The organism is Vibrio sp. 11-4(1) (assembly GCF_013048625.1).
GTDB classification, from domain to species: domain Bacteria; phylum Pseudomonadota; class Gammaproteobacteria; order Enterobacterales; family Vibrionaceae; genus Vibrio; species Vibrio diabolicus.
Genome location: NZ_VHSY01000018.1, coordinates 1 through 49,442 on the forward strand (window position 1 = coordinate 1; position 49,442 = coordinate 49,442).

Sequence of the window (49,442 nt, forward strand, 5' to 3'; positions counted from 1 at the left end):
CCAGTTTTATAGTTCTCACGGTACTTAACGGTGACACAATACGGACGCGGGGTGGAGCAGCTTGGTAGCTCGTCGGGCTCATAACCCGAAGGTCGTCGGTTCAAATCCGGCCCCCGCAACCAAATTCCATTAATAGCGACTGCTGTTAATATGCGACACTAGCTCAGTTGGTAGAGCGCAACCTTGCCAAGGTTGAGGTCACGAGTTCGAACCTCGTGTGTCGCTCCAATATATAGCCCTCATCGTGCTTAACGGTGACGAAATGCGACACTAGCTCAGTTGGTAGAGCGCAACCTTGCCAAGGTTGAGGTCACGAGTTCGAACCTCGTGTGTCGCTCCAATATATAGCCCTCATCGTGCTTAACGGTGACAAAAGCGACACTAGCTCAGTTGGTAGAGCGCAACCTTGCCAAGGTTGAGGTCACGAGTTCGAACCTCGTGTGTCGCTCCAGTTTCTTTTTTATAAATGAAAGCAAAGCCTTCATCATCAACAAAGATGAAGCACTCGGACGCGGGGTGGAGCAGCTTGGTAGCTCGTCGGGCTCATAACCCGAAGGTCGTCGGTTCAAATCCGGCCCCCGCAACCAAATACAAGACGATAGATTGAATGCTTATTTATTAGCACAATCCTAAGTCGTCGACGGATGCGCCGCTTGATTCAATTCCTGCTTCTCGCAACCAATCACATCGCTCTTTTCATAATGCTGCGAAGCATGAATCCCCAAAAACTAAATTTTATCCGCATCATATGATGTCGGACGATTTCGTTTGTGTTTAAAACACGATATGAATCGGCTGGCGTACAAGCATGATGAGGTTCTGCATGTTTTATCTACTTTAATTAACAGAGTTATCCACATATGTCGTTCTGTGGATAAGTTAGTTGATAAAGTGTTTTTAGCTTGACTTTTTGCGATGGAGAAGAAAGATCTTTTCGCTGAAGGAAAGTCGAAATAATAACGAAATATTGATTAAGTCTTTGTTAAACAAGAGAAAAATAAGTTTTTTGTCGGATCGGATACGTTAAAATACGATCATTAACTGGTATTTTTTTGATCCTAGTCATTTCTCCAAGCTGTGTTTAACTTTTTTCTGCTAGCTTGTTTTTCTTGAATCTCAAATTTTTTTCCACATTACAAAATTGAGAACAAGGTCATGAATTGAACATGTAAAAGTGCTTTCAATCTCTTGCATATAGACTACGCACTATGCGTCTCTTGGTAGCCCCTTCTCGACTATTCTTATTAAGCGCTGCTTTTTCGTCTCTGTAGATGCTTTATTCTCAATGGGGAGTTGATTCAGTTGCTCGGCCAAAGCCCATTTGATGTGTTCATCAAGTAATTTATTTTCACCTTGTCGACTTTCTAACGCATCAATGACTCGTTGACTGTATTCTGCATTACCAAGTGCGACAGCAATATTACGCAGCCACTGTATATGACCAATGCGACGAATAGCGGAGCCTTCCATATTTTTTAGAAAAGTCGCTTCATCCCAGTTAAACATGTCAACGAGATCCGGGTTTTTGAAACTATCGCGACGATGGAAATCACTCTGCTCCGTTATGTCGGCGTAGCGATTCCATGGGCAAACCAATTGGCAGTCATCACAGCCATAAATGCGGTTACCCATTGGCTTGCGAAACTCTTCAGGGATCACGCCATCGAACTCGATGGTGAGGTAAGAGATGCAGCGTCTAGCATCAACAACTTTGTCTTCAACGATGGCTTGTGTTGGGCATGAGGTAATGCATGCTTTGCATTTACCGCACTGATCAACGCTTGGCTCGTCAACGGGAAGTGGCAAGTCGATAAGTAACTCGCCTAAAAAGAACCACGAGCCACAGTCTTGATCTAAAATCAGGGAATGTTTCCCTGTCCAGCCTAAGCCCGCTTTTTGGGCGAGTGGTCGCTCCAATATTGGTGCGGAGTCGACGAAAGGTCGGTAACCATACTGACCAACTTCTTGTTCAATAAGTTTGCCAAGTTTATTCAGTTGTTTTCTGACGAGCTTGTGATAATCACGCCCTAATGCATAGCGACTAATATAGGCATGATTTTTATTCGCTAGGTTCGAAGCGAATTGTGCTTCTGGTGGTAGGTAGTCCATCCGAACGCTGATCACACGAACGGTTCCCGGGAGTAGCTCATTGGGTCTAGCTCGCATCATACCGTGACGAGCCATCCAGTCCATTGAGCCGTGATAGCCTGCATCGAGCCATTTTTGCAGGGCGGCTTCATGCTCACTCAGATCAACGTCGCAGATCCCAACTTTTTGGAAGCCGAGCTCTTTTCCCCAAATTTTGATTTGTTGTGCGAGTTGTTCGTAGTTCATGCTAACCACCGGAATAAAAGGGGGGCGGATCTTAACGGATCTCTGGCTTTGGTGCTACCCAGTTAGGGACGTTTTTGATGCTGTGAATACTGCTTATTGAAGTCATTTGCATATATTCTAAATCTAGGTCGATACTAAGGTGATTAAGATACCGTTCCTTGAATACTTTTTTCGCACATATGACATTTGAAAGCTTGTCTCTCAAAACCAACACGGTTTACTATTCCTGTTCTTTTGATTTTTATATAGTCAACGATCATTAGTTAGAGAAGCATCAATGAGCACGAAACAATTCAATTTAAAAGATGAGCACGAAACGGTTGCACTAGGTACCGCTCTGGCTCACCTTTGTTCGCAACAAACCACAATTTATCTGCATGGTGATTTGGGTGCAGGTAAAACAACCTTTAGTCGTGGTTTTGTCCGTGCTCTTGGCCATCAAGGTAACGTGAAAAGCCCAACTTATACTCTAGTCGAACCGTATCAGTTGGATCAGTGGCAAGTGTACCATTTCGATCTTTATCGTCTTGCGGATCCTGAAGAGCTTGAGTTCATGGGGATTCGAGATTACTTCACAGATGATGCAATTTGCTTGGTTGAATGGCCTGAAAAAGGGCATGGTTTGTTGCCACAACCGGATCTTGATGTGAACATTCGCTACCAAGGTGAGCAGCGTGTAGCCGAACTAACAGCTAATAATGATTATGGTGTGCAGTTACTCAGTCGATTGGAGCTATGTTGAGTTTTTCAAATTTTAGAGTAGTGGCGACGTTTGTCGCCACTTTTCTCCTTCTCATCCCCAATTTAGCATTTGCTAACGTCGTTAAGAGTTTTCGAGTTTGGCCTTCTCCTGATGAAACGCGTGTTGTCATCGATTTAGGCTCGGAAGCTGACTATTCCTATTTCTCTTTATCCGGACCGGATCGTCTTGTCGTGGATTTAAAAAGCACGACCATGCAGGCCAAACTGCCTGTTACTGTTACGGACAGCCCGGTTTTAAAGCTAGTTCGAAAAAGCTCTCCGCCAGAGAAGGGCACCTATCGTTTGGTGTTTGAACTGAAAAAGAGCGTTCAAGCGGAATTGTTTAAATTAAGCCCAACACCTGGCGGGCAATATGGTCACCGTTTGGTGATTGACCTGCCGCACAGTAAGAAAGCATCGACTTCAGCTTCTAAACCGAGCAAGCCAGCGGCGACCAGTAAAGACATGAGTTCAGTACAACGAGCTCAAGAAGTCTTGATCGTTATCGACCCTGGTCACGGTGGTGAAGATCCTGGCTCTATTGGCCCTTCACGCCGTAAGTACGAGAAAGATGCGGTATTGAGTATCTCAAGAAAAATTGCAGCTCAGCTCGATGCTACGCCTGGGATTAAAACGCGTATGACACGTACCGGAGATTACTTTGTGAATCTAAACCGTCGTGTAGCCATTGCCCGTGAAAATGATGCGCACTTACTGATTTCCATTCACGCTGATGCGTTTACCTCACCGAAGCCTCGCGGAGGTTCGGTTTTCGTACTGAATACCCGTCGTGCAAATACTGAAATTGCTCGCTGGGTTGAGAACCATGAGAAACAATCTGAAATATTAGGTGGTTCGGGTAATGCGTTCTTCACTAAGACCAAAGATCGTAACGTGAACCAAACTTTGTTGGACTTGCAGTTTAGTCATTCACAAAAAGAAGGATATAAGCTGGCAACAGAAATCCTTGGTGAGATGGGACGTGTTGCGCACCTGCATAACACCAAACCGATTAATACTAGCCTTGCTGTTTTACGCTCTCCGCAGATTCCGTCTGTACTAGTGGAAACGGGCTTTATTTCTAACCCAACAGAAGAGCGGTTGCTGTTTCAACGAGCGCACCAGGATAAGTTAGCTCAGGCGATCACTAAGGCGGTCGTTAAGTACTTAAAAGATAATCCACCAGAGGGTACGGTATTCTCGCCTTCAGCGAAGCCAATAGTGCATACCGTAAAACGTGGCGAGTCGTTATCGGTGATTGCGAATAAATATGGGCTTAGCTCTAAAGCGCTGATGTCGGCAAACAACTTGAAGTCGACTGGGTTGGCAATTGGTCAGAAGCTCAAAATCCCTTCTGCTGGCACGATTAAAGTGCCAAGTAAACCGATTACTGTTGAGACAGAAACCATTATTCACAAGGTTAAGTCAGGTGAGTTCTTAGGTAAGATCGCGAGTCACTATAAAGTGAAGGTTTCAGATATCCGCCGTGAGAACAACCTGAAGTCAGATACCTTGTGGGTAGGACAAAAGTTGAAGATAACAGTCGCTGTCAAAGATAAGCCGATCCGTAAGCACAAAGTTTCTCGAGGTGAATACCTTGGTAAAATAGCGTCCAAATACGGCGTCAGCGTTTCGAGCATTCGTAAAGCGAACAACTTACGCTCTGATCAGCTGGCGGTTGGGCAAGTTCTTATCATTCCAAACAAGTAGGTGAGCTTTTAACTCATTATGACGATTAAAATTTTGCCAGCTAGACTTGCAAACCAAATCGCAGCAGGGGAAGTGGTCGAAAGACCCGCCTCTGTGATTAAAGAACTGGTTGAAAATAGTCTTGATTCTGGCGCAACTCGAATCGATATCGATATCGAGAAAGGAGGCGCAAAGCTGATTCGTGTTCGTGATAACGGCAAAGGTATCGCGAAAGATGAACTCGGCTTGGCGCTCAGTCGTCATGCTACATCTAAGATACATACCTTGGATGATCTTGAAGCCATCATGAGTCTAGGTTTTCGCGGTGAAGCGTTAGCCAGTATTAGCTCAGTCTCGCGTTTGACGCTCACATCGCGTCCTGCGGCACAAGAAGAAGCCTGGAGTGCCTACTCTGAAGGGCGTGATATGCAGGTGAAGCTTAAGCCAGCAGCGCACCCGATTGGTACGACTGTTGAGGTGTTGGATTTATTTTTTAATACTCCTGCGCGTCGCAAATTTCTTCGTACCGAGAAAACCGAATTTGCTCATATTGATGAGTTATTGAAACGCATTGCGTTAAGTCGCTTTGATGTCACCATCAATGTGCGTCATAACGGCAAGATCATTCGTCAATATCGTGCGGCGAAAAATCAGCTTCAAACCGAAAAACGTATTGCAGCTGTCTGCGGTAACGCGTTTGTTCGACACATGCTCAGAATCGAGCTTGAGCATCAAGGGTTAAAGCTACATGGTTGGATCACCACACCAGAAGGAGCAAGGCAGCAAAGCGATTTACAGTATTGCTATGTGAATGGCCGAATGATGCGTGACAAATTAATCAATCACGCGATTCGTCAAAGCTATGAAATGAGCTTAAAGCCAGATCAGTTCGCTGCCTATGTGCTCTTTATTGAGTTAGACCCGCACCAGGTAGATGTGAATGTCCACCCTGCTAAGCATGAAGTGCGTTTCCACCAAGCTCGCTTAGTGCATGATTTCATCTATCAAGCTTTGGCGGATGCACTTGCACAAAGCGCCGTGATTGATAAACCACAGGTTAATGAATCGGCATTTCATCGTGTGGAACCGAATGAGCCCGAAGAGGTTGAGCATTCGCCTGCGCCTGAAAAAGTACAAGAGCCAGCATCTTCACCAGTACCAGAGCGGGTTTATCAAGCGATAGAGAGTACACCGGCTTATCCTGGACGCAGTGATTATGAAGTGAAGCCTCGTAATAGCGGTCCTAGTGAAACCTCCGTGCGAGAGGCGCGCGTAGTGGAGTCATTCAAACGTAATGATTGGGTGGAATCCAAACCCGCACCAAAGCCGAATCACAGTAAAGAGCGCCACGTAGAGCCAACGCCAACTAAACAAGAAGTGCGCGCTTATCACGAGTTGTTGAAAACGCCAGAGTTTGAGTATCAATCCGTAACGCCGATAGTGCCCCAAAAGGCAACTTCGCATGCATCACTTCCATCGATTAATGCATTAGGCAAAGCGCTAGTGATGGTCGATGAGCAATTTGTTTTGATGAGCAGTGACAGTGGGGCGGCGTTAGTCTCGTTACCTAGAGCGGAATTTTATCGTGTAAAAGGGCAGCTCACTCCAAGCGATGGCGCGCTTAAAGCACAGCCTTTACTCGTTCCTCTATCTATTAAGTTAGAGGCCGAGTTAGTGAAGCTGGCTCAAGATTATCAACAAGATTTGGCGTTACTTGGCATTCAATTGAAAGCGAGAAATGAGCAAGCCTTAATGGTGATGGGCGTTCCCGCGCCGCTACGTCAACAAAACTTACAAAATCTAGTACCAGATCTGTTATCTTACGCGCAATCTTGTGTGAAGGAAGGTATAGCAACGGCTCAGATGCTGTCTGAGTTGATAGATTGGCTCGCATTGCAGGTCACGACAGTGAAGAGTCTCTATACTTTTTCTGAAGCAATTCAAATTATTGCGGAACTTGAACAGCTAAGAGATGGTCAATTGCCATTAGAAGATACAAAATTTGTATCCGCTGTTGATTTCTCTGCCACGATAGCCAAATTAAAACCATGACAGATAAACTACCTTTGGCGCTATTTTTAATGGGGCCAACTGCATCAGGCAAAACTGAGTTGGCGATTCGTCTTCGTCAAAAGTTCCCGGTTGAGATCATCAGTGTTGATTCTGCTTTGATCTATAAAGGGATGAATATCGGTACGGCGAAACCGGATGAAAAAGAGTTAAGTTTAGCGCCTCATCGCTTGATTGATATTTTGGATCCGAGCGAATCTTACTCTGTAGCCGACTTTCGTCGTGATGCATTGAAAGCGATGGATGATATTGTTGCAGAAGGAAAAATTCCACTCTTAGTGGGTGGGACAATGCTGTATTATAAGGCGCTACTTGAAGGTTTATCCCCACTTCCTGCTGCAAATCCTGAAATTCGTCAGCAAATTGAACAAGAAGCATTGACTAAAGGTTGGTCAGTGTTGCACGATGAACTCAAAGAGGTTGATCCTGTGTCAGCAGCGAGAATCCATCCCAATGATCCCCAACGTTTATCTCGGGCATTGGAAGTTTTTCGTATTTCAGGTAAAACTTTGACTGAATTGACTCAAACGAAAGGTGAAAGCCTGCCATACCGAGTCAAGCAATTTGCAATAGCTCCCAAGGATAGGGCAGAACTTCACCGTCGAATTGAACTTCGTTTCGAAAAGATGATGGAAGCGGGCTTTGAAGAAGAAATGAAAGCGCTACATTCGCGAAAAGATCTTCACCCCGATCTTCCTTCCATACGATGCGTCGGTTATCGACAGATGTGGGAGTATTTAGATGGAGAGTGTACACGTGACGAAGCAGTATTTCGTGGCGTATGCGCGACTCGTCAATTGGCCAAGCGTCAAATCACCTGGTTACGCAGCTGGGATGACTTAACTTGGTTGGATAGCGAGAACATTGAACAGGCATTAGAAACGATGTCGGAAGCAATAGCATCTGATTGACATAGCTGTGTATAATGTGATCGTTTTTGCGTGAACGCACTCTCAAAGGATCTGTTGTTGGCGGTTTTTATACTATGCTGCTAATTACTTAGAGTGCATTTTTGATTCGTTTAGCTCAGATGCAAAAGCAGTATCTTTTGCATTGCACCACTAGCTAAATAATTACAACTACAAATTAAATAAGGAAAATAAAATGGCTAAGGGGCAATCTCTACAAGACCCATTTCTAAACGCGCTACGTCGTGAGCGTATCCCGGTATCTATCTACCTTGTGAATGGTATTAAACTACAAGGTCAGATCGAATCGTTCGATCAATTTGTGATCCTGCTGAAGAATACTGTTAACCAAATGGTGTACAAGCACGCGATCTCAACAGTTGTGCCGGCTCGTCCAGTGAGCCATCACAGCGGTGAACGTCCACAAGGTGAGCGTCCACAAGAGAAATCAGAAGATTAATTCTTCATCGAGTATTTTTAAAATAAGGAGTTGATTGCTTGTTTGACCGTTATGAATCCGGTGAGCGAGCCGTACTTGTTCATATCAACTTCACGCAAGAAGGTGAATGGGAAGATCTGGCTGAGTTCGAAATGCTGGTTTCTTCTGCTGGGGTAGAGGCGCTACAAGTGGTAACTGGTAGTCGTCAATCCCCACACCCGAAATACTATGTCGGAGAGGGTAAGGCCCAAGAGATTGCTACTGCGGTACAGTCGACAGGTGCCGAAATTGTGATTTTTAATCACGCCCTCTCTCCTGCCCAAGAACGTAACCTCGAAGCACTGTGCCAATGTCGAGTTCTCGACCGCACTGGTCTTATTCTCGATATCTTTGCTCAACGAGCTCGAACACACGAAGGTAAGCTACAGGTAGAGCTGGCTCAACTTCGTCATATCTCTACTCGTTTGATTCGTGGTTGGACGCACCTTGAAAGGCAGAAAGGGGGTATCGGTTTACGTGGCCCGGGTGAAACCCAGCTGGAAACCGACCGTCGCTTATTGCGTGATAGAATCAAAGCCATCCTGCGACGCTTAGACAAAGTAGCGAAGCAGCGTGAACAAGGGCGCCGCGCCCGAAATCGAGCTGAAATCCCAACGGTTTCACTCGTGGGTTACACCAACGCGGGTAAGTCGACACTCTTCAACCGTATTACAGAAGCTGGCGTGTATGCCGCTGATCAACTATTTGCTACTTTGGACCCGACTTTACGTAAGATAGAGTTAGCAGATGTTGGGCCTGCCATTTTGGCTGACACGGTTGGTTTTATTCGACATTTGCCTCACGACTTGGTTGCGGCCTTCAAGGCAACCTTGCAGGAAACGCAAGAAGCTGACATTTTGTTACATGTTGTTGATGCCAGTGATGAGCGTTTTCGTGAGAATATTCAAGCTGTTCATGAAGTACTAGAAGAGATCGATGCACATGAAGTGCCGACTCTGGTTGTCATGAACAAAATCGACAATCTAGATTCGCAGAAACCACGTATAGAACGAGACGAGGAAGGCGTACCTCGCGCAGTTTGGGTTTCAGCAATGGATGGGTTGGGCATTGATGTCCTGTTTGAGGCACTGACGGAACGTCTGGCGTCACAAATGGTCGAGCATCAGTTGCGAATTCCTCCACAGTATCAAGGACGATTCCGTAGTACCTTCTTCCAAATGAAGTGTATTCAACGTGAGGAATATGACCAGGATGGTAACTTGTTGATCGATATTCGAATGCAGCAAGTAGATTGGTCTAGACTTGAAAAAAGAGAAGGGGCAGTTTTGACTGGCTTTATAGTCACTTAAAGGACTGCTACAGTATAACGTCATATCAAATGATGGAGCTTTCTAATGGCGTGGAATGAGCCTGGAAATAACAACGGCAACAATGGCCGCGATAATGACCCTTGGGGTAATAATAATCGTGGTGGCCAGCGTCCTGGTGGCCGAGATCAAGGTCCGCCAGATTTAGATGAAGTGTTCAATAAACTGAGTCAAAAACTGGGTGGCAAGTTTGGTAAAAAAGGCGGCGGTGGTTCTCCAATCGGCGGCGGTGGTGGTAGTGCAATTGGCTTTGGCGTGATTGCTCTTATTGCTGTTGCAGTTTGGTTCTTCGCTGGTTTTTACACCATCGGTGAAGCAGAGCGTGGTGTTGTGCTGCGTTTAGGTAAATACGATCGTATCGTAGACCCAGGCCTTAACTGGCGCCCTCGTTTTATTGATGAATACGAAGCGGTAAACGTACAAGCGATTCGTTCACTACGTGCATCTGGTCTAATGCTGACTAAAGATGAAAACGTCGTAACAGTCGCGATGGATGTTCAGTACCGAGTGACTGACCCGTACAAATACTTGTACCGTGTAACCAATGCGGACGATAGCTTGCGTCAAGCAACGGATTCTGCACTACGTGCAGTAATTGGTGATTCATTGATGGATAGCATTCTAACCAGTGGTCGTCAGCAAATTCGTCAAACTACGCAAGAAACACTGAACCAAATCATTGATAGCTATGATATGGGTCTGGTACTTGTTGACGTAAACTTCCAGTCTGCGCGTCCACCAGAGCAAGTGAAAGATGCGTTTGACGATGCAATCGCAGCTCGTGAGGATGAAGAGCGTTTCATCCGTGAAGCAGAAGCTTATAAAAACGAGATTCTGCCGAAGGCAACGGGTCGTGCTGAACGTTTGAAGAAAGAAGCACAAGGTTACAATGAGCGTGTAACTAACGAGGCTCTTGGTCAGGTAGCACAGTTCGAAAAACTACTACCAGAATACCAAGCGGCACCAGGTGTAACGCGTGACCGTCTGTACATTGACGCAATGGAAGAAGTGTACTCAAGCACTTCGAAAGTGTTGATTGACTCGGAATCAAGCGGCAATCTTCTGTACCTTCCAATCGATAAGTTGGCGGGCCAAGAAGGTCAGGCAGACACAAAACGTAAATCGAAGTCATCTTCAACCTACGATCAAATTCAACTGGAGTCTGAGCGTACACAAGAAGACACTTCGAACACGCAGTCTCGTTCAACAGGTTCACGTCAAGGGAGATACTAAGAATGCGTAAGTTAATGATCCCTGTATTGGTAATCGCACTGGCATTAATGTTGATGTCTTTGTTTGTGATTCCTGAAGGTGAGCGCGGTATCGTGGTTCGATTTGGTCGTGTTCTTAAAGACAACAACGACATCACTCGAATTTACGAGCCTGGTTTGCATTTCAAGATGCCTCTGTTTGACCGTGTTAAACAACTTGATGCACGTATCCAAACGATGGATGGCCGTGCAGACCGTTTCGTAACGTCTGAGAAAAAAGACGTTATTATTGATACCTACGTGAAGTGGCGTATTGAAGACTTTGGTCGTTACTACCTAGCGACAGGCGGTGGTAATTCGCTAACGGCGGAGGCACTACTTGAGCGTAAAGTAACGGATGTGCTTCGTTCTGAAATCGGTGCTCGTGAAATCAAACAGATTGTATCTGGTCCACGTAACGATGATGTACTACCAGAAGATGCAAGTGCAGATGTTGTCGCAACTGAAGCGGCACGTGAAGCGCTTGAGATTGATGGTGAACGTGACCTAATCATGTCTGAAGTATTGAAAGACACGCGTGAAAGCGCGATGAAAGACTTGGGTGTTCGTGTTGTTGATTTCCGCATGAAGAAAATCAACCTGCCTGATGAAATCAGTGAGTCTATCTACCGTCGTATGCGTGCAGAGCGTGAGTCTGTAGCTCGTAAGCACCGTTCTCAAGGTCGTGAGAAAGCAGAAGTTATTCGTGCTCAAGCTGAGCTAGAAGTGGCAACCATTCTAGCTGAAGCTGATAAGACTGCTCGTGTAACACGAGGTGAAGCGGATGCAGAAGCAGCGAAGATTTATGCTGAAGCATACAACAAAGACCCTGAATTCTTTAGCTTCCTACGTTCGCTACGTGCGTATGAGAAGTCCTTCAGCTCTAAGAGCGATATCCTGGTACTTGATCCGAAGAGTGAGTTCTTCCAATACATGAACCAGTCGAAGGGCGGCATGGAGAAATAATCTCAGCGTCAAATGAAACAAAAGGCTCCTTAGGGAGCCTTTTTTGTATCTGATGCTAAGTGCTAGCTCATCATGATGGCGATTACGGCTCCAGCAACTACTAGGCAGCCACCGATGCGTCGTAGCTGATTGTTGGGCTGTTCACTTAATTGAGCCACCATATTCCGCCAACCGTTTGGAGCAATGAGTGGTCCAATGCCTTCCACGATCAAGACGAGCCCAATCGCCAACCATATGGATTCAGACATACCGCTTTCCAGTCGAATAAAGAAAACTAAATACTATCAGTGATATGCTGATTTCAAAATGAGCAAAGCAGCAAGATGACATTCTGGTAGCAACTCTGTGAACAAAAAATGACTGCAAGAAGCGTGATTCGGTGCTAGAATCCATTTTTAACTAGCAATCAGACTTGGAAAGATGGGAAATAACGTAGTCGTTCTAGGCACCCAATGGGGTGACGAAGGTAAAGGTAAAATCGTAGACCTTTTAACTGAAGATGCAAAATACGTGGTACGCTACCAAGGCGGTCACAACGCAGGTCATACTCTCGTAATTGACGGTGAAAAAACCGTTCTTCACTTAATTCCATCAGGTATCCTTCGCGATAACGTAAAATGTGTTATCGGTAACGGTGTTGTACTATCACCTGAAGCTCTACTTAAAGAAATGAAACCTCTTGAAGAGCGCGGTATTCCAGTACGCGAGCGTCTTTTCATTTCTGAAGCATGTCCGCTAATTCTTCCTTACCACGTTGCAATGGACCAAGCTCGCGAAATCGCTCGCGGTAAAAAAGCTATCGGTACAACAGGTCGTGGTATCGGTCCAGCATACGAAGATAAAGTTGCTCGTCGCGGTCTACGCGTTGGCGACCTATTCGATATGGAATCGTTCGCTGAGAAGCTAAAAGAAGTCATGGAGTTCCATAACTTCCAACTAGTTAACTTCTACAAAGCTGAACCAGTAAGCTACGAAGCTGTGCTTGAAGAAGCAAAAGGCTACGCAGAGCTACTTACTTCAATGGTTATCGACGTAACTGACGAACTAGACGCAGCACGTAAGCGCGGCGATAAGATCATGTTCGAAGGTGCACAAGGTACGCTACTTGATATCGACCACGGTACTTACCCATACGTAACGTCTTCTAACACGACTGCTGGTGGTGTTGCTGCAGGTTCAGGTTTTGGTCCTCGTCACATCGGTTACATCTTGGGTATCGCGAAAGCGTACTGCACTCGCGTTGGTGCTGGTCCATTCCCAACTGAGCTATACGATGGTCTAGATAAGCAAGATCCAATTGGTAAGCACTTAGGTGAAGTTGGCCACGAGTTCGGTGCGACAACTGGTCGTCTACGCCGTACAGGTTGGTTCGATGCTGTTGCAATGCGTCGTGCAATCCAAATCAACTCTGTATCTGGTTTCTGTCTAACTAAATTAGACGTACTAGATGGTCTAGAAGAGCTAAAAATCTGTACTGGTTACAAGATGGAAGATGGCTCTGTGCTAGAAGTTTCTCCGATGGCTGCTGAAGCATTCGAAAAAGCAACGCCAATCTACGAAACAATGCCAGGTTGGTCTGAGAACACATTCGGTGCTAAAGCGCTAGAAGATCTACCACAAGCGGCTCTTAACTACATCAAACGTATTGAAGAGCTAACAGGTGTGCCTGTAGATATCATTTCAACAGGTCCTGACCGTAACGAAACTATCATTAAGGTTCATCCATTCGAAGCTTAATTGATAGTCGTTAAAGATTGCAAAAGCCGACCTTCTGGTCGGCTTTTTTGTATCTGAACAAAAAACGGCAGTGATTCTCATATGGCAAATTTTTGCCGCTGAGTCTAAGTCAGAGGCAAAAATTGTCTAAAGCTTAACTGGCTTTTGCCGATAAGGTTATCAAGCAGAGGAGATCCTTCATCGATCTTTGGTTTCTTAGATACCTTAAAGAGTACGTTTATGAAGTTACGAACAGTGGCTGCTTCACTGTTATTGACCTTGGTAGCTACCACAGCGAAAGCCAATGTTGCTGATGTGGGGGCGCCAGTTCCTATCTACACCGAAGCAGAGCTGATAAAGCTTATTGAGCAAAATAAGCACTTACAACGTGTGCGCGCTGATAACTGCCAGCTGGTGGAGGATATCGTTGCTCGTGCGACTCGAATTAACTTGCCCGCTTATGAATTTCTGTACGGCGACATGTTGGCGTGGGGTGTGTGTGTCGAGCAAGATGTCGAACTGGGCCTTTACTACATCGAAAATGCAGCACATCAGGGATTACCTGCCGCGCTAGAGCAGATTGGCCGATACTATTCGCGTGGCACTTTAGTGCAGCAAGATAAAGAACGAGCAATTCCTTACTTGCGAGAAGCCGCCTCAATGGGAAACCTAAATGCGCGTATTCATTTAGCCGAATTGCTCCTGCGTGATTACGGCAGCCCACTTGATTACGAAGATGCGTATCGTTGGTTATATAACTCTGTCACAGCAGATAAGCGGCAGCATAAGCGTATCACTGTATTGAGAAATGGCCTTGAGCAGCGCATGCCACAAAACGTTATTGCTCGAGCTAAACGGCGAGATACCTTTTGGTAACGTCTTATCAAGGCAAACAACTTCATACAACAAAGCCCACATAATGTGGGCTTTGTTGTTTTCCCGAAGAGTAATCTTGAGCGATTAAACGACTTTGTGTGGACCGAAGCATTCGTAATGGAATTGCTCTTGTGGTACGCCAAGTTCTAATAGTTGTTTCGCTACGTGCTGCATGAACCCGACAGGGCCACAGAAGTACACCTGCACGTTATCTTGCTTTAATGCGGCTTCAATTTCATACAGATTGACAAAACCCGTGAAGTGGAAGTCTTCACCTAGCTTGTCTTCTGCCGTTGGGTGGTTATACCAAACGAGCGCGTTCATGTTTTCTTTCGCCGCGACTAGTTGGTTCACGTGTTGCTTGAAAGCATGCTGTTGACCATTTTCTGTTGCATGAACCCAAGTTACAGGTGCTTGATGTACTGAGAGACTTTCTAGCATGGACAGCGTTGGCGTAAGTCCTACACCTGCAGAAATTAGAACAACGGGTGTTTGTGGTTCGGCATCCATAAAGAAATCACCGGCAGGGGCGGCAAGCTGCACTTTTTCGCCAATGTTCAGGTTATCGTGCAGGAAGTTCGATACTTTTCCGCCTTCTTCACGTTTTACTGAGATACGGTAGGTGTTCTCTTGGACCGCAGAAGATAGGCTATATTGGCGAATTTCTTGGTTTTCTAACTGGTCACTGTTGATATAGATGCCAAGATATTGTCCCGGTTTATACGGTGCCACTTTTTGGCCATCGGTTGGTTTAAACACAAAGCTGCAAATGTGTTCGCTCTCGATTTGTTTATCGACTAATTCAAATTCGCGTAGACCGCGCCAGCCGCCTTCCAAAGCTTCATTTTGTTGGTAAATTTGTTCTTCGCGCTGAATAAATACATTCGCAAGTACGCCGTAAGCCTCAGCCCAAGCATCCAACACTTCTTGACCTGGATTAAATAACTCATCAATCGTCGCAAGTAGATGTTTACCAACGATTTGGTACTGATCTTCTGTGATCAAAAAGCTCGTGTGTTTATGCGCAATTTTTTCTACTGCGCCAAGTAGAGCTGGCAAATTTTCAATATTGGCAGCATAGGCGCAGATGGCGTTGAATAGCGCTTCACGCTGATCGCCGTTACGCTGGTTACTCATATTAAAAATATCTTTCAACTCAGGGTTATGAGTAAACATACGTTCGTAAAAGTGCGCGGTCAGTTTTGGTCCCGTTTCGGCGATAAGTGGTGCGGTCGCTTTGACGATCTCGATGGTTTGATTGCTGAGCATAAGGGCTTCCTACTTTAAGTTGTATTTATAATGCATGTTTAAAGTTGTATCTCAAATGTATCTTTCGATCAAGAAAAGATTTACACTTTTATCGATAGCTCAAGTTTGGCGTTTTAGTGTCACCAGCGAGTTATTGAGTCGCACTTTGGGAGAGAATATGCAGTTAACGAGCTTTACTGATTATGCGTTGAGAACCTTAATTTTCTTGGCTTCGTTGCCGGAAGATGAGTTAACTAATATCACTGAAGTGACGGATTTATTTGGTGTGTCACGTAACCATATGGTCAAAGTTATCAACCGTTTAGGGCAACTAGGTTATGTCCACACCGTGCGTGGAAAAAACGGTGGTATTCGGCTGATGAAATCTGCTTCTGAAATCACAGTAGGTGGTGTGGTGCGAGATTTAGAGCCGTTAGATTTGGTCAATTGCGGCGTAGATTTTTGCCATATTACCCCTGCCTGTCGTCTCAAAGATAAATTGGCAAAAGCAAAAAGTGCCTTTTTGGCGGAGCTGGATGATTGCACGATCGAATCCTTGCTGAGCGACAATTCTGAGTTGTTGATCTTACTGGCTCGTCCTTAACTCATTTGCACGTCTAGAGTCGATCTCGGTCATTCTTTTTTCAAAGCAATTCTGTAGCTTATCGAGAGACTCAGATATACTAGCCATATACCTTCCTTGCTAGATAGGCGTGCCTATGTCAGACAATATTCCAAACGATCCTTTTGCAGATCGTGAATCCAAAAATTACGAAAATCCAATTCCAAGCCGAGAGTTTATCATCGAGTTTCTAGAGCAAGCGGGCGTTCCAATGAATCGCAACGACTTGTTTGAGGCACTAAAGCTTGAGGGCGAAGAGCAATACGAAGGGTTGCGTCGTCGGCTACGTGCGATGGAGCGAGATGGTCAACTGGTGTTTACCCGCCGTCAGTGCTACGCATTGCCTGAAAAACTTGAAATGGTGAAAGGTTACGTGATTGGTCATCGTGATGGCCACGGTTGGGTGCGTCCAGAAGGCAGCGTCGGCAAGGATGATGATATTCTGTTACCGCACCATCAAATGAAGAACATCATCCACGGTGACTTTGTTTTAGTGCAACCTACAGACAACAGCAAGCGCGGTCGTCGTGAAGGGCGCTTGGTTCGAGTGTTAGAGGAGCGTAATGATCAAATCGTCGGTCGTTTCTTCCTCGAATATGGTTATTCCTATGTTGTTCCTGATGACTCGCGTATCAGCCAAGATATTCTGATCCCAAATGAGCACAAAGCGGGTGCACGCATGGGTAACGTGGTCGTGATTGAAATTACTGATCGTGGATCACGCTCACGCGGCATGATGGGTAAAGTGGTTGAAGTCCTTGGTGAAAATATGGCACCAGGTATGGAAACACAAATTGCGATTCGTACACACCAAATCCCTCACGAGTGGCCAGAAGCCGTCGATAAACAAATCGAAAACTTAGGCGAAGAAGTACCAGAAGAAGCCAAAGTTGGTCGTGTGGATCTACGTGAGTTACCACTTGTGACCATTGACGGCGAAGACGCACGAGACTTTGATGATGCCGTTTACTGTGAAAAGAACAAAGAAGGTGGTTGGCGTTTATGGGTAGCGATTGCTGACGTCAGTTACTACGTTCGCCCTGACTCTGCGCTGGATAAAGAAGCCATCAACCGTGGTAACTCGGTGTACTTCCCATCGCAAGTAGTGCCAATGCTACCGGAAGTGCTATCAAATGGTTTGTGTTCACTTAACCCACAAGTTGATCGCTTGTGTATGGTGTGCGAAATGACCATCTCAGAGACGGGTAAACTATCGGGCTACAAGCACTACGAAGCCGTGATGAACTCGCACGCTCGTCTCACATATAGCAAAGTGAGCGCGATTCTAGAAGGGGATGAAGAACTACGTGAGCGCTACCAGCCGCTTGTTTCTCATCTAGAAGAGCTGCACAAGATGTACAAAGTGCTGAAAGATGCACGAGATCAACGCGGTGCAATCGAATTTGAAACCGTTGAAACCAAGTTTATCTTCAATGCGGAACGTAAAATCGAAAGCATTGAGCCAGTGATTCGTAATGACGCGCACAAGATCATCGAAGAATGTATGATTTTAGCCAACATTGCTTCGGCATCGCTGGTAGAAAAAGCGAAAGAGCCTGCGCTCTATCGTATCCACGAATCTCCAGGTGAATTACGCCTGCAAGGTTTCCGTGACTTCTTAAGTGAACTTGGTCTTGAGCTAAAAGGTGGTCTAGAGCCTTCACCAACGGACTATGCTGATCTCGCACGTCAAATCTCTGGGCGTCAAGATCAAGAGTTGATTCAAACCATGCTGCTGCGCTCAATGAAGCAAGCGGTATACAACGCAGATAACGCGGGGCACTTTGGATTGGCACTGAAACGCTATGCGCACTTTACGTCGCCAATTCGTCGTTACCCTGACCTGTTACTTCACCGTGCAATCAAGTATCTGATTGCGAAAGAAGAAGGTCGTAATCAAGATCGCTGGACACCAACGGGTGGCTACCATTACTCATTCGATGATATGGACTTTTACGGTGAACAATGTTCGATGACAGAGCGCCGTGCGGACGATGCCACACGTGATGTTGCGGATTGGCTGAAGTGTGAATATATGCAAGACCACGTCGGTGATGAGCTAGACGGTGTGATTGCTAATGTCACTAGCTTTGGCTTCTTTGTACGTTTAACGGATTTGCACATCGATGGTTTGGTGCATATTTCTACCCTTGCGAACGACTACTATCAATTTGACCCGATTGGTCAACGACTTATTGGTGAAAGTTTCGGTAACATCTATCGCTTAGGTGATGCAGTAAAAGTAAAAGTACTGGCTGTTAACCTCGATGATAAGCAAATTGACTTTGAATTGGTCGAAACAAGTCGTAAGCTACGCGGTGAAGGTAAGACTGCGAAGAAACGCGCAGCGGAAGCAAAACGCAAAGCGAAAGATAAAAAACGCGCTGCGACTCGCTCTTCATCGAAAGAAGGTGGCGCGCCTCGCGCAGTTCCTGCGATAGAGCCAACTAAGCGTCCAGAAGAAACGGGCGCAGTGAGTAAGCGCAATGGCCCAAAACGTGATGACGCCGAAGGCAAAAAGAAGCCTAAAGTGAAAAAAGCACGTAAAAAAAAGCCACACAGTAAGCCGAAGAAAACCAAGCGCACTAAAAAAGAAGCGTAGTAGGCTGAAGCGCCAGCTCAGTTCAAACTCGGCTGGCGCAGGCAATACGACCCGAACAACAGGTTAAACAATGAGTAACGAATTTATCTACGGCATTCACGCAGTGAAAGCGGTATTGGAGCGCGAACCAGAGCGTTTTATCGAGGCATACGTTTTAAAAGGTCGTCAAGATGATCGCCTAATGCCAATCCTAAATGATCTTCAGGTTTGTGGTGTCTCTATTCAACAAATGACGCGTAAAACTCTGGATGATAAAGCGCGTGGTGCAAATCACCAAGGCATCATTGCTCGCGTAAAACCAGCAAAACAGCTGAACGAGAACGACATTGATGACATCTTAGCGCAGCATGAATCACCGCTACTGTTAGTGCTGGATGGTGTGACGGACCCGCACAACCTTGGTGCGTGTTTGCGTAACGCAGACGCAGCAGGCGCTGCGGCGATCATTGTACCGAAAGATCGCTCGGCACCAATGAATGCCACGGTAAGTAAAGTAGCATGTGGCGCTGCAGAGGTTGTGCCTTTGATTCGTGTAACCAACCTTGCACGTACAATGCGTACGCTACAGGAAAAAGGGATTTGGTTTGTGGGTACGGCTGGTGAAGCTACGCACGACATTTATCAAGCTAAGCTTACTGGTCCTCTTGCTATCGTGATGGGTGCTGAAGGTGATGGTATGCGTCGTCTTACTCGCGAAACCTGCGATGATTTAATTAAGATCCCTATGGCGGGCAGTGTATCAAGCTTGAACGTATCAGTGGCTTCTGGTATCTGTTTGTTTGAAGCGGTTCGTCAGCGTTTGGCTGCCCAAAAATAAGGCGAGCACACTAAGCGTCGCTGAGTGTGACACTGAGTGACATCAAGATTAAGCACACAGGATGGGGAACCATCCTGTGTTATTTTAGCTAGGGAATTTATGACCCAACAAGATATTAAATTGATTGCTTTTGATCTGGATGGAACACTGCTTGATAGCGTGCCAGATCTTGCCGTAGCGGCCGATCAAGCAGTTCAGGCGTTAGGCTATCCTTCTGTATCAGAAGAGCAGGTGCGTGATTACGTTGGTAATGGTGCTGATATATTGATTGGACGTGCATTAAGCCAAAGCATGACCATCAGCAGTGATTTGAGTGATGAGCTGCGTGCTAAAGCGCGTGAGCTGTTTGATGAATACTACAAGCAAAGCGGCCATAAGCTAAGTCACCTTTACCCAACAGTAAAAGAGACGCTTGAAGAGCTACACCAAGCTGGTTTTACGATGGCGATTGTGACGAACAAGCCCTCGAAATTCGTACCAGAAATTCTAGAGCAGCATGACATCGCCAAGTACTTCGTAGACGTATTAGGTGGTGACGCGTTTCCAGAGAAAAAACCAAACCCGGTGGCGCTGAACTGGCTAATGGAAAAGCACCAGGTAAAACCAGCAGAGATGCTGATGGTTGGTGATTCGAAAAACGATATCTTGGCGGCGAAAAATGCGGGTTGTGCTTCATTTGGTTTAACTTACGGTTATAACCATGGCGAGCCCATTTCAGCTTCGAACCCTGACGTAGTGGCGAACCGCCTCGCGGAATTACTGGAAGTCGTCGCTGTTTCTGCATAACGGCAACAAAAGATCTTCCAAAATACTTGTTAATGAGTACACTGAGTAAACCGTGCGCTAAAAGCCGCACGGTTTTTCATTTTAATTAGATTAAGAAGTCAAAGGAATCATTCTAATGAGCAAACCCATTGTATTGAGTGGTGTTCAACCGTCAGGTGAACTAAGTATCGGTAACTACTTGGGTGCTCTACGTCAATGGCAGCAGATGCAAGACGATTATGATTGCCAATACTGTGTAGTAGACCTTCATGCGATTACGGTTCGTCAGGATCCTAAAGCACTGCATGAAGCGACATTAGACGCACTGGCAATTTGTCTGGCAGTTGGTGTTGATCCGAAGAAGAGCACGCTATTTGTTCAGTCACACGTACCAGAGCATGCTCAACTTGGTTGGCTTCTTAACTGTTACACGCAAATGGGTGAGCTGAGCCGTATGACTCAGTTTAAAGACAAATCGGCACGTTACGCGAATGACGTAAACGTGGGTCTGTTTGATTACCCTGTGTTGATGGCAGCAGATATTTTGCTTTACGGCGCACACCAAGTACCAGTTGGTAGCGACCAGAAACAGCACCTTGAGTTAGCGCGTGATATCGCAACGCGTTTTAACAACATCTACTCACCAGAGAGTCCGATTTTTACCGTTCCCGAGCCGTACATTCCAACAGTCAATGCACGTGTGATGAGTCTTCAAGACGCGACGAAGAAAATGTCGAAGTCAGATGACAACCGTAAGAACGTGATTACTCTGCTTGAAGAGCCAAAGTCGATTATCAAGAAGATCAACAAGGCGCAAACAGACACCGAAACCCCACCAAGCATTCGCCATGATATCGAGAACAAAGCGGGTATCGCGAACCTAATGGGACTTTACTCTGCGGCGACAGGAATGAGCTTTGAAGATATCGAAGCCAAGTACAAAGGCGTAGAAATGTATGGTCCATTTAAGAAAGATGTTGGCGAGGCGGTTGTAGCAATGCTTGAGCCAATTCAAGCAGAATACCATCGTATTCGCGCTGATCGTGCTTACATGGATGAGGTAATGCAGCAAGGTGCTGAAAAAGCATCGGCTCGCGCCGCTGAAACGCTGAAGAAAGCATACAAAGCGGTAGGCTTTGTCGCTCGCCCATAGTTGCTAAGAATAGATTACAAAAAGCTCCACGTTAGTGGAGCTTTTTTTATGCTTTTTACTGGAATGGCGTGTCTTTCATGCAACGTTCCATATCGTAATATTCAACACGTCCTCGAGCACCTAAAAAGGCGGACTTCACCACCATGCCTCTATCAATGAAGTAACTGAGCTGCACGCATGATATATCGTAGCTAAGTTCTTTAATTCTCGCTGGGATCCAGTAGGTTCCTGGTGTTCTTAGACGCTGGGTAAAAGTAATAACACCCTCGTCACTGACCTCTAACTCTTCAATTCCATCCAGCTCATTTTTGGCTGATTCGATGATGTTTTGATTCGCGGTAGGTTGAAGTGGCTCACTGGCGGTCAACTGACATCCCGTTATCAAGCCAAGTAAGAAGAGAGCTAGCGCACTGCGTTGAATTTTTTTCATTTATCGTTCCTGAGTTTACAGCTAATGAGATCTTAATGTCTCGCGCAGGAGTTATATCTTTTGTGTATGAATTTGGCTAGTGAATAAGGAGAAGTTATTGAGCAAATGATGAAAATTTTGAAGTATGAGGGTCATGCGTAAGAAAAAGCCGAGCGAATAATTGGTGACTTAAGTTTAAACATGGCTATAAAAATGAAAATCACAGCTTTCTAAATTAGTGATTAATTATATTTTCATTTATAACAAAGTGAGCTTGGTTAATAAGCCACTTCACGAGCGATGTATTTTCTACTCCTTAACATGAAGTGAAAAAATAAACTGAGTAATTAATCTAAATTTTGATTTGTTTATCAATAGCGTTCTGTATTTATTACAAAAAATGTTTGAATGGGATGTTCTGGCATATTTTCTTACATTCACATGTGATTCATTTCACGGCTTTAATTGCTCATTCTTATTTATTTCATAAATAAACCTGATAGTAGACGCAAATGGTAGGCTCTGATCAGAGCTAAGTTTGCATTTACATAAATATCAGGTATGACAATGGACACGTTAATCAAACCCTCAATACTCGCACTAACCATCGCCAGTGCACTTAGCGCAAACGCGAACGCAGAGATTATTATTTCCCAGTATGTGGAAGGCGGCGCTTATAATAAAGCGGTCGAGATCGCCAATACAGGTGATACTGCGGTGACACTCACAGGCTATGAATTAGCAAAATCTTCGAATGGTGGCGGCTCGTGGGGCAGCACTCTTGATCTTAGTGACGTAACGTTACAAGCGAAGCAAGTGTATGTGCTTGCTCATGGCGATGCGAGCGAAGCAATAAAGGCGGTTGCGGATTACACTGATAAAAATGTAGCGAACTTTAACGGCGACGATCCGTTGGCACTTCTTAAAGATGGGGAAGTGCACGATATATTAGGTGTGATGGGGGACGTGGATTTCGCTAAAGACACCACGTTAGTTCGTAACAGTGATGCGCTTACACCTTCAACTACCTACCAATCCACTCAGTGGACAGCCTTACCTAAAGATAATATTGATGGTTTAGGAGAATTAAATACAACTGAGCCATCTGCGCCATTTGCTTGTGAAGTAGATGGACAAGAACCAGCCTTTACCACCATCCAAGAGATTCAAGGTGAAGGTGCTTCTTCTCCATTTATTGATGGCTACCCTTACATCACGACCGAAGATCACTTCGTAACTGGTGTGGTCAGTGCTGTAACAACAGGCTTAACTAAAGGCTTCTACCTGCAAGCACTTGAGAATGATGGCAACGACAAGACATCTGAAGGTTTGTTTATTCACACCGATGTTGCCGATACAGAGCTGAAAGCTGGTGATGTTGTTTGTGTGAAAGGGAAAGTACAAGAGTACTACAGCAACACTCAGCTTTCTTCTGATGCAAACAGTTATGTAAAAACAGGCACATCAAACGCCTCTTTGGTTACTCCGTTAACGATTAAGGAAGGGGAAACACTACGTGATGCACTAGAGCGTCATGAAGGTATGCAAGTTGAGCTCAGCTCGGCTAGCGAACTTTTCGTTACTCGTAACTTTTCTTACGATTATGATTCTCGACGCAACAACATGATGTTGTCTCATGAAGCACCGTTGTTTAAGCCGACTCAATTGCATGCAGCAGAGAGTGACGCTGCGGTTGCCCTTGCCAAAGAGAATGCCGCCAACCGTATTTACTTGGAATCGGATAGCAAAGCGCCAAATGGTCAAATCCCATATTTCCCAACGTTTGCACAAGATCTTGACCAAAATGGCTCTTCAGAGCAGCACATTCGCCTAGGCTCTCGTGTCGAAGGCCTGCAAGGTGTTGTGGCTTACAGCTACAACGAGTACCGCCTAATTGCGACCAATGAAGTTGATAGCAGCAACTTTGTCACGTCAGGTGATGACTTTGACGTTGCGCGTAAAGCGGCGCCAGCCATAGCCGATTCTGATTTACGAGTAGCGAGCTTCAACGTTCTTAACTACTTCACTTCAGTTGCTGACAGCGGGCACGACAACCCAACCGGGCAAAATCGTGGCGCGACAAACCTTGATGAGTTCTTGATCCAGCAAGCGAAAATAGTTTCAGCGATGAATAAGATGGACGCGGACATCATTGGCTTGATGGAAGTGGAAAATAACGGCTTTGGTGATGGTAGTGCTATCCAAAACTTGGTTGATGCTTTAAACGCTGAGATTGATGACGTGGAAGATCATTACACGTATGTCGAAATCGAAGAGCAAGACAAATACCAAGAGGAATACTTTGGCAGTGATGCGATCATGGTTGCGATCTTATATCGTGCTAACGCAGTAACACCAAAAGAAGCAGCAAAAGTCATTGTGACGCCAGAGCAACACATTGCAGAGAACACCATTACTCGTAAAGAGGGCACTGAAAGTAACCCTGCATACGACAAATATCAACGCCATAGCTTATTACAGACCTTTACAGTGAAAGAGACTGGCGAAGATCTTTCAGTGGTCGTGAACCACTTTAAATCGAAAGGTTCTGAATGTATTGAAGAGTGGATTGCTGGTGTAGAAGACTCAGAACCCGCGGATCTGCAAGGTAACTGCAACAACTTCCGTGTTTCTGCTGCGAAAGTCGTTGGTGAAGCGCTGAAAGATATTGATGGCGATGTGCTCGTCATGGGCGATTTGAACGCTTACGGCAAAGAAGATCCGTTACTTACCCTCACTGATTACTCACAAGAGAAATACGGCCGTGATATCTACACTGCCGCTTACACAACCATTGGTGGCGGTGAGCTTCAAGTAGAGAAAACCAAGATTGAAAAAGGCTACGGTCTGCACAATTTAAACACCTTGCTGCATGGCGCTGATACGTTCTCGTACACCTATTCAGGTGAGTTGGGGAACTTGGACCATGCATTGGCAAGCAGCGGTTTAGCGCAAAAAGTGGTGGCGATTGAAGATTGGCACATCAACTCTCTAGAAAGTAACTTGTTTGAATACAGCAGCAAATACACGGGTGACATGCCGAAGTACAAAGATGCGTTCTCAGCGTCTGATCATGATCCAGTGATTATTGCTATTGATTTGCCAGATGATGATATCGATTTACCGAAAGCGGGTGAAAACTTAGCTATTGATGTACGTCTACCACCAACTGCGGTTGCGGGCGATATTGTGACAGTGAACTTAACAGCATCCACACAAGCGGCCGCGACAAGCAGTGATGCAAAAGTTTACTCGGCTAGCCAAACCTTGACTCAAACTGACATTGACGCACGCAGTGTGAATATTGAGTTTGAACAAGCGCCAGAACAAGGTAATTACCAGTTAGAAGAGAAAGTGACAGACTCGACAGGCAACGTCGTTAAGTTTAGCTCTGTTCGTGATGTTTCAATGACGCAAGCCGAAACGGGTGCAGAAGGTTCGAAGGATTCAGATGGTGGTTCGTTTGGTTTTGGCGCGCTACTCGCGATGCTTGGACTTGGCTTACTACGTCGCCGCAACTAAGCCTTTGTCTCCTAAAATACAGCTGTAAAGACCAAAGGCCAGCCGATGCTGGCCTTTTTATTGCACAAAGACTTGCCTTTCTAGTTTGGTGTTGCAAAATACCGCCCTTAATTGTCGCAAACCAGACAATCATCTCTTAAGTCTTGCCTAAACGGATTGGAGCAGCTGACACTCTATGTTGTTGATCATCGATAACTACGATTCTTTCACTTACAACCTCTACCAATACTTTTGCGAGCTTGGCGCTAGTGTAAAAGTCGTGCGTAACGATGAAATCGACATTCAAGGGATTGAAGCGTTGAACCCAACTCACTTGGTGATCTCACCTGGACCGTGTACGCCAAACGAGGCAGGTATCTCTCTACAAGCTATAGAATACTTCGCTGGTAAGCTTCCAATATTGGGTGTTTGCCTTGGTCATCAAGCGATAGCGCAAGTGTTTGGTGGGGAAGTCGTGCGCGCCCGACAAGTGATGCATGGGAAAACGTCACCTATTCGTCACAATGGTCGCAGTGTGTTTAAAAACCTGAATAACCCACTCACCGTAACCCGTTATCACTCTCTCGTGGTGAAAAACGGTACGTTACCCGATGTGTTTGAACTGACCGCATGGACTGAGCTGCCGGATGGAAGTATGGACGAAATCATGGGTTACCAACATAAAGCTCTGCCAATTGACGCAGTGCAGTTTCACCCAGAATCGATCAAAACAGAGCAAGGTCACGAGTTGCTCGCGAACTTTTTAGCACGTAAAGCGATCTGATCGCGATCACTTTTCTTAACAAATCATTCATCTTTTTGCCGAGGTGAGTGGATTGCAAAACTATGCGGTTCATTCTGGCCTCTTTGTCTATTCATGTCTTTTTAAACCTTCTATCCCCTGTATTACATAACATTTATAAAAAATCGCTTCTCTATTTTACTTTCTTGATGCATAAATAGTCACAAGCAGTGATTAATGGAAGTTGCTTTCGAGAACGAAAAGAATAAATCACTATTGAAATGGTTAATTAAATGTAAATACAATGCCGCAATAGCTTAAATGCAAAACATTATTTGCTGGCAAAGAGAGCCGGTTAAATTCGCTTATCTGCTACGCATGCGGTATCAAGAAGGAATGTGCAATGACAACGGAAATTAAAGTAGAGCGCGGTTTATTCGATGAGGTAATGGTACCTTGCTATAACCCGATGGAAATGATCCCTGTTAAAGGTGAAGGTTCACGTGTTTGGGATCAGGAAGGTAATGAATATATCGACTTTGCTGGTGGTATTGCAGTGAGCTGTCTTGGCCATTGTCATCCAGTAATGGTAAACGCATTAACAGAGCAAGCTAACAAGCTTTGGCACTTAAGTAACGTGATGACGAACGAACCAGCCCTTCGTCTGGCGAAAAAGCTAACAGAAGTGAGCTTTGCTGAGCGCGTATTCTTTGCTAACTCTGGCGCAGAAGCGAACGAAGCGGCACTTAAGCTGGCACGTCGTTACGCTGCTGACGTACATGGCGCTGAGAAATCAGAAATCATTGCATTCAAACAAGGTTTCCACGGTCGTACGTTCTTCACCGTAACGGTTGGTGGTCAAGCGGCTTACTCTGACGGTTTTGGTCCTAAGCCTGGTGACGTTACTCACTTACCTTACAATGATATCGAAGCACTGCAGGCACACATGTCTGATCGCACATGTGCGGTGATGATGGAGCCACTACAAGGTGAAGGCGGCATCGTGCCACCAACGCCTGAGTTTGCTCAAGCAGTACGTGAGCTGTGTGACAAACACAACGCGCTACTGATCTTCGATGAAGTGCAAACCGGTAATGGTCGTACAGGTAACTTCTACGCTTACCAAGGTTTAGGTATTACACCTGATATTCTAAGCACCGCGAAATCACTCGGTGGCGGCTTCCCAATCGGTGCAATGCTGACTACTGCAAAATTAGCAGAGCACATGAAAGTCGGTACGCACGGTTCAACATACGGCGGTAACCCACTCGCGTGTGCTGTAGCAGAAGCAGTTGTGAACGAAGTTACTAAGCCTGAAGTGTTGGCTGGTGTGCTAGAACGCGAAGCGATGTTCCGCGAAGGTCTAGAGAAGATCAATGCTAAGTACAACATCTTCTCAGAAGTTCGTGGTCAAGGCCTATTGCTTGGCGCTGCACTAAATGAAGAATGGCAAGGCCGCGCACGTGATGTTCTCGTCGCTGCAGGCAAACAAGGTCTCATGGTATTGGTTGCGGGTGCCAATGTCGTACGTTTCACACCATCACTCGTTATTACACAACAAGAAATTGAAGAAGGCTTGGCGAAACTGGATAAAGCGATCGCGACTTTAGTTTAAGCGCGATATCAGTTTCAACGTCAACGCAGACACCCCCGTCAAGGATCTCTGATGGGGGAATTGTTCCTACAATATAGTTAGGATCTTCTTGCATCTGGAGGGAGTATTGATGCTAGTAGTTCGCCCTATCGCGATGTCGGATTATGACGCGCTGCACACTTGTGCGGTGGAGTCTGGTCACGGATTTACATCTCTACCGGTTAACGAAGAACTGTTAACCAATCGAATCAAACACTCAGAGTACAGCTTTGGTAAGCCAGATGTGGCAGAACCAGGTGATGAAGGCTACCTGATGGTCGGCTTTGACTCTGAAACGGGTGAGGTTGCGGGTACCACCGGAATCGAAGCATCTATCGGCTGGGATGTCCCATTTTACTCGTATCACATTAGTAAAGTGGTGCACTCGTCACCAAAGCTTGGCGTCAATAATGTCGTCAAACTGCTTACTTTTGGTAATAACTACACGGGTAACAGCGAAATTTGTACCTTGTTCTTGCGTGAGAAATTCCGCCAAGGTCTGAATGGTCGTCTAATGTCGAAGTGTCGTTTCCTCATGATGGCTGAGCACCCAGAGCGTTTCTCTGAAACGATCTTTGCGGAGATGCGTGGTGTTTCAGACGACGAAGGCAACTCGCCGTTCTGGCAATGGTTACAAGAGCATTTCTTCTCCATCGATTTCACGCTTGCGGATTACCTCACAGGTATCGGCAAGAAAGGCTTTATTGCTGACTTAATGCCGAAGCTGCCTATTTACATCAACCTGTTGAGTCCAGAAGCGCAAGCCGTGATTGGTCAAGTACATGACAATACTCGCCCAGCATTAAAGCTGCTTGAGCGTGAAGGCTTCACTAACCGTGGCTACGTGGATATTTTCGATGCGGGTCCAACCGTTGAATGTGACTTACGCAATATTGAATCGGTACGTCACTCGTTCCGTGCGCAAGTGAAAATTGCACAACATAGCAGTACGCAAGACTTCTTGATGTGCAACTCATCGTTCGAAAACTTCCGCGCAGCAGTCACCAAAGCGGCGTATGACCCTGAAACACAAAGCGTCATGATCGCACCAGACGTTGCGGATGCACTTTTGGTTGAGGAAGGGGATTTTGTTCGCCTTCTTCCGCAGTAACAGACGATAGAATTTAAGGATAGAAACAATGACACATTGGATTGCAGGTGAATGGGTACAAGGTCAGGGTGAAGCATTTACGTCTCTGTCGCCTTACAACCAAGAAGTGATCTGGCAAGGCAACGGTGCAACGGCAGAGCAGGTGAATCAAGCGGTATCTGCAGCGCGTGAAGCGTTTATTGACTGGAAAAAACGCCCATTTGCAGAGCGTGAAGCGATCGTGTTGGCTTTTGCTGAGAAAGTAAAAGAGAACAGCGAGAAAATCGCCGAAGTCATTGCCAAAGAAACTGGTAAGCCAATTTGGGAAACGCGCACTGAAGCAGCGGCAATGGCAGGTAAAATTGCAATCTCTATTCGTGCTTACCATGACCGCACTGGTGAAGCGAGCCGTGAAGCGGCGGGCAACCAAATTGTGTTGCGTCATCGCCCACTGGGCGTGATGGCGGTATTTGGGCCATATAACTTCCCTGGTCACCTACCAAATGGTCACATTGTGCCTGCGTTACTAGCGGGTAACACCGTTGTGTTCAAGCCATCCGAGCAAACGCCTTGGACTGGCGAGCTAGCTATGAAACTTTGGGAAGAAGCAGGTCTGCCGAAAGGCGTGATCAACCTTGTCCAAGGTGCGAAAGAAACCGGTATTGCGCTTGCTGATGCGAAAGGCATTGATGGCGTACTGTTCACGGGCAGCGCGAACACGGGGCATGTATTGCACCGTCAATTTGCGGGTCAACCAGACAAGATGTTAGCACTAGAAATGGGTGGTAATAACCCGATGGTGATCTCTGATAAATACGGTGATTTGGATGCCACGGTGTACACCATCATCCAGTCAGCGTTTATCAGTGCTGGTCAACGTTGTACGTGTGCTCGTCGTTTGTACGTGCCATTGGGTGAGAAAGGTGATGCGCTCATCACGAAACTGGTTGAAGCGACGAAGAATATTCGCGTAGACCAACCATTTGCAGAGCCTGCGCCATTTATGGGGCCGCAAATCTCCGTTGCCGCAGCCAAGTTCATTCTCGATGCACAAGCGAACCTTCAATCACTTGGTGGTGAAAGCTTGATTGAAGCTAAAGCAGGAGAGGCGGCGTTTGTTTCTCCGGGCATTATTGATGTAACGAACATTGCTGACCTGCCAGATGAAGAGTACTTCGGTCCACTTCTGCAAGTGGTGCGTTACGAAGGGCTAGAAAAAGCCGTAGAACTGGCGAACGACACGCGTTTTGGTCTCTCAGCTGGTTTAGTTTCAACTGACGACCAAGAATGGGAATACTTCGTTGACCATATTCGTGCAGGGATCGTGAACCGTAACCGCCAGCTCACAGGTGCAAGTGGTGATGCGCCATTTGGTGGTCCTGGTGCGTCAGGTAACCTACGTCCAAGCGCTTATTACGCAGCAGACTACTGTGCGTACCCGATGGCATCAATGGAAGGTCAAGAGACTATCTTGCCTGCAACATTAAGCCCAGGTGTGGCGCTATAAGTTTTAATAACAGAGTCGCAACCATGTATTGCGGCTCACCTTGCCGGCGAATCATTTAGGTATGGGTTGTAGTGATCGTTGGCAGAACACGGAAAGTGAGCAAAGACTCGGAAAAGCGTGTTGACTGACTGGCATTTACCGTCACAGGTTGATGGCTGCCCGTTCATTATTCTGGACAACTTTTCGTTGTGAACGAGCAGTCAACTTCCGCTTACCTTTTAACTCTACATCTCGTAACAAGGAGTCGTTATGACGCCCGATGTGTTATTTGAATCGCTATGGCAAGATTACATTCAACGTCTTTGCCCTTCTGCTGCGAAAGTACATCAGCTGCTTCAAGAAGATGAGCCTCTGATTAATGATCATATAGCTTTACGTACCTTCAATATTGCGCCTCTTGGTATCGAAACCTTAGCTAAACCATTTGTAGCCATTGGCTACCAGGCATGTGGTGACTACGTTTTCGAAAGTAAAAAGCTGGTTGCTAAACACTATGAGCACCCTGATCCGAAGCAACCTAAAGTCTTTATTAGTGAGCTAAAAGTTGAGGAGTGTTCGCCTGAGCTGCAAGAGATTGTGAAAAAGCTGGTGGCACAAGTCGATGCAGGCAAGCTGAACGATAGCGCATTCTTACATGGTGGACGCTTGTGGGATTTAAGCTTTGCTGACTACCAAACGTTGGCTAAAGAAAGTGAGTATGCATCTTGGTTGGCTGCGCATGGTTACGGCGCAAACCACTTCACGGTGAGCGTTAACCAGCTCAATGAATACGAAGAAGTGAAGCAAGTAAACGATCACTTACGTACGGCCGGATTTACCATTAATGAAAACGGTGGGGAAGTGAAGGGCACTCCTGAGGTGCTGCTAGAACAATCATCGACCATGGCGGATAAAGTGGCGGTTTGCTTTAGCGAAGGCACTGAAATTATCCCTGGTGGCTTTTACGAGTTTGCTAAGCGCTACCCGATGGAAAATGGTGAGCTGTACCCAGGTTTTGTGGCGGCTTCAGCGGACAAAATCTTTGAAAGTACGAATGGCTAACTTTTAGGGTTAACCTTTCGGCTAACCAACTTGCTCATTAGTCTTTTGTTGCTCTGAGCTCAATGTGGTTACAAGACAAATAAAAAGCCACCAATGACGCCATTGGTGGCTTTTATAATTTTGTTCGCGTCACTCTGGTTTGAGATTAACGAGTACCGTAAACCACGATAGTTTTACCGTGCGCAGAGATTAGGTTCTGCTCTTCTAGCATCTTCAAGATACGACCTACTGTCTCACGAGAACAGCCAACGATTTGACCGATTTCTTGACGAGTGATCTTGATTTGCATGCCGTCTGGGTGAGTCATTGCGTCTGGTTGTTTTGCAAGGTTCAGAAGCGTCTGAGCGATACGACCAGTCACGTCTAGGAACGCCAGGTCACCCACTTTTTGGCTAGTTACTTGAAGACGACGAGCCATCTGCGCAGAAAGGCGCATTAGGATGTCTGGGTTTACTTGGATAAGCTGACGGAATTTCTTGAAAGAAATTTCAGCAACTTCACAAGGAGATTTAGCACGAACCCAAGCTGTGCGCTCTTGGTCTTCCTCGAATAGACCAAGTTCACCAATAAAGTCTCCTTGGTTTAGGTAAGAAAGGATCATCTCCTTACCTTCTTCGTCTTTGATAAGAACCGCAACAGAACCTTTAACGATGTAGTACAAAGTTTCTGCCTTTTCGCCCGCGTGAATTAGCGTGCTCTTTGAAGGGTACTTATGAATATGACAGTGTGAAAGAAACCACTCTAATGTTGGGTCGGTTTGAGGTTTACCTAGAACCATAATATCTCACTTCCTCTGCAGGGTACGCTTGCGCTATCCATATTTTAGCTAAGCCTGAATTAGGCCTACTAGAATAAGAGCACTTTTTATATGCTGCAAGCTCTCTTGTGTTTCGGTAAGAAATAGTATCCTTTTTCGAAAACGATTTCTTGATTTTAATCGTGCCATGATTGAGATTTTGTAAGCAAAACTGTGCACATGATCACGGTATGAAAAGTAAACATCTTCGCAGGCAGGTTTTTAGCCAATTTTCCCTGTTTCGATGAGCTGTTGTAGGATAGGCCGAACTATGAGCTCCATTGCAAAGCTCATCTTACCGCCTGGCACGACAATTGTGTTGTGGCGTGACATGAATGAGCCATCAATCATAGCTAGGAGATATGGGAAGTCGACTTTCTTTATCCCACGCAAGCGAATTACGACAAAGCTCTCATCTAGGCTTGGGATACCTTTCGCGTTAAGTGGGTTAGAGGTATCGACCGTTGGGACGCGCTGAAAGTTAATATGAGTGCGAGAAAATTGTGGCGTGATGTAGTTAAGATAATCGTCCATCGAGCGCACGATAGAATCCATTACTGCTTCTCGTGAATGACCGCGGTCACGAGTATCACGCACAAACTTTTGGATCCACTCTAAGTTTACGATTGGTACCATACCAATCAAGAAATCCACATGCTGCGCGACATTAACATCGCCATCCACAACACCGCCGTGCAAGCCTTCATAGAAGAGAACGTCACTGTTCTCCGGTAAGTCCTGCCACGGTGTGAAGGTACCAGGCATTTGATTATAAGGTACGGCCTCGTCAAAGGTGTGTAGGTAGCGACGTACGCTGCCTGCGCCATCGTGACCATATTTACGGAAAAACTCTTCCAATCCTGGAAAGTCATTAGCTTGAGGGCCAAAGTAGCTAATGTGTCGACCTTGCTCGCGCGCTTTACGGATTTCTATATCCATTTCAGGGCGAGTAAAGCGATGGAAGCTGTCGCCTTCAACCCATGCGGGTTTAACGTTCATCATATTGAACATCTTACGGAAGGCTTCAGATGTAGTGGTCGTGCCGGCACCGGATGAACCAGTAACCGCAATAATTGGGTGTTTAGCTGACATGACAAACCTTGTCGAAAATTACTTACCTGTAATGTGCAGTAGGCTGCTACTGCACGGTCGATAACCCACTATAGCACGTAACAATGCCTTGTCATTGAGTGGGGTACGGTAAAATGTGAAGGGTCTAAAATTTTGTTTTTACCTGAATATCGACGGTTTCGTGCAGTTCAGAGAACACGATAACCGCTTCGCCTTTTTCTAATTGAGTTTTTACTTGATCCACTTTGTCTTGCAAAGAAACCTCGACGGTTCCGTAATCCGTGCCTTCACGTAAGACGAATTCACGAATTAAGTTTTCCAATGTTTCTGGCGCAATGTCTTGCCATGGAATGATCATAAATACCTCGAACTTTTATGATGAGCGGCTAGTTTACTGCTTTCGCTGCTTGGATACAGCAGAAAGGTAATCTGCGGCAATACTTTCGTAATACGCTGGCAGCGCTTCTTCCAACCAAAATTTCGGCTTGAGCGCTGAACCGGTAAGGAAACCAACATGCCCACCGTGCTCAAAGAGACGGTAATCAATATTATCTGGCAGAACAAATTTCGGGATCACATCGTCGGTCATGAATGGATCGTCTTTGGCGTGAATGATCAGTGTCGGTAGCGTGATCTGTTGTAATTTACTTAAGCCAGAACATTGATCGTAATAATCTTGTGCGTCTTTAAAACCGTGCAGTGGTGCCGTGATCAAATCATCGAATTCATACAATCGTGTAACACGTTTTATTGAGTTGTAGGACAAAGCGAGCTCGCCATGCAACAAGTGATGTTTTTGCAACGCGTTGCGTTTGAGCGAAGAGAGCAGGTAACGGCGATACACTTTCGAAAAGCCTTGTTCAATACGGTTCGCACACGCTGCTAGGTCTAAAGGCGCTGAGATAATGGTCGCCGCATTCAAAATGGGGTGGTCTTTGTATTGGGCTAAATAATTCGCCAACATGTTACCGCCAAGAGAAATACCGACCGCAACTTTGGGGTTATCAGGAAAGCGTTGCTCAAGGTGCTCTAAGAAGTGGCGGGCGTCAGTCACTTCACCAGAATGATAGGCGCGAGCTTTCTTGTTTGGCTTACCGCTACAACCGCGGAAATGCATCATCACCGACAGCCATCCGGATTGAGCAAATGCATTCATTAGGCCATTGGCGTAAGGGCTATAGAAGCAGCCTTCTAGTCCATGAAATAAAACAAAAACCGGCTTTTTTTGCGCAGGTTCTTGGGTTGGGTCCTCGCTCCATGCGAGATCGAGAAAGTCGCCATCGGATGTATCGAGGGTTTGCCAAATCGGCGTAAACAACGCTTTTTTGCGAATAAAACGCGGTAAAAGCGTTTGAAGATGCGGGTTTTTGATCCCGGCGGCTGCGAAAAATTGTGTCATACCTAACTGCTCTTATGCGGTTCTTCGGTGTCAGTTGAAGAACTTATTAATATAATCCTTTATAAAGATTATAGGTATTCTACAGATTTATGGGCGTTTTGGTGGGTGAATGTTTGGCACCGGAATAGCAAAGGCCTGTTGCAAATGCTCACCACCAAGTTGACGACAGTATCTCAGCGTGAGTGGGGCGCCATCATTTTTGACCAGCGTGAGCGAGTTAATGCAGTTCACCAAATCCGCTTGTTGCTGCTTTTCTAGTTGCAGCTCAAACTGCAAGGTTTCACGATATAAAGCGTCATTGACTTGAGACTTAAGATGGCGACGTAAGTCGCGAAAAGAGTGCAATAAGGTTTCGCTTCGGCCCAGACAGCTTTGTACCAGAGGCCAGTCTTTTTCTTGGAAAATGAGTTGCTGCTCATCGAGCCATCTGAGCAGCAGGAGTAGGTTCACGTTGCCGTGATAATTGTTCTGCAATGATAAACACGCTTCTTTCACTTCTCGCACACCATAAAACTGCAGACTGAACTGCCAAAGGTGTTCTAGGGTGAGTGTGTATTCAGCGTGTTGATTACTCATTGATTAAACTCTAGCTCCATCTGCTCCAGTTCTTCCTGAGCAGACATCCATTCCATTTCAATTTCTTCGAGCTCTGCCTTACTAGAAGCTTGAAGAGCCAGCACTTGGTTAAGTTTAGCTTTATTTTCGGCTTCATACAGTGAGTTATCTGCCAATTGTTCTTCAGCTTCGGCCAGTGCAGCACCTAACTTATCCATTTTATTTTCTAATTGTGTCAGCGTTTTGCGAATTGGCGCCGTCTGCTTACGAAATTCTGCATCGCGACGTTTCTGCTCTTTTTTCGCTGCCGCGCTGTTGGCGCTATCTTTGGCTGGCTGTGCAGCTTGTGCTTCTTTGCGTTCCGCTCTTTGTTGCTCAGTTAACCATTTGTAGTAGTCGTTTAAGTCACCATCGAACGGCGCAACTTGACGATCATGCACCAAGTACAAGTCATCGGTTGTAGCACGCAGTAAGTAGCGATCGTGCGAAACAATCACCATTGCACCTTCGAACGTTTGCAGTGCCATCGTCAATGCCTGACGCATGTCCAAATCCAAGTGGTTGGTTGGTTCATCAAGTAGCAACAGGTTTGGCTTTTGCCACACAATTAAGGCCAGCACTAAACGGGCTTTTTCACCACCCGAAAACGGCGCGACTTTCTCCAGTGCTTTGTCGCCTTGGAAGCCAAAGTTGCCTAGGTAATCACGTAGCTGTTGTTCGGTTTGATCCGGCGCGATCTGCATCATGTGTTGCAGCGGCGTTTCCTCTGGGTGCAGCGTTTCTAATTGATGCTGAGCAAAGTAACCTATTTTTACGCCTTGTGAGTAAGTCAGATCGCCACCTTGCGCGTTAAGCTCGCCAGAGAGCAATTTGATCAAGGTCGATTTACCTGCGCCATTACGGCCGAGTAGACCAATGCGACTGCCAGGAACCAAGTTCAAGCGGATCTTCTCTAAGATCAGGTTGTCACCGTAGCCTGCCGATACTTCATCCATCATCATGATTGGGTTTGGCAGCGCCGCGGGCTCACGGAATTGGAAGCTAAATGGGTTATCGAATTGAGCGGGTAACACTTTCTCCATGCGCTCCAAAGCTTTAATACGGCTTTGAGCCTGGCGTGCTTTAGAGGCTTTATAACGGAAACGGTCGATGTAGCTTTGCATGTGCGACATCTGTTTCTGTTGCTTCTCGAACATCGCTTGCTGCAGCACCATTTTTTGTGCTCGTTGGTTTTCGAACGACGAATAGTTACCCGTGTATTCGTTCAATTGTTGGTTTTCGATGTGAATAATACGGCCAACAATGGGGTCAAGGAAGTCACGGTCGTGCGAGATCAGGATCAGTGTGCCTGGGTAGTTTTGTAGCCAACGTTCAAGCCACATCACCGCGTCTAAGTCCAAGTGGTTGGTTGGCTCATCGAGTAGCAATAAGTCAGAACGGCACAATAGCGCCTGGGCTAGGTTAAGGCGCATACGCCAACCACCTGAGAATTGAGTCAAACTCCAACTCATTTGCTCTTGGCTGAAACCTAAACCGTCGAGCAATTCTGCCGCGCGAGCGCGAATGCTATAACCGCCGATGGTTTCAATTTTACCGTGGATCTCGGCAACCAAGGTGCCGTTGTCTTGTGCTTCCGCTTCAGCCAACTGCTTTTCGAGCGCTCGGTACTCGCGATCACCATCAATGACGTATTCCAGTGCAGTGCGCTCTAGCGCAGGCGTTTCCTGTGCGACCCAGGCCAACTCCCAATGTTGAGGTTGGCTAAATGAGCCTGCATCAATCGACAGTTCATCTTTCAGCAATGCAAATAGCGTTGATTTACCGCAGCCGTTTTTGCCCACAAGACCGACTTTATCGCCAGGATGGATAGTCGCTGAAGCTTGATCTAAAAGAGGTTTACCGCCACGCAGTAACTGAATATCAGAGAAGGTAATCATAAAGTTTTCATTCACTTTGCGCAGTGCGCGTTGCTTGGTTACATCGCGAAGTGGTTTCAATCGTTTTTAAAGCCACTTGGGTATATATCTAGCGGTGAATAGTAGGGGTATTGGCCGGAAAAGTCGATTGATTCGCTTTAATTGCATTATGCTGTACAAAAAAGTATAACAATTTGATAACGGATAAAAATAACCACAAGGACGACCATTTGGCTGTTGCACCGTCTATTCTCCCAAGAGTTCTGATCATTTATGCTCATCCAGAGCCACATAACTCGATTGCTAATCAAGTGATGATTAAAAAAGCTCAGTCGCTTGAGCACGTCACTGTGCACGATCTTTACGGTGTTTACCCTGACTTCTTTATTGATGTGAATTATGAACATGAGTTGTTGCTCACGCATGATGTGATCGTGTTTCATCACCCGCTTTATATGTATTCATGCCCAGCCCTGTTAAAAGAGTGGTTGGACCGAGTGCTGGGCAAAGGTTTTGCTTTTGGCGGAGGTTCGGCGCTGGAGGGAAAATACTGGCGCAGTGTGATTACAACGGGGGGGAAAGAAGAGGCCTTTAGCGCGAAGGGGTACAACAAATATCCATTAGAGCAAATCTTACAACCGTTTGAACTGACGGCCGCCTTGTGTCAAATGCACTGGATTGAACCTTTGGTGTTGTATTGGTCGCGTAATGTCTCGGATATTGAGCGGTATGAGCACGCAGAATTGTATCGTCGGTGGTTGAACAACCCACTTGAAAACTGGGAAGCAACAGACCAAGGAGGTCAGTATGGCGATAACCAGTGAGTTTCTTCAAAGTAGCGTGGTCTTTCTCTCGGCTGCGGTTATCGCGGTGCCGATTGCTCAGCGTCTCGGACTTGGCTCGGTTTTAGGTTATTTACTTGCCGGTGTGTTGATTGGCCCTTGGGGTCTTGGCTTAATCAGTGATGTTGATGCTATTTTGCACTTTGCTGAACTTGGGGTCGTGTTGTTACTGTTCTTGATCGGCCTTGAACTAAATCCTAAAAAACTGTGGCAAATGCGAGGACCGATTCTAGGTTTAGGCGGCGCGCAGGTGGTGGTTACGACCGCCGTGCTCGGCAGTGTCGTCAGTATGTTCGGCGTAAGCATGCAAGTGAGTTTGGTTATTGGGATGGGGTTGGCGCTGTCCTCGACGGCAATTGCTCTTAAAGTGATTGAAGAGCAAGGGCTCAATGGCACCGAAACGGGTCAGTCTGGTTTTGCGGTATTGCTCTTTCAAGATATTGCCGTGATCCCAATGTTGGCAATGTTGCCCTTGCTTGCTGGCGGGCAGAGTGGCGGTAGTTGGTTGGATGTCTTCACGGTATTAGGCAGTGTGGTGGCCCTGTTGATTGGTGGTCATTTCTTATTGCGTCCACTATTTCGTTTTGTTGTGATGAGCGGCGTTCGTGAGCTCTTTACCGTCGCCGCACTATTGGTCGTGCTTGGGATTTCTGTCGTGATGCAAAAGCTCGGGCTTTCTATGGCCCTAGGGACTTTCTTAGCCGGCGTTCTGCTGGCTGAGAGTGAGTATCGACATGAATTGGAAATCGCTATCGAGCCGTTTAAAGGTTTGTTGTTGGGTTTGTTCTTCATCGCGGTTGGCATGGCGGTAAATTTGGGGTTATTGGCATTACACCCTTTAGAGATTCTGGGCGCGGTGGTGGCTTTGGTCGTGGTTAAGGGCTTGGTTTTGTATGCATTGGCGAGAGCTGCCCGTGTCGGAGCCAAAGCGAGAAGCCGTATGGCCGCGATTTTAAGCCAAGGTGGTGAGTTTGCCTTTGTCATATTTACCGCAGCGAGCCAAGAGGGCATTTTATCCAAAGAGCAAGTGGCTTTTCTGTTGGTGGTGGTCAGTCTATCCATGGTGACGACACCACTTTTGCTGATGGGACAAAAAAAATGGTTTGCTCATACCCTGAATCAAGAAGAAGAGGGCATGACCACGAAAGTAGTGGATCGTCGGCCACGTGTGATCATTGCAGGCTTTGGACGTTTCGGTCAGATCGTCGGACGTTTAATGTATGCCAATAAAATCAAAGTGACGGTATTAGAAAGTGATGCCAGCCAAATCCACCTACTGCGCAAGTATGGTTACAAAGTGTTTTATGGCGATGCTACCCAAATTGATCTTTTGCGGGCTGCTGGCGCAGATAAAGCAGAAGCATTGGTCATTTGTACCGATTCACCTGATGAGGTGATGGCCATCGTTGATATCTGCCGCGTGCACTTCCCGAAACTTAAGTTGCTAGCCCGAGCAAGAAGCCGCGTCGAGGCGTATCAGTTAATGAGCCACGGTGTCGAGAATTACTCTCGTGAAACATTTTTAGGGGCATTGGATCTCGGTCGCCAAGCGCTCGTAGAACTTGGTATGCACCCATATCAAGCAAAGCGGGCAGAAGCACATTTTCGTAAGTTAGATAATGCTATGCTTAAGGACTTATTGCCTCAGCACAATGAAGATAAGAAATTGGCTCAGAGAGCGAAAGAGGCACGCAAAGAGCTAGAAGAAATTTTTGGTCGTGAGATGGAGAGCGACCATCAGTCACCTAATCATTGGAAGTAGTACTTGAGCCAAGACTCAAGCTAAGGAAATAGCGTGAAAATCAAGAAACGTTTTATTGCCGGCGCTAGCTGCCCAAATTGCAGCCAGCAAGATACCCTGCGCTGGTGGATTGAAAATAATATCGAGTTAGTTGAGTGTGTCGAGTGTGAATTTACTGAGCAGCGTAAACCGCAATCTGTAGAGAAAAATAAACACTCAGATCAGGAAATGATCGGAATTTTTAAGCCGGAATAATTGAACTTCGATAATTGATCCCCATAATACACCCAGATATCTCAGTACTTAACCCCATTCAGGTTAAGTCAATTAATCTCCCTGGAGTTAGTATGAAAATTGAAAAGAACGTTGTTGCAAGCCTTGCATACAAAGTAATGTTGGAAGACGGTGTCGTTGTTGATCAATCAACAGCAGAAGCGCCTCTAGATTACCTTCACGGTCACAACAACCTAATCACTGGTCTTGAAAAAGAGCTTGAAGGTAAAGTGGCTGGCGACAAGTTCTCAGTAACGGTAGCTCCTGAAGAAGCTTACGGCGAGCACAACGATGCGCTAGTACAACGCGTTCCTGCGGACGTATTCCAAGGAGTTGACCAAATCGAAGTGGGCATGCGCTTCCTAGCTGACACTGACCAAGGTCCAATCCCTGTAGAAGTAACAGAAGTTGACGGCAACGAAGTGGTTGTTGACGGTAACCATATGCTAGCTGGTCAAACACTAACTTTCGAAGTAGAAGTTATGTCTACACGTGAAGCAACAGCAGAAGAGATCGAACACGGTCATATCCATCAAGCTGGTGGCTGTGGTCATGACCATGATCACGACGATGAAGGCTGCTGTGGCGGCGGTAGCTGTGGTTCTCACTAATCACAAGCTCCTTCACTAGATAGTTTTATCTAGTAAAGCTTTGCAAAGCGCAAGTTGAGGTTTCAACTTGCGCTTTTTGTTTATCTAAGGTGAAGTGCATAGAAGAAAAGAACAACTCATGGAAAAAGCGATGACAAAACCTTTCTCGATTGCGATTCATGGTGGCGCAGGCACCATTTTACGTGAACAGATGAGCAATGAACTTCAGCAATCCATCTTGGCTGATTTGGAAGCGTCGGTAAAAGCTGGCTATCAAATTCTAGAGAAAGGCGGCGACGCTTTGGGTGCGGTTGTGGCTGCAGTAAAAGTATTGGAAGACTCGCCTAACTTTAATGCGGGTAAAGGCTCGGTGCTGACCAACGACGAAATGGTAGAAATGGATGCCTCTGTCATGGATGGTCGAAACCAAGCCGCAGGCGCGGTCGCTGGTGTTCGTCATATCAAGAATCCAATTGAGCTCGCTCGTGACGTAATGCGAAACAGCAATCACGTGTTGTTGGTGGGTGAGGGCGCAGAGAAGTTTGCTTTTGAACAAGGCCATGAGTATACCGAACAGGATTACTTCTTTACTGATCGCCGTTATGAGCAGTTGCTGTCTATGCGTGAGAAAGGGCTGTTTGCTTTGTCGGAATCTCGCTACCCAGATGATCGTAAACATGGCACCGTCGGAGCCGTAGCGTTGGACCAACAAGGTAACTTAGCAGCTGCAACCAGCACGGGTGGCGTAACGAATAAGCAATACAATCGAGTTGGGGATTCGGCTTTGATAGGCTGTGGCACGGTGGCCGAAAATGGCGTTGTCGCAGTTTCAACTACGGGTGTCGGTGAGTTTTTTATCCGTAAACGTGTCGCAGAAGACGTCGCCGCGCGGATGCGTTATTTACAAGAAAATGTTCATACTGCTTGTGAGCATATTATTCAGGGGGAACTGAAAGAGATGGGCGGCGAAGGCGGTTTAATCGCAATTGACGCGCAAGGTGAGCTGCACTTTGCGATGAACAGCTCTGGTATGTACCGAGCTGGCATCAACACTCAAGGCGAGTTGAGCGTCAAAATCTACGCTGACGAATAGCTTCCTCTTGAGCAACCTTCTTAAGTAATCAATACAACAAAGCCCAGAACACGTTCTGGGCTTTGTGCTATTTGAGCCTGCATTTTAATAATGCGGTGGTGGGGTTTCTTCTGACGGATCGGCTAAATTCGACGAGTCCATATTTTTTACTTTACCTACCACATATTTCATCTGATCGAGCATCTTGGTAATTTGCAGTTGCTGCTGCGATAAGGCGCCGTTCAGATCTTCAATAGTCTGTTCTTGGAACGCAAGCTGACATTCTAAGTCATTAATGCGAGCTTCCAATTGCTGAATGATTTTTTCTGTCATGATCCGTTCTCTAACTGCCAAGCTTGGGCAATACCTGCTGAAGTAGCAGTAATTACGCGTTGTTTTGAATCAAAGGCTGCATCATACACGACCGCACGGGGAGGGCGAGTGTCTTTTTTTGGCTCAACTTCAAATCCGCCAATCCGTTTTCCGGTTTGAGTATCCCATATTGAAACGCGGCCAGAAGGCGTTCCTGTCACTAACTGAGTTCCGTCATCAGAAAATCGCGCAGTAGAGAAGATCAATTGGCGCGACCAACTGCTCAACTGTGTGACCTCTTGTCCAGTTTTTAAATCCCAAATTACCGCTTGGTTTCCGCCATCGGATGTCATTGCTAACTTGCCATCTCGTTGCAGGGCAACACGAACAACCCGTTGTTCATGTTCGAAGGTCCGCAGCACTTGTCCGGTTTCGGTGTCCCACAAATACGCTTTGTAGTCATTACCACCAGTCAGTGCGAAGCGGCCATTAGGAGAAATGGCGACGGAATTGACTTTTTCACGATGCGCAAGGAACTCCAAGCGACGTCCGGTGACTAAGTTGACGTAAATTGCTTTACCGTTGGATAACCCGAGCAGAACTTGCTCACCGTTACTGGTGATATCAACGTCGCGAATGAGCGCATCAGAAATAGACCAAAGGCCTTCGGATTGCGTCCAACCTAAGTCCCAAACTGCGAAGTTCATTTGGCTTGCTGTGACTGCATAGCGACCATTGTCTGAGATACGAATATGGGATACCACGTTGGCATCGGCATCGAGCTCACCTAGGTTGGCTAGTTGTTCATTTTGCTCTAGGTCCCACAACATCAAATGGTGTTGCTGAGAATAGAGCAGAGCAAATCGTCCATCTCTGCTAAGTGCGAAGCTCGTCGCACCCTGAGGCTCTATCGGCCAACGCTGCACTTCACGCTCGGCGAAAAAGCAACCATTTAACGTGGTGATGACAATTAAATATAGGAATAAATGAGAAATTCTTTGCATCACATCTAATAATCCGGTTTGTGTCTTAAGACATATAGCTAGTATATTGGTATAACGATTGTCTTCACTAGTCTCATAGAAGATTTGTGCACAACAACCAATGGCAAAGCCATTATTGGGAGAATTTAATGAAATCAGTTTTAAAAGTGTCGCTACTTGCTGCAACAGTTATGCTAGCGGTAGGTTGTCAGAAAGAAGAAACTAAAACAGAAGCCGCACCTCAAGCAGAACAAGTTCAAGCAGAAACCGGTAAAGCGGTTCACTTTAAAACCGACGACGATAAAGCGGCATACGCAATCGGTGTTTCATTTGCTAACTACCTAAGCACAAGCATCGACAAGCCAAGCGAAATCGGCATTAATCTTAACAAAGACTTGGTACTCAAAGGTATCGAAGACGTCTTCAAAGGCAATGCTGAATTGAATGAAGAAGAAACACGTGCAGCACTAGAATCTCTAGACAAGCGTGTTGCTGAAAAGATGCAAGCACAAGCGGCTGAGAAAGCAGCTGAAGCGAAAAAAGCTGGCGATGATTTCCGTGCTGAGTTCGAGAAGCAAGAAGGCGTAGTGAAGACAGATACAGGTCTTCTATACCAAGTTATTACTCCAGCTGAAGGCGAGAAGCCAAAAGACACTGATACGGTTCAAGTACACTACAAAGGTACGCTAATCGATGGTACGCAATTTGATAGCTCTTACGATCGTGGTGAACCTGCAACATTCCCACTTAACCGTGTAATCCCAGGTTGGACAGAAGGTGTTCAGCTAATGCCTGTGGGTTCTAAATTCAAATTCGTTATCCCGCCAGAGCTAGCATACGGTGATCAAGACACACCAAGCATTCCTGCTAACTCAACGCTAGTATTTGAAGTTGAGCTGCTAAAAGTCGAGAACGACAACGCAGAGCAATAACAATAAGCCGCGATAAGTTATTGAAAAAGGTCCGTTTAACGGGCCTTTTTTGTTCTAGGTCACTAGTTGGTGAGTTTGCTAGGTTGATTTTCAAATTTTCTGATAAACTTACACCAATTTGTTGATTTTTCGCTCGAAGGCTTATGACAACTACAGAAACAATAAACGCGGAGATGTTGCTCGAAATGGAATCCGTTAACGTGATGCCGTTTACCGAGCACGACAAAACCATTTTAAGATCTTATGAGGCGGTCGTTGATGGTATCGCCAGCCTGATAGGTCCCTTTTGTGAAATCGTTCTTCACTCGCTAGAAGACTTAAATACCTCTGCAATTAAAATCGCTAACGGTGAAAACACGGGTCGCCAAGTCGGCTCACCGATCACTGACTTAGCGCTTAAAATGCTAAAAGACATCGAAGGCTCGGAGCGCAACTTCTCACGTTCGTACTTTACCCGTGCAAAAGGTGGCGTGTTGATGAAGTCGATCACTGTCGCCATTCGTAATGGTGAAAATCGCGTGATTGGTTTGTTGTGTATCAACGTCAACTTGGATGCGCCTTTCTCGCAAGTCCTTCAATCTTTCATGCCAACGCAAGAAGCAAAAGAAGCGGCTTCCTCGGTTAACTTTGCTAGTGACGTAGAAGAGCTGGTGGACCAAACTGTTGAACGCACCATCGAAGAGATCAATGCGGATAAATCCGTATCGAACAACACCAAGAATCGCCAAATCGTGATGGAATTGTACGACAAAGGCATCTTCGATATTAAAGATGCCATCAACCGCGTTGCAGATCGTCTTAACATTTCAAAACACACCGTCTACTTATACATTCGTCAACGTAAAACCGAGGACGATGAAAAGTGAGTAAGCTGACTTACACGTTGGTGGTGAATGGTCCTGTTTACGGTAGCCAGTCAGCACGCAGTGCTTATCAGTTCGCCAAGGCGGTGATTGAGCAAGGCCATCAGTTAGTGAGCGTTTTCTTTTATCAAGAGGGCGTGACCAATGGTACTGCTTTGAGTGTGCCTGCCAACGACGAATTTGATCTCAATAAGGCATGGCAATCTTTGGCAAAAGAGCATGGTGTTCGTCTAGAAACTTGTGTTGCTGCGGCTTTGCGTCGCGGGATCGTAAGTGAAGAAGAAGCGAATCAACATGGTTTGGTCCAGAGCAATCTAGCGGAAGGTTTCGAGCAAGCCGGCTTAGGTAGCTTAGCCGAAGCGATGTTAACCCAAGACAGAGTGGTACAGTTTTGAGTCAGCTAACTTATCTATTTCGTAGCGCACCGCATGGCAGTGCGGCTGGTCGTGAAGGTGTGGATGCACTGTTAGCCGCGTCGGCTTACTGTGAAGATATCAGCGTCATTTTCATGGGAGATGGGGTTTACCAGCTTCTACTAGGGCAAGAACCGAGTAAGATCTTGAGCAAAGATTATGCGCCGATGCTGAAGCTTTTCGATTTATACGATATCGAACAAGTCTTTGTGTGCTCAGAGTCATTAGCTCAGCGAGGTTTGGCTCAAGCGGATTTAGTCATTGAAGCTCAAGCGTTAAGCTCAGAGCAGCTCAAAGATAAGTTGCAACACGCTGGCAAGCTACTGTCGTTCTGAGGAAGTTATGCTACATATTATAAAAACGGTCTCCGCTCTAGAAGACGCCATGCCCTTATGCAGTACACAGGATGACATCTTACTTATAGAAGATGCCGTGTACGCTGCTAACTCGCAGCATAAAGCGTTCTCACACCTAAAAAAACGCAGTGTATTTGTGATAGAGAGCGATATTCACGCTCGCGGTATTGCGAATCGTATCAGTCCATCACTGACGATCGTGAATTACTCAGGCTTCGTTGAGCTCACAGTTAAACAGGATAAATCGCTTACTTGGGATTGAACGTGATTTACTGTCGCTAAAGCTTTACGGATGAATTGTCCTAATTGAACAAAAAAGATCCGTATATTTCTTGACACACCTCTCACTGCTGCATAGAATTTTGCGTCCCTAACTGCAATGGTAGTTGGGGATAGATTTTTCACAAAGCTTACTTTCAAGTAAATCAGGAGCTAGTTAATGGCAACTATTAACCAGTTGGTACGTAAGCCTCGTGCAAAGCAAGTTGTTAAAAGCAACGTGCCTGCACTAGAAGCGTGCCCACAAAAACGTGGTGTATGTACTCGTGTTTACACTACTACACCTAAAAAACCTAACTCAGCACTTCGTAAAGTTTGTCGTGTACGTCTGACAAACGGCTTCGAAGTTACATCGTACATCGGCGGTGAAGGTCACAACCTTCAAGAGCACAGTGTTGTACTAATCCGTGGCGGTCGTGTAAAAGACCTTCCGGGTGTACGTTACCACACTGTTCGCGGTGCACTTGACTGTGCTGGCGTTAACGACCGTAAACAAGGTCGTTCTAAGTACGGTGTGAAGCGTCCTAAGTCTTAATGGATTCCGTTAAGTAAGGCCAAACACTAAATTATTTTTAATTTTTTGAAAAAACTGAAAAGTTTTGGATAAAACCTGAAGAAGACAACGGAGATAAATCCATGCCACGTCGTCGCGTCATTGGTCAGCGTAAGATCCTTCCAGATCCAAAATTCAAATCTGAATTGCTGGCAAAATTCGTTAACATCCTAATGGTTGACGGTAAAAAATCTACTGCAGAGAAAATCGTTTACACTGCACTAGATGCTATGGCTGAAAAGTCTGGTAAAGACCACTTAGCTATTTTTGAAGAAGCTCTTGAAAACGTACGCCCAGCGGTAGAGGTTAAATCTCGCCGTGTTGGTGGTTCAACTTACCAAGTACCTGTAGAAGTACGTCCGGTTCGCCGTAACGCACTTGCTATGCGTTGGTTGGTTGAAGCTGCGCGCAAGCGTGGTGAAAAATCTATGGCTCAACGCCTAGCAGCTGAAATGCTAGACGCGTCTGAGAACAAAGGTACTGCGGTTAAGAAACGTGAAGACGTTCACCGCATGGCTGACGCAAACAAAGCGTTCGCTCATTACCGCTGGTAATACCTTCTGTGCTGCGAGGTTCTCTCGCAGCACTTTTCTATACTCTAAGGTACACCTTAGTAAGAGGATACAATCGTGGCTCGTAAAACTCCTATTGAGCGCTACCGTAATATCGGTATCTGTGCTCACGTAGATGCAGGAAAAACAACCACAACTGAGCGTATTCTGTTCTACACTGGCCTTTCTCACAAAATCGGCGAAGTTCACGATGGTGCAGCAACCATGGACTGGATGGAGCAGGAGCAGGAACGTGGTATCACTATCACATCCGCTGCGACTACTACATTCTGGCGTGGTATGGAAGCACAGTTCCCTGAGCATCGCGTAAACATCATTGATACCCCTGGACACGTTGACTTTACTATCGAAGTAGAGCGTTCTCTTCGTGTACTTGATGGTGCTGTGGTTGTGTTCTGTGGCTCATCTGGTGTTGAACCTCAGTCTGAAACTGTATGGCGTCAAGCAGACAAATACCACGTTCCACGTTTGGTATTTGTAAACAAGATGGACCGTGCGGGCGCAGACTTCCTACGCGTTGTGGACCAAATTAAAAATCGTCTTGGTGCGAACCCTGTTCCAATCCAACTGAATGTTGGTGCAGAAGATGAGTTCAGAGGTGTCATCGACCTTATCAAGATGAAGATGATCAACTGGAATGAAGCCGATCAAGGCACTTCGTTTACTTACGAAGACATCCCAGCTGACATGATCGAACTTGCTGAAGAGTGGCGCAACCACATGGTTGAATCCGCTGCTGAAGCTAGCGAAGAGCTGATGGACAAGTACCTTGAAGAAGGTGAATTGACTGAAGCTGAGCTCAAACAAGCTCTACGTACTCGTACACTAAACAACGAAATCGTACTGGCCACTTGTGGTAGTGCGTTTAAGAACAAAGGTGTTCAAGCGGTACTAGATGCTGTGATTGAGTTCTTGCCATCGCCAGTTGACGTACCTGCAATTAAAGGTGTTGACGAAAGAGAAAATGAAGTTGAGCGTCACGCTGACGACAACGAACCATTCTCTGCGCTAGCATTTAAGATCGCGACTGACCCATTCGTGGGTACGCTAACGTTCATGCGTGTTTACTCTGGTGTAGTAAACTCCGGTGACGCTGTTTACAACTCTGTAAAAGAGAAGAAAGAGCGTTTCGGTCGTATCGTTCAGATGCATGCGAATAAGCGTGAAGAAGTGAAAGAAGTTCGCGCTGGTGATATCGCTGCTGCTATCGGTCTGAAAGACGTAACAACAGGTGACACATTGTGTGATCAGAACCACAAAGTGATTCTAGAGCGCATGGAGTTCCCTGAACCAGTTATTCAGATTGCTGTAGAACCTCGTTCTAAGGCAGACCAAGAGAAAATGGCTATCGCGCTAGGTAAACTGGCTGCGGAAGATCCATCATTCCGCGTGGAAACGGACGACGAATCAGGTCAGACTCTGATCTCAGGTATGGGTGAACTTCACCTAGACATTATCGTTGATCGTATGAAGCGTGAATTCAGCGTTGATTGTAACGTTGGTAAACCTCAGGTTGCTTACCGTGAAACCATTCGTGGTAAAGCGGAAGTTGAAGGTAAGTTTGTTCGTCAATCAGGTGGTCGTGGTCAATACGGTCATGTGTGGGTCAAACTTGAGCCTTCTGAACCTGGCGAAGGTTTCGTATTCGTAGACGAAATCGTGGGTGGTGTGATTCCTAAGGAATACATCAGTTCGGTATCGAAAGGTATTGAGGAACAAATGAATAGTGGTGTTCTAGCGGGTTACCCTGTACTAGATATTAAAGCTACACTATTTGATGGTTCTTACCACGATGTAGACTCAAGCGAGATGGCGTTTAAGATCGCTGGCTCGATGGCATTCAAGAAAGGTGCACTAGAAGCACAACCTGTGATTCTAGAACCAATGATGAATGTCGAAGTAACCACTCCGGAAGACTGGATGGGTGACGTTGTTGGTGACCTAAACCGTCGTCGCGGTATCATTGAAGGCATGGACGAAGGTGTGGCTGGTCTTAAGATCATCCGTGCTCAAGTACCACTATCTGAAATGTTCGGTTACGCAACTGATCTACGTTCTGCAACTCAAGGCCGTGCGTCTTACTCTATGGAGTTTCACGAGTACGCTGAAGTGCCGAAAAACTTCGCAGATAAAATTATTGCAGAGCGTGGTTACTAATTGACGATTGAACTACAAAAAGTTTACGACTTTTTGCGAGATCAGGGCGTCCAAATATTGCGCTAACGGGCGTTGGCGCATAAAATAACAATTTCTGGCGCGTCGTCGATCAATAATGATCACGACGAATCATAACTAGGAAGGAACACGATCGTGTCTAAAGAAAAATTTGAACGTACGAAACCGCACGTTAACGTTGGTACTATCGGCCACGTTGACCACGGTAAAACAACTCTAACTGCAGCTATCTGTACTACTCTTGCTAAAGTTTACGGCGGTGT

General features: G+C 46.0%; 47 protein-coding genes and 5 tRNA genes. 40 read left to right on the forward strand and 12 right to left on the reverse strand.

The window, feature by feature from the left end:
• Positions 1-45 precede the first annotated feature (45 nt).
• From FKN16_RS22355 to FKN16_RS22375, 5 genes are all read left to right on the forward strand, one after another.
• A tRNA-Met gene (locus tag FKN16_RS22355) sits at positions 46-122 on the forward strand.
• 30 nt (positions 123-152) lie between these two features.
• Positions 153-228 (forward strand) — tRNA-Gly (locus FKN16_RS22360).
• Positions 229-264: 36 nt separating this feature from the next.
• A tRNA-Gly gene (locus FKN16_RS22365) sits at positions 265-340 on the forward strand.
• Positions 341-375: 35 nt separating this feature from the next.
• A tRNA-Gly gene (locus FKN16_RS22370) sits at positions 376-451 on the forward strand.
• Between the two features lie 59 nt (positions 452-510).
• Positions 511-587, forward strand: a tRNA-Met gene (locus tag FKN16_RS22375).
• 619 nt (positions 588-1,206) lie between these two features.
• On the opposite strand, the gene queG is transcribed toward FKN16_RS22375, so the two are convergent.
• Positions 1,207-2,334, reverse strand: coding sequence for a tRNA epoxyqueuosine(34) reductase QueG (gene queG, locus FKN16_RS22380; RefSeq protein ID WP_005395385.1), 1,128 nt, complete (start codon positions 2,332-2,334; stop codon positions 1,207-1,209).
• Between the two features lie 277 nt (positions 2,335-2,611).
• On the opposite strand from queG, the gene tsaE reads away from it, so the two are divergent.
• The 8 genes from tsaE to hflC all read left to right on the forward strand — a co-directional run bounded on the left by tsaE (position 2,612) and on the right by hflC (position 11,764).
• The gene (gene tsaE / locus FKN16_RS22385; RefSeq protein ID WP_005395381.1) at positions 2,612-3,076 is read left to right on the forward strand and encodes a tRNA (adenosine(37)-N6)-threonylcarbamoyltransferase complex ATPase subunit type 1 TsaE; all 465 of its coding nucleotides are present in this window, start codon (positions 2,612-2,614) and stop codon (positions 3,074-3,076) included.
• Positions 3,070-4,785, forward strand: a complete 1,716-nt coding sequence (locus FKN16_RS22390; RefSeq protein WP_170903558.1) for a LysM peptidoglycan-binding domain-containing protein — start codon at positions 3,070-3,072, stop codon at positions 4,783-4,785. The genes tsaE and FKN16_RS22390 overlap by 7 nt, the downstream gene beginning before the upstream one ends.
• Before the next feature lie 18 nt (positions 4,786-4,803).
• Positions 4,804-6,816: a DNA mismatch repair endonuclease MutL gene (gene mutL, locus FKN16_RS22395; RefSeq protein WP_170903559.1), complete on the forward strand. Its 2,013-nt coding sequence runs from the start codon at positions 4,804-4,806 to the stop codon at positions 6,814-6,816.
• Positions 6,813-7,745 carry a tRNA (adenosine(37)-N6)-dimethylallyltransferase MiaA gene (gene miaA, locus FKN16_RS22400; protein WP_170903560.1) on the forward strand — a complete coding sequence of 311 codons (933 nt, stop codon included), beginning with the start codon at positions 6,813-6,815 and terminating at the stop codon, positions 7,743-7,745. Before mutL ends, miaA begins: the two co-directional genes overlap by 4 nt.
• A gap of 193 nt (positions 7,746-7,938) precedes the next feature.
• Positions 7,939-8,202: an RNA chaperone Hfq gene (hfq, locus tag FKN16_RS22405; RefSeq protein WP_005381379.1), complete on the forward strand. Its 264-nt coding sequence runs from the start codon at positions 7,939-7,941 to the stop codon at positions 8,200-8,202.
• 38 nt (positions 8,203-8,240) lie between these two features.
• On the forward strand, positions 8,241-9,530 hold the full coding sequence (gene hflX / locus FKN16_RS22410) for a ribosome rescue GTPase HflX (RefSeq protein WP_005381380.1): 1,290 nt from the start codon (positions 8,241-8,243) through the stop codon (positions 9,528-9,530).
• 45 nt (positions 9,531-9,575) lie between these two features.
• Entirely contained in the window at positions 9,576-10,781 is a 1,206-nt protein-coding gene (hflK, locus tag FKN16_RS22415) for an FtsH protease activity modulator HflK (RefSeq protein ID WP_005395374.1), read from the forward strand.
• A 2-nt stretch (positions 10,782-10,783) separates the two neighbouring features.
• Complete coding sequence (hflC, locus tag FKN16_RS22420) at positions 10,784-11,764, forward strand: protease modulator HflC (RefSeq protein ID WP_005395373.1); 981 nt, start codon at positions 10,784-10,786, stop codon at positions 11,762-11,764.
• A gap of 62 nt (positions 11,765-11,826) precedes the next feature.
• On the opposite strand, the gene FKN16_RS22425 is transcribed toward hflC, so the two are convergent.
• Positions 11,827-12,012, reverse strand: a complete 186-nt coding sequence (locus FKN16_RS22425) for a DUF2065 domain-containing protein (RefSeq protein ID WP_005381383.1) — start codon at positions 12,010-12,012, stop codon at positions 11,827-11,829.
• Positions 12,013-12,184: 172 nt separating this feature from the next.
• On the opposite strand from FKN16_RS22425, the gene FKN16_RS22430 reads away from it, so the two are divergent.
• Together FKN16_RS22430 and FKN16_RS22435 are read left to right on the forward strand one after the other, a co-directional pair.
• On the forward strand, positions 12,185-13,501 hold the full coding sequence (locus FKN16_RS22430; protein ID WP_005395372.1) for an adenylosuccinate synthase: 1,317 nt from the start codon (positions 12,185-12,187) through the stop codon (positions 13,499-13,501).
• A gap of 219 nt (positions 13,502-13,720) precedes the next feature.
• Complete coding sequence (locus FKN16_RS22435; protein WP_005387944.1) at positions 13,721-14,356, forward strand: tetratricopeptide repeat protein; 636 nt, start codon at positions 13,721-13,723, stop codon at positions 14,354-14,356.
• A gap of 84 nt (positions 14,357-14,440) precedes the next feature.
• On the opposite strand, the gene hmpA is transcribed toward FKN16_RS22435, so the two are convergent.
• On the reverse strand, positions 14,441-15,625 hold the full coding sequence (gene hmpA / locus FKN16_RS22440; protein ID WP_170903561.1) for an NO-inducible flavohemoprotein: 1,185 nt from the start codon (positions 15,623-15,625) through the stop codon (positions 14,441-14,443).
• A 157-nt stretch (positions 15,626-15,782) separates the two neighbouring features.
• On the opposite strand from hmpA, the gene nsrR reads away from it, so the two are divergent.
• The 5 genes from nsrR to trpS all read left to right on the forward strand — a co-directional run bounded on the left by nsrR (position 15,783) and on the right by trpS (position 21,563).
• The gene (gene nsrR / locus FKN16_RS22445; RefSeq protein ID WP_170903562.1) at positions 15,783-16,208 is read left to right on the forward strand and encodes a nitric oxide-sensing transcriptional repressor NsrR; all 426 of its coding nucleotides are present in this window, start codon (positions 15,783-15,785) and stop codon (positions 16,206-16,208) included.
• Between the two features lie 115 nt (positions 16,209-16,323).
• Positions 16,324-18,828: a ribonuclease R gene (gene rnr, locus FKN16_RS22450; protein WP_170903563.1), complete on the forward strand. Its 2,505-nt coding sequence runs from the start codon at positions 16,324-16,326 to the stop codon at positions 18,826-18,828.
• Positions 18,829-18,898: 70 nt separating this feature from the next.
• Positions 18,899-19,645, forward strand: a complete 747-nt coding sequence (gene rlmB / locus FKN16_RS22455; RefSeq protein WP_005395369.1) for a 23S rRNA (guanosine(2251)-2'-O)-methyltransferase RlmB — start codon at positions 18,899-18,901, stop codon at positions 19,643-19,645.
• Positions 19,646-19,744: 99 nt separating this feature from the next.
• Positions 19,745-20,431, forward strand: coding sequence for a phosphoglycolate phosphatase (locus tag FKN16_RS22460; protein ID WP_005395368.1), 687 nt, complete (start codon positions 19,745-19,747; stop codon positions 20,429-20,431).
• Positions 20,432-20,546: 115 nt separating this feature from the next.
• The gene (trpS, locus tag FKN16_RS22465; RefSeq protein WP_005395367.1) at positions 20,547-21,563 is read left to right on the forward strand and encodes a tryptophan--tRNA ligase; all 1,017 of its coding nucleotides are present in this window, start codon (positions 20,547-20,549) and stop codon (positions 21,561-21,563) included.
• Positions 21,564-21,618: 55 nt separating this feature from the next.
• Here trpS and FKN16_RS22470 read toward each other — a convergent pair whose 3' ends face one another.
• Positions 21,619-21,993, reverse strand: a complete 375-nt coding sequence (locus FKN16_RS22470; protein ID WP_012841336.1) for a hypothetical protein — start codon at positions 21,991-21,993, stop codon at positions 21,619-21,621.
• A gap of 546 nt (positions 21,994-22,539) precedes the next feature.
• On the opposite strand from FKN16_RS22470, the gene FKN16_RS22475 reads away from it, so the two are divergent.
• The 6 genes from FKN16_RS22475 (at position 22,540) to FKN16_RS22500 (ending at position 31,486) form a co-directional block, all read left to right on the forward strand.
• A complete protein-coding gene (locus FKN16_RS22475) occupies positions 22,540-25,494 on the forward strand; it encodes an ExeM/NucH family extracellular endonuclease (protein WP_170903564.1) in 2,955 nt (984 codons plus the stop codon).
• Positions 25,495-25,669: 175 nt separating this feature from the next.
• Positions 25,670-26,257, forward strand: a complete 588-nt coding sequence (locus FKN16_RS22480) for an aminodeoxychorismate/anthranilate synthase component II (RefSeq protein WP_164667100.1) — start codon at positions 25,670-25,672, stop codon at positions 26,255-26,257.
• A 361-nt stretch (positions 26,258-26,618) separates the two neighbouring features.
• Positions 26,619-27,830, forward strand: a complete 1,212-nt coding sequence (locus FKN16_RS22485) for an aspartate aminotransferase family protein (RefSeq protein WP_005397689.1) — start codon at positions 26,619-26,621, stop codon at positions 27,828-27,830.
• Positions 27,831-27,939: 109 nt separating this feature from the next.
• Positions 27,940-28,959: an arginine N-succinyltransferase gene (gene astA / locus FKN16_RS22490; protein ID WP_085344615.1), complete on the forward strand. Its 1,020-nt coding sequence runs from the start codon at positions 27,940-27,942 to the stop codon at positions 28,957-28,959.
• Positions 28,960-28,987: 28 nt separating this feature from the next.
• Entirely contained in the window at positions 28,988-30,445 is a 1,458-nt protein-coding gene (gene astD / locus FKN16_RS22495) for a succinylglutamate-semialdehyde dehydrogenase (protein WP_170903565.1), read from the forward strand.
• A gap of 249 nt (positions 30,446-30,694) precedes the next feature.
• Complete coding sequence (locus tag FKN16_RS22500) at positions 30,695-31,486, forward strand: DUF1338 domain-containing protein (protein WP_170903566.1); 792 nt, start codon at positions 30,695-30,697, stop codon at positions 31,484-31,486.
• Positions 31,487-31,631: 145 nt separating this feature from the next.
• Here the strand turns inward: FKN16_RS22500 and crp are convergent, their stop codons facing one another.
• From crp to FKN16_RS22530, 6 genes are all read right to left on the reverse strand, one after another.
• Positions 31,632-32,264 carry a cAMP-activated global transcriptional regulator CRP gene (gene crp, locus FKN16_RS22505; protein WP_005381432.1) on the reverse strand — a complete coding sequence of 211 codons (633 nt, stop codon included), beginning with the start codon at positions 32,262-32,264 and terminating at the stop codon, positions 31,632-31,634.
• 240 nt (positions 32,265-32,504) lie between these two features.
• The gene (locus FKN16_RS22510) at positions 32,505-33,374 is read right to left on the reverse strand and encodes a phosphoribulokinase (RefSeq protein WP_005397679.1); all 870 of its coding nucleotides are present in this window, start codon (positions 33,372-33,374) and stop codon (positions 32,505-32,507) included.
• 124 nt (positions 33,375-33,498) lie between these two features.
• A complete protein-coding gene (locus FKN16_RS22515; protein WP_005397677.1) occupies positions 33,499-33,711 on the reverse strand; it encodes a YheU family protein in 213 nt (70 codons plus the stop codon).
• Positions 33,712-33,744: 33 nt separating this feature from the next.
• Positions 33,745-34,752 (reverse strand): hydrolase, encoded by a 1,008-nt coding sequence (locus FKN16_RS22520; RefSeq protein WP_170903567.1) that lies wholly within the window; start codon positions 34,750-34,752, stop codon positions 33,745-33,747.
• Between the two features lie 87 nt (positions 34,753-34,839).
• Entirely contained in the window at positions 34,840-35,328 is a 489-nt protein-coding gene (locus FKN16_RS22525) for a TIGR02444 family protein (RefSeq protein WP_005397673.1), read from the reverse strand.
• On the reverse strand, positions 35,325-37,244 hold the full coding sequence (locus FKN16_RS22530) for an ABC transporter ATP-binding protein (protein ID WP_170903572.1): 1,920 nt from the start codon (positions 37,242-37,244) through the stop codon (positions 35,325-35,327). Before FKN16_RS22530 ends, FKN16_RS22525 begins: the two co-directional genes overlap by 4 nt.
• A 209-nt stretch (positions 37,245-37,453) precedes the next feature.
• Between FKN16_RS22530 and kefG the strand changes: the two genes are divergently transcribed.
• The 5 genes from kefG to FKN16_RS22555 all read left to right on the forward strand — a co-directional run bounded on the left by kefG (position 37,454) and on the right by FKN16_RS22555 (position 41,762).
• Positions 37,454-38,047: a glutathione-regulated potassium-efflux system ancillary protein KefG gene (kefG, locus tag FKN16_RS22535; RefSeq protein WP_170903568.1), complete on the forward strand. Its 594-nt coding sequence runs from the start codon at positions 37,454-37,456 to the stop codon at positions 38,045-38,047.
• Positions 38,031-39,827 carry a glutathione-regulated potassium-efflux system protein KefB gene (kefB, locus tag FKN16_RS22540; protein WP_046874533.1) on the forward strand — a complete coding sequence of 599 codons (1,797 nt, stop codon included), beginning with the start codon at positions 38,031-38,033 and terminating at the stop codon, positions 39,825-39,827. The genes kefG and kefB overlap by 17 nt, the downstream gene beginning before the upstream one ends.
• Before the next feature lie 33 nt (positions 39,828-39,860).
• Positions 39,861-40,061 (forward strand): YheV family putative zinc ribbon protein, encoded by a 201-nt coding sequence (locus tag FKN16_RS22545; protein ID WP_005381449.1) that lies wholly within the window; start codon positions 39,861-39,863, stop codon positions 40,059-40,061.
• A gap of 92 nt (positions 40,062-40,153) precedes the next feature.
• The gene (slyD, locus tag FKN16_RS22550; protein ID WP_047010415.1) at positions 40,154-40,690 is read left to right on the forward strand and encodes a peptidylprolyl isomerase; all 537 of its coding nucleotides are present in this window, start codon (positions 40,154-40,156) and stop codon (positions 40,688-40,690) included.
• A gap of 130 nt (positions 40,691-40,820) precedes the next feature.
• Positions 40,821-41,762: an isoaspartyl peptidase/L-asparaginase gene (locus tag FKN16_RS22555; RefSeq protein ID WP_170903569.1), complete on the forward strand. Its 942-nt coding sequence runs from the start codon at positions 40,821-40,823 to the stop codon at positions 41,760-41,762.
• An 84-nt stretch (positions 41,763-41,846) separates the two neighbouring features.
• Here FKN16_RS22555 and FKN16_RS22560 read toward each other — a convergent pair whose 3' ends face one another.
• Together FKN16_RS22560 and FKN16_RS22565 are read right to left on the reverse strand one after the other, a co-directional pair.
• The gene (locus FKN16_RS22560; protein ID WP_005381455.1) at positions 41,847-42,074 is read right to left on the reverse strand and encodes a SlyX family protein; all 228 of its coding nucleotides are present in this window, start codon (positions 42,072-42,074) and stop codon (positions 41,847-41,849) included.
• On the reverse strand, positions 42,071-43,057 hold the full coding sequence (locus FKN16_RS22565) for a PQQ-binding-like beta-propeller repeat protein (protein ID WP_031780644.1): 987 nt from the start codon (positions 43,055-43,057) through the stop codon (positions 42,071-42,073). Before FKN16_RS22565 ends, FKN16_RS22560 begins: the two co-directional genes overlap by 4 nt.
• 128 nt (positions 43,058-43,185) lie before the next feature.
• On the opposite strand from FKN16_RS22565, the gene fkpA reads away from it, so the two are divergent.
• From fkpA to FKN16_RS22610, 9 genes are all read left to right on the forward strand, one after another.
• Positions 43,186-43,968: an FKBP-type peptidyl-prolyl cis-trans isomerase gene (fkpA, locus tag FKN16_RS22570; protein ID WP_005397659.1), complete on the forward strand. Its 783-nt coding sequence runs from the start codon at positions 43,186-43,188 to the stop codon at positions 43,966-43,968.
• A 143-nt stretch (positions 43,969-44,111) separates the two neighbouring features.
• Positions 44,112-44,834, forward strand: coding sequence for a transcriptional regulator (locus FKN16_RS22575; protein WP_170903570.1), 723 nt, complete (start codon positions 44,112-44,114; stop codon positions 44,832-44,834).
• Positions 44,831-45,226, forward strand: a complete 396-nt coding sequence (gene tusD / locus FKN16_RS22580) for a sulfurtransferase complex subunit TusD (RefSeq protein ID WP_046874531.1) — start codon at positions 44,831-44,833, stop codon at positions 45,224-45,226. The genes FKN16_RS22575 and tusD overlap by 4 nt, the downstream gene beginning before the upstream one ends.
• Positions 45,223-45,579: a sulfurtransferase complex subunit TusC gene (tusC, locus tag FKN16_RS22585; protein WP_005397648.1), complete on the forward strand. Its 357-nt coding sequence runs from the start codon at positions 45,223-45,225 to the stop codon at positions 45,577-45,579. The genes tusD and tusC overlap by 4 nt, the downstream gene beginning before the upstream one ends.
• Positions 45,580-45,586: 7 nt before the next feature.
• Positions 45,587-45,862, forward strand: a complete 276-nt coding sequence (gene tusB / locus FKN16_RS22590) for a sulfurtransferase complex subunit TusB (protein WP_170903571.1) — start codon at positions 45,587-45,589, stop codon at positions 45,860-45,862.
• Between the two features lie 177 nt (positions 45,863-46,039).
• On the forward strand, positions 46,040-46,414 hold the full coding sequence (gene rpsL, locus FKN16_RS22595; protein ID WP_004399892.1) for a 30S ribosomal protein S12: 375 nt from the start codon (positions 46,040-46,042) through the stop codon (positions 46,412-46,414).
• A gap of 101 nt (positions 46,415-46,515) precedes the next feature.
• On the forward strand, positions 46,516-46,986 hold the full coding sequence (gene rpsG, locus FKN16_RS22600) for a 30S ribosomal protein S7 (protein WP_005382796.1): 471 nt from the start codon (positions 46,516-46,518) through the stop codon (positions 46,984-46,986).
• A 75-nt stretch (positions 46,987-47,061) separates the two neighbouring features.
• Positions 47,062-49,161, forward strand: a complete 2,100-nt coding sequence (gene fusA / locus FKN16_RS22605) for an elongation factor G (protein ID WP_005397643.1) — start codon at positions 47,062-47,064, stop codon at positions 49,159-49,161.
• A gap of 153 nt (positions 49,162-49,314) precedes the next feature.
• Positions 49,315-49,442 (forward strand): GTP-binding protein (locus tag FKN16_RS22610; RefSeq protein WP_227484038.1); only part of this gene is annotated, 128 nt, incomplete at its 3' end.

Excerpts from the sequence above, each read along its gene's own strand:
- queG (WP_005395385.1), bottom strand. The coding sequence starts at position 2,334 with ATGAACTACGAACAACTCGCACAACAAATCAAAATTTGGGGAAAAGAG.
- tsaE (WP_005395381.1), top strand. The coding sequence starts at position 2,612 with ATGAGCACGAAACAATTCAATTTAAAAGATGAGCACGAAACGGTTGCA.
- FKN16_RS22390 (WP_170903558.1), top strand. The coding sequence starts at position 3,070 with ATGTTGAGTTTTTCAAATTTTAGAGTAGTGGCGACGTTTGTCGCCACT.
- mutL (WP_170903559.1), top strand. The coding sequence starts at position 4,804 with ATGACGATTAAAATTTTGCCAGCTAGACTTGCAAACCAAATCGCAGCA.
- miaA (WP_170903560.1), top strand. The coding sequence starts at position 6,813 with ATGACAGATAAACTACCTTTGGCGCTATTTTTAATGGGGCCAACTGCA.
- hfq (WP_005381379.1), top strand. The coding sequence starts at position 7,939 with ATGGCTAAGGGGCAATCTCTACAAGACCCATTTCTAAACGCGCTACGT.
- hflK (WP_005395374.1), top strand. The coding sequence starts at position 9,576 with ATGGCGTGGAATGAGCCTGGAAATAACAACGGCAACAATGGCCGCGAT.
- hflC (WP_005395373.1), top strand. The coding sequence starts at position 10,784 with ATGCGTAAGTTAATGATCCCTGTATTGGTAATCGCACTGGCATTAATG.
- FKN16_RS22425 (WP_005381383.1), bottom strand. The coding sequence starts at position 12,012 with ATGTCTGAATCCATATGGTTGGCGATTGGGCTCGTCTTGATCGTGGAA.
- FKN16_RS22430 (WP_005395372.1), top strand. The coding sequence starts at position 12,185 with ATGGGAAATAACGTAGTCGTTCTAGGCACCCAATGGGGTGACGAAGGT.
- FKN16_RS22435 (WP_005387944.1), top strand. The coding sequence starts at position 13,721 with ATGAAGTTACGAACAGTGGCTGCTTCACTGTTATTGACCTTGGTAGCT.
- hmpA (WP_170903561.1), bottom strand. The coding sequence starts at position 15,625 with ATGCTCAGCAATCAAACCATCGAGATCGTCAAAGCGACCGCACCACTT.
- nsrR (WP_170903562.1), top strand. The coding sequence starts at position 15,783 with ATGCAGTTAACGAGCTTTACTGATTATGCGTTGAGAACCTTAATTTTC.
- rnr (WP_170903563.1), top strand. The coding sequence starts at position 16,324 with ATGTCAGACAATATTCCAAACGATCCTTTTGCAGATCGTGAATCCAAA.
- rlmB (WP_005395369.1), top strand. The coding sequence starts at position 18,899 with ATGAGTAACGAATTTATCTACGGCATTCACGCAGTGAAAGCGGTATTG.
- FKN16_RS22460 (WP_005395368.1), top strand. The coding sequence starts at position 19,745 with ATGACCCAACAAGATATTAAATTGATTGCTTTTGATCTGGATGGAACA.
- trpS (WP_005395367.1), top strand. The coding sequence starts at position 20,547 with ATGAGCAAACCCATTGTATTGAGTGGTGTTCAACCGTCAGGTGAACTA.
- FKN16_RS22470 (WP_012841336.1), bottom strand. The coding sequence starts at position 21,993 with ATGAAAAAAATTCAACGCAGTGCGCTAGCTCTCTTCTTACTTGGCTTG.
- FKN16_RS22475 (WP_170903564.1), top strand. The coding sequence starts at position 22,540 with ATGGACACGTTAATCAAACCCTCAATACTCGCACTAACCATCGCCAGT.
- FKN16_RS22480 (WP_164667100.1), top strand. The coding sequence starts at position 25,670 with ATGTTGTTGATCATCGATAACTACGATTCTTTCACTTACAACCTCTAC.
- FKN16_RS22485 (WP_005397689.1), top strand. The coding sequence starts at position 26,619 with ATGACAACGGAAATTAAAGTAGAGCGCGGTTTATTCGATGAGGTAATG.
- astA (WP_085344615.1), top strand. The coding sequence starts at position 27,940 with ATGCTAGTAGTTCGCCCTATCGCGATGTCGGATTATGACGCGCTGCAC.
- astD (WP_170903565.1), top strand. The coding sequence starts at position 28,988 with ATGACACATTGGATTGCAGGTGAATGGGTACAAGGTCAGGGTGAAGCA.
- FKN16_RS22500 (WP_170903566.1), top strand. The coding sequence starts at position 30,695 with ATGACGCCCGATGTGTTATTTGAATCGCTATGGCAAGATTACATTCAA.
- crp (WP_005381432.1), bottom strand. The coding sequence starts at position 32,264 with ATGGTTCTAGGTAAACCTCAAACCGACCCAACATTAGAGTGGTTTCTT.
- FKN16_RS22510 (WP_005397679.1), bottom strand. The coding sequence starts at position 33,374 with ATGTCAGCTAAACACCCAATTATTGCGGTTACTGGTTCATCCGGTGCC.
- FKN16_RS22515 (WP_005397677.1), bottom strand. The coding sequence starts at position 33,711 with ATGATCATTCCATGGCAAGACATTGCGCCAGAAACATTGGAAAACTTA.
- FKN16_RS22520 (WP_170903567.1), bottom strand. The coding sequence starts at position 34,752 with ATGACACAATTTTTCGCAGCCGCCGGGATCAAAAACCCGCATCTTCAA.
- FKN16_RS22525 (WP_005397673.1), bottom strand. The coding sequence starts at position 35,328 with ATGAGTAATCAACACGCTGAATACACACTCACCCTAGAACACCTTTGG.
- FKN16_RS22530 (WP_170903572.1), bottom strand. The coding sequence starts at position 37,244 with ATGATTACCTTCTCTGATATTCAGTTACTGCGTGGCGGTAAACCTCTT.
- kefB (WP_046874533.1), top strand. The coding sequence starts at position 38,031 with ATGGCGATAACCAGTGAGTTTCTTCAAAGTAGCGTGGTCTTTCTCTCG.
- slyD (WP_047010415.1), top strand. The coding sequence starts at position 40,154 with ATGAAAATTGAAAAGAACGTTGTTGCAAGCCTTGCATACAAAGTAATG.
- FKN16_RS22555 (WP_170903569.1), top strand. The coding sequence starts at position 40,821 with ATGACAAAACCTTTCTCGATTGCGATTCATGGTGGCGCAGGCACCATT.
- FKN16_RS22560 (WP_005381455.1), bottom strand. The coding sequence starts at position 42,074 with ATGACAGAAAAAATCATTCAGCAATTGGAAGCTCGCATTAATGACTTA.
- FKN16_RS22565 (WP_031780644.1), bottom strand. The coding sequence starts at position 43,057 with ATGCAAAGAATTTCTCATTTATTCCTATATTTAATTGTCATCACCACG.
- fkpA (WP_005397659.1), top strand. The coding sequence starts at position 43,186 with ATGAAATCAGTTTTAAAAGTGTCGCTACTTGCTGCAACAGTTATGCTA.
- FKN16_RS22575 (WP_170903570.1), top strand. The coding sequence starts at position 44,112 with ATGACAACTACAGAAACAATAAACGCGGAGATGTTGCTCGAAATGGAA.
- tusB (WP_170903571.1), top strand. The coding sequence starts at position 45,587 with ATGCTACATATTATAAAAACGGTCTCCGCTCTAGAAGACGCCATGCCC.
- rpsL (WP_004399892.1), top strand. The coding sequence starts at position 46,040 with ATGGCAACTATTAACCAGTTGGTACGTAAGCCTCGTGCAAAGCAAGTT.
- rpsG (WP_005382796.1), top strand. The coding sequence starts at position 46,516 with ATGCCACGTCGTCGCGTCATTGGTCAGCGTAAGATCCTTCCAGATCCA.